The organism is Nitrospirae bacterium YQR-1 (assembly GCA_039908095.1).
GTDB lineage: Bacteria > Nitrospirota > Thermodesulfovibrionia > Thermodesulfovibrionales > Magnetobacteriaceae > Magnetomonas.
In genome coordinates this window covers 1-57,671 of record JAMOBJ010000015.1, presented here as the reverse complement: position 1 = coordinate 57,671, position 57,671 = coordinate 1, and the positions used below count along the sequence as shown (strand labels likewise).

The 57,671-nt window shown below is 40.4% G+C and carries 42 protein-coding genes (1 of these 42 running past the window's edge); 26 read left to right on the top strand and 16 right to left on the bottom strand.

Going from position 1 to position 57,671, the window contains the following annotated elements; all coding sequences use genetic code 11:
* Positions 1 to 822, bottom strand: the 5' portion of a protein-coding gene (locus H7844_08885) for a pyridoxal phosphate-dependent aminotransferase (protein ID MEO5357400.1). Its footprint begins 372 nt before the window's first position; 822 of the gene's 1,194 nt are visible here — the first part of the coding sequence; it begins with the start codon at positions 820 to 822; its stop codon lies beyond the left edge, outside the window.
* 239 nt (positions 823 to 1,061) lie between these two features.
* Positions 1,062 to 1,559, bottom strand: coding sequence for an Hsp20/alpha crystallin family protein (locus H7844_08880; GenBank protein MEO5357399.1), 498 nt, complete (start codon positions 1,557 to 1,559; stop codon positions 1,062 to 1,064).
* A gap of 456 nt (positions 1,560 to 2,015) precedes the next feature.
* Here H7844_08880 and hyfB point away from each other — a divergent pair, with 456 nt between their 5' ends.
* The 9 genes from hyfB (at position 2,016) to H7844_08835 (ending at position 20,460) form a co-directional block, all read left to right on the top strand.
* Positions 2,016 to 4,055: a hydrogenase 4 subunit B gene (gene hyfB, locus H7844_08875; protein MEO5357398.1), complete on the top strand. Its 2,040-nt coding sequence runs from the start codon at positions 2,016 to 2,018 to the stop codon at positions 4,053 to 4,055.
* The gene (locus tag H7844_08870) at positions 4,052 to 4,999 is read left to right on the top strand and encodes an NADH-quinone oxidoreductase subunit H (GenBank protein ID MEO5357397.1); all 948 of its coding nucleotides are present in this window, start codon (positions 4,052 to 4,054) and stop codon (positions 4,997 to 4,999) included. The genes hyfB and H7844_08870 overlap by 4 nt, the downstream gene beginning before the upstream one ends.
* A gap of 1 nt (position 5,000) precedes the next feature.
* Entirely contained in the window at positions 5,001 to 5,666 is a 666-nt protein-coding gene (locus H7844_08865; protein MEO5357396.1) for a formate hydrogenlyase, read from the top strand.
* The gene (locus tag H7844_08860; protein MEO5357395.1) at positions 5,667 to 7,115 is read left to right on the top strand and encodes a hydrogenase 4 subunit F; all 1,449 of its coding nucleotides are present in this window, start codon (positions 5,667 to 5,669) and stop codon (positions 7,113 to 7,115) included.
* Complete coding sequence (locus tag H7844_08855) at positions 7,112 to 8,674, top strand: NADH-quinone oxidoreductase subunit C (protein MEO5357394.1); 1,563 nt, start codon at positions 7,112 to 7,114, stop codon at positions 8,672 to 8,674. The genes H7844_08860 and H7844_08855 overlap by 4 nt, the downstream gene beginning before the upstream one ends.
* On the top strand, positions 8,671 to 9,180 hold the full coding sequence (locus H7844_08850; GenBank protein ID MEO5357393.1) for an NADH-quinone oxidoreductase subunit B family protein: 510 nt from the start codon (positions 8,671 to 8,673) through the stop codon (positions 9,178 to 9,180). Before H7844_08855 ends, H7844_08850 begins: the two co-directional genes overlap by 4 nt.
* A 206-nt stretch (positions 9,181 to 9,386) precedes the next feature.
* On the top strand, positions 9,387 to 12,710 hold the full coding sequence (locus tag H7844_08845) for an SNF2-related protein (protein ID MEO5357392.1): 3,324 nt from the start codon (positions 9,387 to 9,389) through the stop codon (positions 12,708 to 12,710).
* Positions 12,703 to 16,461, top strand: a complete 3,759-nt coding sequence (locus tag H7844_08840) for an Eco57I restriction-modification methylase domain-containing protein (protein ID MEO5357391.1) — start codon at positions 12,703 to 12,705, stop codon at positions 16,459 to 16,461. Before H7844_08845 ends, H7844_08840 begins: the two co-directional genes overlap by 8 nt.
* A 138-nt stretch (positions 16,462 to 16,599) precedes the next feature.
* Entirely contained in the window at positions 16,600 to 20,460 is a 3,861-nt protein-coding gene (locus H7844_08835; protein ID MEO5357390.1) for an SIR2 family protein, read from the top strand.
* Between the two features lie 256 nt (positions 20,461 to 20,716).
* Here the strand turns inward: H7844_08835 and H7844_08830 are convergent, their stop codons facing one another.
* Genes H7844_08830 through H7844_08815 form a run of 4 tightly spaced genes read right to left on the bottom strand, consistent with a single transcriptional unit; the run spans position 20,717 to position 26,066 of the window.
* Positions 20,717 to 21,637, bottom strand: coding sequence for a response regulator (locus tag H7844_08830; GenBank protein ID MEO5357389.1), 921 nt, complete (start codon positions 21,635 to 21,637; stop codon positions 20,717 to 20,719).
* Positions 21,638 to 21,669: 32 nt separating this feature from the next.
* A complete protein-coding gene (locus tag H7844_08825; GenBank protein ID MEO5357388.1) occupies positions 21,670 to 22,821 on the bottom strand; it encodes an ATP-binding protein in 1,152 nt (383 codons plus the stop codon).
* A 31-nt stretch (positions 22,822 to 22,852) separates the two neighbouring features.
* Positions 22,853 to 24,397 carry a DUF3369 domain-containing protein gene (locus tag H7844_08820; GenBank protein ID MEO5357387.1) on the bottom strand — a complete coding sequence of 515 codons (1,545 nt, stop codon included), beginning with the start codon at positions 24,395 to 24,397 and terminating at the stop codon, positions 22,853 to 22,855.
* Positions 24,390 to 26,066 carry a HAMP domain-containing histidine kinase gene (locus H7844_08815; GenBank protein MEO5357386.1) on the bottom strand — a complete coding sequence of 559 codons (1,677 nt, stop codon included), beginning with the start codon at positions 26,064 to 26,066 and terminating at the stop codon, positions 24,390 to 24,392. Before H7844_08815 ends, H7844_08820 begins: the two co-directional genes overlap by 8 nt.
* 262 nt (positions 26,067 to 26,328) lie before the next feature.
* Between H7844_08815 and bioB the strand changes: the two genes are divergently transcribed.
* The 5 genes from bioB to H7844_08790 are packed head-to-tail and all read left to right on the top strand — an operon-like array spanning position 26,329 to position 30,003.
* The gene (gene bioB / locus H7844_08810) at positions 26,329 to 27,291 is read left to right on the top strand and encodes a biotin synthase BioB (protein MEO5357385.1); all 963 of its coding nucleotides are present in this window, start codon (positions 26,329 to 26,331) and stop codon (positions 27,289 to 27,291) included.
* The gene (locus H7844_08805; GenBank protein ID MEO5357384.1) at positions 27,288 to 28,085 is read left to right on the top strand and encodes a 6-carboxyhexanoate--CoA ligase; all 798 of its coding nucleotides are present in this window, start codon (positions 27,288 to 27,290) and stop codon (positions 28,083 to 28,085) included. The genes bioB and H7844_08805 overlap by 4 nt, the downstream gene beginning before the upstream one ends.
* A complete protein-coding gene (locus H7844_08800; protein ID MEO5357383.1) occupies positions 28,057 to 28,938 on the top strand; it encodes a diacylglycerol kinase family lipid kinase in 882 nt (293 codons plus the stop codon). The genes H7844_08805 and H7844_08800 overlap by 29 nt, the downstream gene beginning before the upstream one ends.
* Before the next feature lie 4 nt (positions 28,939 to 28,942).
* Positions 28,943 to 29,641: a glycosyltransferase family 2 protein gene (locus H7844_08795; GenBank protein MEO5357382.1), complete on the top strand. Its 699-nt coding sequence runs from the start codon at positions 28,943 to 28,945 to the stop codon at positions 29,639 to 29,641.
* A complete protein-coding gene (locus H7844_08790; GenBank protein ID MEO5357381.1) occupies positions 29,641 to 30,003 on the top strand; it encodes a DUF2304 domain-containing protein in 363 nt (120 codons plus the stop codon). The genes H7844_08795 and H7844_08790 overlap by 1 nt, the downstream gene beginning before the upstream one ends.
* Positions 30,004 to 30,073: 70 nt before the next feature.
* Here the strand turns inward: H7844_08790 and H7844_08785 are convergent, their stop codons facing one another.
* On the bottom strand, positions 30,074 to 30,877 hold the full coding sequence (locus H7844_08785; protein ID MEO5357380.1) for a hypothetical protein: 804 nt from the start codon (positions 30,875 to 30,877) through the stop codon (positions 30,074 to 30,076).
* Between the two features lie 101 nt (positions 30,878 to 30,978).
* Here H7844_08785 and H7844_08780 point away from each other — a divergent pair, with 101 nt between their 5' ends.
* From H7844_08780 to H7844_08750, 7 genes are all read left to right on the top strand, one after another.
* Positions 30,979 to 31,764 (top strand): sigma-70 family RNA polymerase sigma factor, encoded by a 786-nt coding sequence (locus H7844_08780; protein ID MEO5357379.1) that lies wholly within the window; start codon positions 30,979 to 30,981, stop codon positions 31,762 to 31,764.
* A complete protein-coding gene (locus H7844_08775) occupies positions 31,757 to 32,719 on the top strand; it encodes a hypothetical protein (GenBank protein MEO5357378.1) in 963 nt (320 codons plus the stop codon). Before H7844_08780 ends, H7844_08775 begins: the two co-directional genes overlap by 8 nt.
* A gap of 14 nt (positions 32,720 to 32,733) precedes the next feature.
* A complete protein-coding gene (locus H7844_08770) occupies positions 32,734 to 34,521 on the top strand; it encodes a M48 family metalloprotease (protein ID MEO5357377.1) in 1,788 nt (595 codons plus the stop codon).
* A gap of 227 nt (positions 34,522 to 34,748) precedes the next feature.
* Positions 34,749 to 36,599 (top strand): hypothetical protein, encoded by a 1,851-nt coding sequence (locus H7844_08765; GenBank protein MEO5357376.1) that lies wholly within the window; start codon positions 34,749 to 34,751, stop codon positions 36,597 to 36,599.
* Between the two features lie 73 nt (positions 36,600 to 36,672).
* The gene (locus tag H7844_08760; protein ID MEO5357375.1) at positions 36,673 to 37,212 is read left to right on the top strand and encodes a hypothetical protein; all 540 of its coding nucleotides are present in this window, start codon (positions 36,673 to 36,675) and stop codon (positions 37,210 to 37,212) included.
* A gap of 241 nt (positions 37,213 to 37,453) precedes the next feature.
* Complete coding sequence (locus H7844_08755; protein MEO5357374.1) at positions 37,454 to 38,194, top strand: hypothetical protein; 741 nt, start codon at positions 37,454 to 37,456, stop codon at positions 38,192 to 38,194.
* Between the two features lie 223 nt (positions 38,195 to 38,417).
* Positions 38,418 to 40,136 (top strand): BamA/TamA family outer membrane protein, encoded by a 1,719-nt coding sequence (locus H7844_08750; GenBank protein MEO5357373.1) that lies wholly within the window; start codon positions 38,418 to 38,420, stop codon positions 40,134 to 40,136.
* Positions 40,137 to 40,279: 143 nt separating this feature from the next.
* Here the strand turns inward: H7844_08750 and H7844_08745 are convergent, their stop codons facing one another.
* Positions 40,280 to 42,661: a filamentous hemagglutinin N-terminal domain-containing protein gene (locus H7844_08745; protein ID MEO5357372.1), complete on the bottom strand. Its 2,382-nt coding sequence runs from the start codon at positions 42,659 to 42,661 to the stop codon at positions 40,280 to 40,282.
* A 45-nt stretch (positions 42,662 to 42,706) separates the two neighbouring features.
* Entirely contained in the window at positions 42,707 to 44,968 is a 2,262-nt protein-coding gene (locus tag H7844_08740; GenBank protein ID MEO5357371.1) for a CHAT domain-containing protein, read from the bottom strand.
* 356 nt (positions 44,969 to 45,324) lie between these two features.
* On the opposite strand from H7844_08740, the gene H7844_08735 reads away from it, so the two are divergent.
* Positions 45,325 to 46,740, top strand: coding sequence for a PAS domain S-box protein (locus H7844_08735; GenBank protein MEO5357370.1), 1,416 nt, complete (start codon positions 45,325 to 45,327; stop codon positions 46,738 to 46,740).
* Between the two features lie 115 nt (positions 46,741 to 46,855).
* Here the strand turns inward: H7844_08735 and H7844_08730 are convergent, their stop codons facing one another.
* The 3 genes from H7844_08730 to H7844_08720 form a co-directional block, all read right to left on the bottom strand.
* Entirely contained in the window at positions 46,856 to 47,299 is a 444-nt protein-coding gene (locus tag H7844_08730) for a hypothetical protein (protein MEO5357369.1), read from the bottom strand.
* Between the two features lie 66 nt (positions 47,300 to 47,365).
* Complete coding sequence (locus H7844_08725) at positions 47,366 to 48,220, bottom strand: DUF1848 domain-containing protein (GenBank protein MEO5357368.1); 855 nt, start codon at positions 48,218 to 48,220, stop codon at positions 47,366 to 47,368.
* 103 nt (positions 48,221 to 48,323) lie between these two features.
* Complete coding sequence (locus tag H7844_08720) at positions 48,324 to 49,205, bottom strand: glycosyltransferase (protein MEO5357367.1); 882 nt, start codon at positions 49,203 to 49,205, stop codon at positions 48,324 to 48,326.
* A gap of 155 nt (positions 49,206 to 49,360) precedes the next feature.
* On the opposite strand from H7844_08720, the gene H7844_08715 reads away from it, so the two are divergent.
* Genes H7844_08715 through H7844_08700 form a run of 4 tightly spaced genes read left to right on the top strand, consistent with a single transcriptional unit; the run spans position 49,361 to position 54,187 of the window.
* Complete coding sequence (locus H7844_08715) at positions 49,361 to 50,479, top strand: glycosyltransferase family 9 protein (GenBank protein ID MEO5357366.1); 1,119 nt, start codon at positions 49,361 to 49,363, stop codon at positions 50,477 to 50,479.
* The gene (locus tag H7844_08710) at positions 50,448 to 51,716 is read left to right on the top strand and encodes a DUF362 domain-containing protein (protein ID MEO5357365.1); all 1,269 of its coding nucleotides are present in this window, start codon (positions 50,448 to 50,450) and stop codon (positions 51,714 to 51,716) included. The genes H7844_08715 and H7844_08710 overlap by 32 nt, the downstream gene beginning before the upstream one ends.
* 2 nt (positions 51,717 to 51,718) lie before the next feature.
* Positions 51,719 to 53,185, top strand: coding sequence for a B12-binding domain-containing radical SAM protein (locus tag H7844_08705; GenBank protein ID MEO5357364.1), 1,467 nt, complete (start codon positions 51,719 to 51,721; stop codon positions 53,183 to 53,185).
* Positions 53,186 to 53,203: 18 nt separating this feature from the next.
* Positions 53,204 to 54,187, top strand: a complete 984-nt coding sequence (locus H7844_08700; protein MEO5357363.1) for a glycosyltransferase — start codon at positions 53,204 to 53,206, stop codon at positions 54,185 to 54,187.
* A 21-nt stretch (positions 54,188 to 54,208) separates the two neighbouring features.
* Here H7844_08700 and H7844_08695 read toward each other — a convergent pair whose 3' ends face one another.
* The 4 genes from H7844_08695 to H7844_08680 all read right to left on the bottom strand — a co-directional run bounded on the left by H7844_08695 (position 54,209) and on the right by H7844_08680 (position 57,336).
* Positions 54,209 to 54,661 (bottom strand): DUF2318 domain-containing protein, encoded by a 453-nt coding sequence (locus H7844_08695; GenBank protein MEO5357362.1) that lies wholly within the window; start codon positions 54,659 to 54,661, stop codon positions 54,209 to 54,211.
* A 107-nt stretch (positions 54,662 to 54,768) separates the two neighbouring features.
* Positions 54,769 to 56,637 (bottom strand): selenocysteine-specific translation elongation factor, encoded by a 1,869-nt coding sequence (gene selB, locus H7844_08690; protein MEO5357361.1) that lies wholly within the window; start codon positions 56,635 to 56,637, stop codon positions 54,769 to 54,771.
* Between the two features lie 110 nt (positions 56,638 to 56,747).
* Positions 56,748 to 57,104, bottom strand: a complete 357-nt coding sequence (locus H7844_08685) for a BrnA antitoxin family protein (protein ID MEO5357360.1) — start codon at positions 57,102 to 57,104, stop codon at positions 56,748 to 56,750.
* Positions 57,067 to 57,336, bottom strand: a complete 270-nt coding sequence (locus H7844_08680; GenBank protein MEO5357359.1) for a BrnT family toxin — start codon at positions 57,334 to 57,336, stop codon at positions 57,067 to 57,069. Before H7844_08680 ends, H7844_08685 begins: the two co-directional genes overlap by 38 nt.
* Positions 57,337 to 57,671 lie beyond the last annotated feature (335 nt).

Genomic DNA, 57,671 nt, shown 5'->3' with positions numbered 1-57,671 from the left:
CTGGGAAACAGAGGCCGGATTTGATGTTGACTGGCTTTGGATATTTTCCATGGCTTTAATAATGCTCTTATCTGCGGCAGCATATCCTATCCGCCATCCTGTCATAGAATGGGACTTTGAGAGCCCGTTTATTACAACTGTTTTCTTTTTTACTTCTTTATCAATGGAGGCTATGCTTATGTGAGAAAGTCCGTCGTAGAGGAGTTTTTCATATATTTCGTCTGAGACGATAAACAGATTGTGTTTAAGGGCAACCTCGGCAATTCCCTCAAGGGTTTTTTTGTCATAGGTGTAGCCGGTAGGATTAGACGGGTAATTAAGGATAACGGCTTTGGTTTTTTTCGTGATTTTTTCTCTGAGCGCATCCGCCGTGACCATGAAGAGGTCATCTTCAGAGGTATCAACAATTACCGGTTGAGCATCATTAAGCAGAACCTGGTCGGGATAAGACACCCAGTACGGAGCCGGAATTAAAACCTCATCGCCGGGTGAGTACAGGGCCTGTGCGGCGTTGTATAGAGAGTGTTTTGCTCCGCAGGATACCACTATTTCATTGCGGTCATATTCAAGTAAGTTATCCACCCTGAGTTTGTTTATTACAGCATCCTTAAGCTCAGGTACGCCTCCCACGGGGGTGTACTTTGTAAAACCATCTTTAATAGCCTTAATCGCAGCCTCTTTAATATTGTCAGGGGTGTCGAAATCCGGTTCTCCCAGAGCAAAACTAATAACATTCACCCCTGATGCTTTCATCTCCTTTGCTTTTGAGTCAATTGATAATGTTGCTGACGGTTTAATCTTCTTAGCTCTTTCTGATAACATTGTTATCCTGCCCTCTTTTTTTATTTATTTAGATTTACAAACTGCCCTACTGATTCTAACATATTCATGATATAATTTTTTGATTTTTTGATATAATTTTAATACATATTTTACGACTGCAAACTTGTATATTATCATAACAACTATTAGGGCAGCCACGGGGGCTGCCCCTACTTTCAATATAAAAAGTTTCTTTCTCAAAAAATCACCGGGCCCGGGCGTTGGGGCGCTTGAAAAACTTATGCCGCCTTAACTGCTATCCTTTTAGTCTCTTTTATAGCCTCTTCAGTCTTAGGCATGGTAATTGTCAGCACTCCGTTTTTAAATACAGCCTCAACCTTATCTGTCTCCACCTCTGCAGGAAGAGCGACGCACCGTGAGAAGCTGCCATAGCTGCGCTCCATCCGGTAGTAGTTGCTCCCTTTAGTCTCCTTTTCGTCCTTCTTTTCACCACGTATAATCAGGGAGTCTTTTCTCAATGAAACATCAATGTCTTTTTCATCCATGCCGGGCAGTTCCGTTGTAATTCTGATATCTTTGTCACCTTCCATCACATCTATCCTCGGACTAAACCTCCCGCCAAAACCACCAAAGGGTCCGAAGCCGGCAGTGTCAAGGAAGTTGTCAAAAAGCTCATTGATGTTGCGGTGTAAAGTTGCCCACCCGGGCTCCTCCTCACGCCTTATGGCTAAATTTGAGCCCTTGTTCCACCACGGGATTAGGTCCTTCAGTTCCATAGTATTACCCTCCTTTTTGTTTCAATCAATGCCCGTTAAACGGCCATTTCACCTGTTTACTGTTATAATTACAATTTTCATGCCAAACATATAACTGCCTGATAAACAATGATTTTTTGTTTTTAATATACTCTTGCAATAACAAATCAAACTCAGAATCAGGCCAAAATGGCCTATCTATAGACTACAATATACTATTGGCCTGAAATTAAAGAATTGCGGCTAACTTTCTGATATAGGCCAAATCGGCCTATTAAGTGTTGAAACGGCCTACCATGAAGTCATAGACAAGCAATTTATAAACTTTCTATATATTGACAAACAATTATTCAATAGGATAGCATATTGCCGTGTGTCAATTGATGATGTATCAGTACACTATAAACTTAGCAGTATAAATATGGCTGCTCTGCAAATAAATCATTTAGAAAAACCAATCTGTCAGGTAATACACAGTTGGTAACCACTATAGAATTATCACTTTTTACTACCCTTACATTTATTATACCGCTCTTTATTGCCATGGCAATTAGCAAAAGCCGTAACCTCTTGATATACCTCTGTTTTTCTGTATCAGCCTTAGCTTCTTTAGTAACTGCTATTGCAGGGCTTTTGGCAGTGACCGGCGGTATAACTGAACAGATGGTACTGCCGCTGGGGCTGCCGGCTCTTCCATTTCATCTGAGGCTTGACAGTCTTTCCGGATTTTTTCTGTTTGTTGTCGGCCTGCTTTCATGTTATGTTTCAATATATTCAATTGGTTATGTAAACGGCCTTGCCGAGGGTAAGCCTGTAAAGAGACTTATCGTGTTTTACAATCTCTTTGTTATGGGAATGATTATGGTAATCCTTGCTGATGACGCCATGTTTTTTATGATTTCGTGGGAGGTGATGGCAGCATCGTCTTACTTCCTGGTTATATTTGAGGACGGACGCAGTGAAAACAGGAGGGCTGCCTATCTTTACATGGTAATGGCCCATGTCGGGGCAATCTTAATACTTCTTTCTTTTGGAGTTTTGGCTGGAATTACGACAGGTTTTGAGAATTTTACAGCTTATACTTTTGATGCAATGAGGCAAACGGAGTTTCCACTGAGATGGGCAACGGCGGCATTTTTGCTTTCTTTTTTAGGTTTTGCGGCCAAAGCCGGAGTGATCCCTTTTCATGTCTGGCTACCTGAGGCGCATCCGGTAGCGCCTTCAAATGTTTCCGCCCTGATGAGTGGAGTAATGCTTAAAACCGCTATATATGGAATAATACGAATTACTTTTGACATAATACGGGTGTTTCCTTGGTGGTGGGGGGCGGTGGTGCTTGTGCTGGGGTTGCTCTCAGCCGTCATGGGAATACTTTATGCCCTGATGCAGCACGATTTAAAAAAACTGCTTGCCTACAGCTCGGTTGAAAATATTGGAATAATCCTGATAGGAATAGGGTTGGCTATGATCTTTACCTCTTTTCATCTTCCGCTTATGGCAGCTCTTGCCCTCATAGCCGCCTTATATCATGTAATGAACCATGCAATGTTCAAGGGACTGTTGTTTATGGGGGCGGGGGCTGTCCTTCACGCCACCCATGAAAGAAATATGGATGAAATGGGAGGGCTTATACGCTGCCTGCCGTGGACGTCAGTGTTTTTTCTGATTGGCTGCATATCAATTTCAGGACTACCTCCATTTAACGGATTTGTTTCAGAATGGCTTATCTTTCAGGCGTTTTTGCTCTCCCCGTCACTGCCAAACCAGCTTATGAAGCTTTTGATACCTTTGGGAGCAGCCCTGCTTGCTTTGACCGCCGCCATGGCATCCGCCGCATTTGTTAAAACCTTCGGCGTTATTTTCTTAGGTAACCGCAGGGGCCACAGCCGGCACGACGTAGTTGAAGTGGGATGGACTATGCGTATTGGGATGACTCTTGCGGCGTTCACTTGTCTTTGTCTTGGAATTCTGCCAACCATTGTAACAGACTGGATGGACGTCATTACTGAGCGGCTCTTTGGAACAAAACTTAATGTTACCTCAGGGGTATATGGCTGGATGTGGCTGACTCCGGTTGACCCTGAACGGGCTTCTTACTCAGGGCCGCTTGTCCTTATCGGCATTATTGTTGTTTGTACAGTTACCTACTTATTGCTCCATGTTAAGTCAGGCAAAATACGCAGGGGGCCTGTTTGGGATTGCGGGTTTCAAAAACTTAATCAAAAAATGCAATACAACGCCGTATCTTTTGCTATGCCGTTTCGCAGAATATTCGGGTTTCTTTTTGATATAAGAGAGCAGGTAAGTGTATCCCGGCAGCAGAGACATTCCGCTTTTCCTGTGAGATCAAATTACTACCTCAGAGTAAGAGACCGCTTTTGGGGTTGGATTTATAAACCCGTTGTTGATATAGTCGTGTTGTTTTCCAGAAAAGCAGGGATGCTCCAGCATGGTAAAATACATGTGTACCTTATATATTCATTTGTAACAATAATCCTTCTGCTGGGCTTGTTATGAAAGCATTAAATTTGATTTTCATCGAGGTTTTGCAAGTACTGATTGTCCTGTCGGCGGCTCCTGCTTTTGTAGGGTGGGTGGACATGCTGAAGTGCTGGTCTCAGGGGAGGTCATCGGCAGGGTTGCTTCAGCCATACAGAAATATCGCAAAGCTGTTTGTCAAGGATATTGTGCTGGCTCATAACGCCTCGTGGATATTTCGTTTTACTCCGTATTTTGTCTTTGGCACCTCAGTTGTTGTTGGAAGCGTAATTCCTATAGTTTCGATGAACTTGTTTTTGGCGCCAAGTGCTGATATTATTGTCTTAATCGCACTTTTTTCAACAGCCAGATTTTTTACCGCATTGGCAGGGATGGATGTGGGCACTGCATTTGGCGGGATGGGTTCCAGTCGTGAGATGATGATAGCTTCTCTTACGGAGCCTGCCATTTTGATGGCTATTTTTACCGTATCACTGGCAGGAAAGTCAACATCCTTGTTTCACATAGTGCAGTCATTTCAAAGCGGCGTGTTGATTTTGAGGCCGTCAATTGTATTTGCTGCACTTGCATTTATTCTTGTAGTAATTGCAGAAACAGGCAGGGTTCCGGTAGATAATCCGGCAACTCACCTTGAGTTGACCATGGTGCATGAGGCAATGATTCTGGAGTATTCGGGCAGACACCTTGCTCTTATACAGTGGGGCGCAATGATGAGATTTTTTCTTTTTGCCACACTTGGTATTGCATGTTTTTTGCCATGGGGGATAGCTGCCACTGATACCGCAGGGGAGATTGCCGTATCAGTTTTCTTTATGCTTATAAAGCTTGGCATCATTGGTATTGCCGTGGTTCTGACGGAGACCGGGCTTGCAAAGATGAGATTATTCCGTTTAACCGAATTTCTGGGAGCCGCTTTTTTGATGGCTACTCTTGGTATGATATGCTTTTTTATTCTGGAGTGATATGAGCGTTGAGGTAATGGCACAGATAAATAGTTTTCTGGCGGCATTGGTGTTATTAAGCGCTTTTGCAATGCTTGCGCAGAGGAAAATAAAAAGCTTAGTCACCTTATTTGCATGGCAGGGACTTTTTCTTTCAATAAACACAGCACTCGTAGGGTTTGTGGCCGCCAAGCATCATCTCTACATATCATCGGTTTTAACTCTCTCGATAAAAGTAATCCTCCTACCGTACATATTGCATGTCCTTGCTGTGCGCCTTAAGATCAGAAAAGAGATGGAAACAATAGTTAATATCCCAACGACAATGTTGATAGGCATTGCACTTGTTATTTTCTCGTACCATCTTACAGCCCCGGTCAGAGAGCTTTCCACTCTTATAACCCGTTCAACCCTTGCAGTTGCCCTTGCAACAGTTATGATAGGGCTTCTAATGATGATAACGAGAAAACACGCCGTCACGCAAATAATAGGATTTCTTGCAATGGAGAACGGTCTTTTCTTTGCAGCTACCAGTGCGACATACGGTATGCCTTTGGTGGTGGAGCTTGGTGTTGCTCTGGATGTTTTAATTGCCGCCTTCATATTCGGAATATTTTTCTTCCAGATAAGCACAACATTTGACAGCCTCAGTGTGGAGCAGATGGAGAGCCTGCGGGAGGACAACTGAATGATACTCCTTGTTTTGCTTATAACGCCGCTTGTGGCTGCTTTGGTTTTAGCCTTTATCGGGGACAGGAGGTTTGCACCTGAACTAAATATTTTATCATCGGTTTTAACTCTTGCAGCCGGTGCTGTTCTTGCCATTGAGGTCTGCAACCACGGGCCGGTTATAACAGGCGGCAAATTCTTCTATGTTGACGCCTTTAGCGTATTCCTCTCTGTGCTTACCTCTTTTGTCTCTGTTACTACCGCTGTCTTTAGCCGCAGGTATATGGAAAGAGAGAGGGAACACGGACGGGTTGGACACAGGCGTATGCGCTTTTATCATGCTATGTTTCAAATGTTTATCTTTGCTATGCTGCTGTGTTTGCTCACTAACAACATAGGGGTGTTGTGGATAGCGATGGAGCTTGCCACCTTATCAACTGTGCTTCTGGTCTCGCTCTACCGCAGCCCCGGAGCGATAGAGGCCGCATGGAAGTATTTTATACTCTGCGGGGTCGGCATTGCTCAGGCTCTTTTTGGAACGGTTTTGTTATACTTTGCGGCTGAGAAAGTGTTGGGTGAGGGCGGGGAGGCGCTGCTTTGGACAAACCTTATTGGGGTAAGCGGCAAGCTTGAACCTACTGTACTTTCTCTGGCTTTTGTTTTTCTGGTTGTGGGTTATGGCACGAAGGTGGGTCTTGTTCCCTTACACAATTGGCTTCCCGACGCCCACAGTGAGGGCCCTACACCTATCTCAGCAGTGCTCTCAGGTCTTCTGTTAAATATCGCTCTCTATGCTCTTGTCAGATGCAAGGTGCTGGTGGATGGCTCAACTCACACCCACTATGCCGGAAACATTATGATGGGATTCGGGATTGTATCAATTTTAGTTGCCTCTTTTTCCATCCTCAGACAAAGAGATATTAAGCGCATGTTTTCTTATTCATCTATCGAGCACATGGGAATTGCTACTTTTGCTTTTGGTCTTGGCGGGTCTATCGCCACATTTGGCGCACTTCTGCATATGCTTATGCACAGCCTTACAAAATCCTCAATATTTTTCATTACAGGCAACGCTTGCCAAATGCACCGTACACAGGAGATAGCTAAAATAAAAGGACTGTTTAACGGTGATTCTTTTGTCGGCTGGACATTGATGCTATCTTCGATGGCAATTGCCGGTATGCCGCCCTTTGGTATTTTTACAAGTGAATTTCTAATTCTTACCGCTACCATAAAGGAAGCGCCACTTTTAGCGCCTTTTATCCTTATAGGCCTTGCTGTTGCCTTTGCAGGGCTTCTGAGGAAAGTTCAATATATGGTCGCAGGGGATGTTCCCTCATATTATACACCAATGAAGACAGCCCGCACACCGGTTTTGCTTCACATGACACTGGTGCTTGCCCTTGGTTTCTATCTGCCGGATTTCCTAAATAAGTGGTTTCAGAGTGCGGTAGAGTTATTGAAATGAATACATTAGCTGAGGCACTTAAGGGCGCATTTGGCGCTGAAGCGGTCACTGATAAAAACAGAACTCCGGTTACATTTACAGTGCCGGCGGAGAGATTTGCAGAGGCCGCTAAAGTGCTAAAGGACTCATTTGCTTTTCTTAGTGCAGAGTGGGCAACAGATGAAAGAGATGCAGGCAGGGGCTTCGGCATCCATGCTTGTTACAGATGGGGGAGCGAGTACCTGATAGTGAAGGCTCGGCTGCCTCAGCATAATCCAACCTTCCCAAGCCTTATAAAGCACTTTGTGCCAGCCTACAGGTTTGAGCGCCAAATAAGAAGCCTCATGGGGATAACACCGGCGGGGCATCCGGATGACAGACCGTGGATAAAATTTGAGGATTGGCCGCAGGATGCATGGCCTCTCAGAAAGTGTTTTGACGCATCAAAGCCGATGCAACCGGTGGAAGGGGACTACGCATGGCTTAAGGCTGAGGGTGAGGGCGTGTATGAGATTCCGGTTGGCCCCGTCCATGCTGGTATAATTGAACCGGGACACTTCAGGTTTCAGGCGGTTGGGGAGACCATAATTAATCTTGAGGAGCGTCTTGGTTACGTCCACAAGGGGATAGAAAAGAGATTTGAATCTATGGCGTGGGATACTGCGGTTAAATTAGCAGGGCGGGTATCTGGTGATACAACAGTTGCTCACGCCACGGCCTACTGCATTGCCCTTGAATCGATGACACAGTGCCGGGTGCCGGAGCGGGCGCAGTGGCTTAGGGCACTTTTTCTTGAACGGGAGCGTATTGCCAATCACCTTGGCGATATAGGGGCAATTTGCAATGACGCTGCATTTGCTTTTATGTTATATCAGTGCTCACGGCTTAAGGAAAGCCTTATGCGTACCAACCATAAGCTCTTTGGGCACAGGTTTATGATGGACAGAGTGATTCCCGGTGGTGTGACAGTTGATGTAGATTCAGAGGGCAAAAAGGAAATCTTAACGGAGCTGGATTTCCTTGAGGAAGACTTTGGGCGGCTGGTTACTATCTATGAGGAGAGTGCTTCGCTTGAGGACAGAGTGCGTAACACCGGCATACTGTCATCCGAATTGGCAAGAGAGCTTTGTACGGTAGGAATAGTAGCACGGGCAAGCGGCCTTAATGTAGATTGCAGGGTTCATAACCCGTACCCTCCATATGATTCACTGGAAGTAGCGGCCCCTGTGCTTACCGCCGGGGATGTGCACGCAAGGGTGTGGGTACGGGTAGAGGAAATACGGGAGTCCGTGCGCCTGTTGCGGCGTATTCTCAGAAAAATGCCTGTAAGCGGCATAATTACTAAGTGCAGCGTGCCCTTGCCTGATTCAACAGGGTTTGCGGCGGTTGAGGGATGGCGCGGGGAGATACTCTACTGGCTACAAAGCGGCCCCACCGGAGCAATAAACAGGTGTATGGTCAGAGACCCGTCCAGTGTAAACTGGCTGGCCCTTGAGCAGGCAATAAAGGGTAATATAGTCCCTGATTTTCCTCTTTGCAACAAGAGTTTTAATCAGTCGTATTCGGGGCATGACCTATGATTAGAATTCTGCGCCAGATATTTCTCCACACAGGCATTGTTACAGACTCAAGCCCACGAATTGATGACCCCAAAATAACCATATCGGAAATCAAACTTGAGGATTCCGTAAAAAAGTATTTCAAGCGGAGCTTAGCGGTAAGGGAAGTGGATGCAGGCTCATGTAACGGTTGCGAGCTTGAGATTCATGCCATAAATAACCCGGTATATGACTGTGAGAGATTTGGTATTCATTTTACCGCCTCACCCAGATTTGCAGATGTATTACTTGTCACAGGGCCGGTAACTAAAAATATGGAAATAGCTCTTGTCAGGACCTATAATGCAGTGCCCTCTCCTAAATTTGTAATTGCAGCCGGTGACTGTGGCTGCAATGGCGGGATATTTGGTGAAAGCTATGCTTCTTTGGGAGGAGTTGACAAGATTATTCCGGTAGATGTTTATATTCCGGGCTGTCCACCAACTCCTGTTGATATCTTAAACGGATTTTATAAGTTGTTTTTGTGATACGAATATTTATCCGGTTTTACCGTTCAGACGGTCAACTTTACAATTATTAGGGCACTTTGATTGAATTTATAAAATCTGTTAGTATATCTATGAAGAGTTATACAGGCATCCGAAGTAATGCTGTTATACTATAGGTAACGATGAAAAGTTAAACATTTTGAGGGGGGGAACCAGCTTTTGATAGGGTTAATGATATATAAGTTATGAGCAATTTCATTACAAACAGTGGCGCAAAAAATCTAAAAAACCGCTTGATAGAGCTTATAACCAAAAGCGAGAAATTAAAATTTCTTGTCGGTTTCTTTTACTTTTCAGGTATAAGGGAACTTTATGAAGGACTAAAATCAAATCTTGATGTCGTCACAAAGGTTCTGGTGGGATTAAATGTTGATTATTGTAACTTTGGCCTGATTGAATTTCCAGAAGATGATCAATTATCAGACGATGAAAGAGTATATAAGTTTTTTGGGTCAATAAAAAAATCTATAAATACAGAAATTTTTGATAATAAAGAATTTTACGAGCAAGTAAAATTTTTCATTGGGCGTATTCAAAAAGACATGCTGATTATCCGTAAAACCTATAAACCTAATCACGCCAAACTTTATTTATTTAAACTGCAACAGAGTCAGGTCGGCAGAAGAAATCTGTTTATAACCGGCAGCAGCAACCTGACAAAGGCCGGGCTTTCCACTCAAAACGAATTTAATGTAGAGATTGGTGACTATGGTTTTGAGGATGCTGAAAACTATTTTGATGAGCTTTGGAGCGATGCAGTAAAAATTACAGAATGCGCTGATATTAAAAAGAAACTTGTTGATGTGATTGAAAATGAAACACTTATAAAAGATGTTACGCCGTTTGAAGCTTTTTGTATAGTCCTGAAAACTTATCTGGATTCATTTGAACAAAAAGAAATCAGAGAGTCCCTGATAAAAACATTGGAAGAAAACGGCTATACACCATACCAATACCAGCTTGATGCAGTGAGACAGGCACTATCCATTATCGAAAACAATAACGGCGTTATTGTGGCTGATGTTGTGGGTTTGGGGAAAACGATTATCGCCTGCGCCATTGCCAAAGAGCTTAAAAAACGAGGCATAGTGATCTGTCCGCCTGGGTTGTTAGGGAATCACGATTCCGGTTGGACAAAATATTTAGAAGATTTTCACTTAGCAAAAGATGGCTGGAAAGCAGTATCACTTGGTGATTTGGAAAACACCTTAGAATTTATAAAGAAAGCAAAAGATATCGAGGTAGTGATAGTTGATGAGGTGCACCGTTTCAGAAATCAGGATACAGAGGGCTATGAGCTTCTAAAAAACATCTGTAGGGAAAAGCAGGTTATTTTACTTACCGCCACTCCATTTAACAATCGTCCCGGCGACATTCTTTCACTCCTTAAGTTGTTTATTACGCCTAAAAAATCCTCTATTACATTAGAAAGTAATCTTGCGGTCCAATTCGCTGAATTTAAAGGAATTTTCGACAAGCTTGGAATTATCAAAAAATATTGGAACTCCCCGGATAACATAAAAAGAAACAAGGCACTTAAGTATTATAAGACATTATTTAAAGAGAGTAAAATTGACCTTAAAAAAGTAGCCGAAAGAGCTCGCTACCTTGCAAAGCAAATCAGGAATGTTATTGATCCGGTAACAATCAGACGCAATCGTTTGGATTTGCAAAATAATCCGTTTTATAAAAACGAGGTAAAAGAACTATCCAAAGTAGCCGACCCGATAGAGTGGTTTTTTGAGTTAAGTAAAGAGCAATCTGAATTCTATACGGAAATAATTGAAAGCTATTTTGGCGATCCTGATGATAGAGGACGTTTCAAGGGTGCTGTCTATAGACCGTTTGAATACGAAAAAGGCGTTAAAGAACAAATGACCGAGGATGATAACCGGCAATTCCAACAACAGCGGAACTTGTTTGATTTCATGCGCCGCTTAATCGTTAAACGTTTTGAAAGTTCCTTTGGTTCTTTTGAGCAAAGCATAAAAAATTTCAAAAGAATAACTGAAAATAGTTTGGAATTTATCAAAAGAACCGGTGAATATATCATGGATCGCACTCTTTTAGAAAAAATTTATGAGTTCGATGCTGACGAAATTGAAAAATCTCTGATTGAGTATGAAGAAAAAATAAAAAAGGGGCAATATCCTAAAAATCATAAAAGATACAAACTCAACGATTTTATACGTAAAGAGCAGTTTCTTGAGGATATCCAATCAGACCTTGAATTATTCGATGAGATACTTGCAAAGCTTTCTAAGTTATATCTGCTGCAGAACGATCCTAAAACAGATTGTCTTATTGAAAACATAAAGAAAGAATTCTCTAAAAAACCCACCAAAGGGCAGCACAAACGAAAAATAATTATCTTTACCGAATATGTTGATACTGTGCGCTATTTGGAGAAAGCACTGGAAAAACATTTTGGCGGTAAGATGCTGGTTGTAGCCGGTGATTTACCGTCATCAAAAATATCTCTAATAAACAAAAATTTTGATGCTTCTTATCCTGTGCAGGAAAATGATTTCGAACTACTACTGTCCTCCGACAGGATTTCCGAGGGATTTAATCTCAATCGTGCCGGAATGGTCATCAATTATGATATTCCATGGAATCCTGTACGTGTCATTCAGCGTCTTGGGCGTGTTAACCGTATCAGTAAAAAAGTTTTTGACGAGCTTTACGTCGTGAATTTTTTCCCAACCGAGAAGGGTGCTGAATTAGTACAGTCCCGGGAAATAGCCGCCAATAAAATGTTCCTTATTCATACCGCACTTGGTGAGGATTCAAAGATTTTTGATATAGACGAAACTCCAACCCCTGCAGGCTTATTTAATAGGCTGCAGCAAAATCCGGATGAGCATGAGGAGGAAAGTTTTTACACCAAAGCCCTAAGGGAATTTTTGAGAATCGAAAAAGAAAATCCGGATTTGTTTGAAAATCTTAAAAATTATCCACGTCGTATTAAAACAGCTAAGAAGTATGACGAAAACGAACTCTTGGTTTTTTTTAAAAAGGGGCGGCTGTATGTAAACGCAGCAAAAACGGATACAGAAAAAGTGCAGCCATATCAAACCACTTTTGAGGATGTATTTGAAAAAATAGTTTGTACGCCGGAGGAAGATGCGCTTGACTGGAACACACAACAATTTTGGCAAGCGTATCAGTCAATTAAGGATTTTCGGGATTATCGCCCTGGACCGGTCAATGAGCAAAACCTGGAGCAGAAAGCAAAAATTAATCTTGATTCTCTTATCGGAAGTACGAGGGAAGAACTAATGCCACACAAGGAATTTCTACGTACACTTAGAGAAGATATTTTAGATTGCGGCACGTTGGCAGATTATACATTGCGCCGAATAGGGAATTTTAAAGAGGATTCAATTGAAGATATTCTTGGATTAAAAAAGAAATTGGGCGGTGATTATTTGATCAAAGAAAAGAATCGGCAGAAAGATCAGAAAAAAGAAATCATAATAGCTATTGAGAATAAAAAATATGAGTGAAGCAAGACAAATTTTAGAAATGGTAATAGATAATTTCTCAGTTGAAAAGTTCAATCGTTTTTTCCGGGAGAAGAGCCGGCAGTTTAAACCGATGGGAGATAAATACTCTTACTATGACGATGATCATTTTAAAGATGGACTGAAACTTGGAGAAATCAATTTTTCAGATGGTGACAGCTTAATTATCTATGCATTTGAAGTTAAAAAAGAACTTTCAGAACGCTCCGGTAAAAAAGCACAATATGAAATAGCTAAAGATATTTTAAAATCCATAGAAAATCAAAAGTTTTCAGCAGGGATTTTTATCTTTTATAATTCAAGCGGCAATTTCCGCTTCTCGCTTGTTTATCCTGAATCAACCGGCACGAGCCGACAGTGGAGCAATTTCCGCCGGTTTACCTATTTTGTTGGTAATGAATTAACTAACAAGACATTCAAGCAACAAATTGTTGACGGTGATTTTTCCAGTTTAGCAAAAATCAAAGATGCGTTCTCCGTTGAAAAAGTTACTAAAGAATTTTACAAGAGTATTGCCGATTGGTATTTTTGGGCGGTGGAGTGCTGCCGGTTTCCTAAAGATGCTGAAGCTGAAGAAAACGGCAGGAATATTGCTGTAATTCGGCTGATTACCAGAATGATTTTTATTTGGTTTATGCGGGAACGCAGTTTAGTACCAAAAGACTTATTTGAAGAAACCAGTATAAATACTATTCTAAAAAATACAGCCTTAGATGAATCAACTTATTATACTGCTATTTTACAGAATCTATTTTTTGCCACTTTAAGCACTAAAAAAGATGAGCGTCAATTTGGGAGTGAGGTGAGGGGCTATAAAGGAAACAATCCCGACTTTGGAAATCAGTACGTTTTTCGTTATCAGGAGCTTTTCCAAAATCCTGATGAGATAAATAAATATTTTGGCGATATTCCTTTTTTAAATGGCGGCCTTTTTGAGTGTCTTGACGACAAGAAAAATGGAATAATCATTGATGGTTTTTCACGTACTAAAAAGAACCAGCCGTCAGTTCCCAATTATTTGTTTTTCAGTCAGGAACAAAAAGTTGATCTAAGTAAAGCCTACGGTACACAAAATAAAAACTGCAAAGTGAGTGGGCTTTTAAATATTCTATCTTCATTTAATTTCACGATAGATGAGAACTCTCCAGATGACGCTGACGTCGCACTTGACCCGGAGCTTTTAGGACGGGTTTTTGAAAACTTGCTGGCCAGCTTTAATCCGGAAACATCCACCACAGCCCGCAAAGCTACCGGCAGTTACTACACACCCAGAGAAATTGTTGATTATATGGTTATCGAATCTCTCAAGGCTTATTTCAAAACTCACCTGCCTGATATAGTAGATATAGATAATAGGTTGGAAAAATTGTTTTCACCCGGAAGCCATGAAAACCCTTTTAATGACAGCGAAACAAGAAAGCTTGTAGAGCTGATTGAAAATGTTAAAATAGTTGATCCTGCGGTTGGCTCCGGTGCTTTTCCTATGGGCGTACTGAATAAATTAGTTTTTATTCTCAATAAAATTGATGATGGAAACAAACTATGGGAACAAGCACAACTGAGAGCTGCGGATGCAATACCTGACCCAAGTGTCAAGCGAGCAACAAAAACAAGAATTAAGGAATATTTTAGCGGTAAAAACGCCGATTATGGCCGGAAACTGTATCTTATCCAAAGGTGTATATATGGTGTGGATATTCAACAGATTGCGGTGGAAATTTCTAAACTACGATTTTTTATTGCACTTTTAGTTGACGAGACGGTTGATAAAACGAAAGACAATTGGGGTATTGAGCCTTTGCCGAATCTGGATTTCAAGATAATGCAGGGTAACAGCTTGCTTGAAGAATATGAAGGGATAAAACTTTTTGACGAAAAGCTTATTACAGGTATAAGTTTTGACAAACAAAAACTCATCGAATTAACAAAACAGAAACAGTTATTATTGCAGAAGAAACGCTTTTCTTGTCACGCAAAAAATGAACTAACAACATCTAAGGATGCAGAAATAAAAGAAGAATTAAAAAAACTTGAAAAACAATTGAACAACTTAAATAAAGAAGATGATAAAATTGTAGATAGTAATGGACTTTTTGACGCCCAAAATGAGGCAATACAAAAAAGGGATGAATTAAAGCTACTTCACAAAGAATTTTTTGAAACCAGCGAGAAAGAATTAAAAGGTAAAATTAAAAAGCAGATTGAGAAAATAGAGTGGGATTTAATAGAAGCCACTCTAAGAGAGCAGAATAAAACATCTGAACTTATAAAATTAGAACAGTTCAAAAAATCAAACACAAAACCATTCTTTCTTTGGAAACTTCATTTTGCTGAAGTTTTTGAAAAAGGTGGATTTGATATTGTGATTGCTAATCCGCCGTATTTACGCATACAGGAGATTCAGAAAAACAATCCAGAATTAGCGGAAAAACTTAAACAAATATATATTTCAGCCTCAGGCAGTTACGATATCTATGTCTGCTTTGTTGAGCTTGCCACGGGGTTGATGAGTAAAAAAGGCAATATTGCCTATATATTGCCACACAAGTTTTTTCAAGCGGCTTTCGGTAAAAACCTGCGTAATTTATTAGGTTCTAAAAAGCTTTTGAAAAAGATTGTAGATTTCGGTAGCAGTCAAATTTTTGAATCTGCAACAACATACACCTGCCTTTTGTTTTTATCTTTAGGTAATGATGCCTTTAAATTTGCTGAATTAAAGCCAAATGCAACTGTAAACGACCTGAATGAAATATTTGATGACATAAATATTCATAAAAATATGCACGGTGAAAAAGTTGATATAAAAATACTTCAGACAAATTCAATAGATGAAGATCCTTGGCATTTCTCAGCAGGCAATGCCGGAGATGTTTTAAAAAAACTCAAAAAACAAACAAGAACAATTGCTGATGTTTGTGAAAAAATATTTCAAGGCATTGCAACAAGCGCTGATAAAATATACTTTCTCGAACATATTTCCGAGGGAAACGGAATTATAACAGCCTTTTCAAAATCCCTTAATTGTCAAATTGAAATAGAGAAAGATTTTGTAAAACCTTTGATGAAAGGAGCAGATGTTCATCGTTATTCAAAACTTGAACCTAAAATATGGTGCATCTTTCCATATAAGATGCAAAGTGGTAAAGCTGTTCTGTTTACTCAGGACGAGATTAAAATGGACTTCCCATTGGCATGGAAGTATTTGCTTGAAAATAAAAAAACATTAGAAAGTAGAGAAAAAGACCGTATGAGCCATGAACAGTTTTATGCTTATATATACCCTAAAAATCTGACAGAATTCGAAAAACCAAAAATTGTAACACCGGATATTGCCTCCGGTTGTCAAATGACAGTTGATGAAAGAGGGCTTTATCATACAACAACTATTTATAGCTTTATATTTAAAAAAACTGTCAAAGAATCATTAAAGTATTTTTTAAGCATACTAAACTCAAGGCTTTTCTGGTACTTTCTAACAACAACTGGCTCTGTGCTTCGGGGTAACTATTTTAGATTTAAAACAAATTATCTTATGCCGTTTCCCATACCAAGAGGGCTATCATTAAATGAACAACAGCCCTTTATTACCCTCGTTGATAAAATCCTAACTCTCAAGCAAAATGATTCCAAAGCTGATACCACAGCCATTGAACGTGAGATTGACCAAATGGTTTATAAGCTTTACGGTCTCACACCGGAGGAAATAGAGATAGTGGAAAATGATCACACATAACCCACTTCCCAACCGTAAAGCCATTGACTATATTGTTTTGATATCCTCGGACTTTCAGAAAATGAAAGAAATGAGATATACTTAGCTGTCTGTGAGCTGGTCAAAAACCGGCTCGATAAGGCAAGGAGTGTTTGAGGCATGACAGATGATTCAAAATCATTGCAACTATCTGAAGAAATATATCCTATACCAGAAATGCCAAAAGAAATATTGAAAGCAGTTTCTAATAAAAACTTAATTGTTTTTGTTGGTGCTGGTGTATCAAGAATTATTGGATGTCTTGGGTGGAAAGAACTAGCCGATAATCTTGTTGATGTAAGCTTCGATAACAAGTTGATTAGTTATTGGGAGAGAGAAAAACTTAAAACACACGAACCTAGGAAAATAATCAGCATTATGAAATCAACGTTAGAACCATTTGTTTATCAAACAGCATTGGAATGCTCACTGAAACATAAACCCGAAGTGATATCTTATTATCCCATTTATGATTATTTGATAAAATTTAGAGGTACATTCATCACTACTAATATTGATGAGCATTTTGATAAACATTTTGTACCTCAAAGGATATATACCGAACCAAACCAGTTTCCAACAAAAAAATTAAAGCAGGACACTCTTTTTAAACTTCATGGTTCAATAAAAAATCATGAGACCCTTATATTAACGATTCAGGACTACATAAAACATTATAATAAGCCTGAAATAATAGGTTTTCTCAAGAATATTTTTAATGGTAACTATATAATTCTATTTGTTGGTTACAGTTTGGCTGAATTAGAAATACTCGATTACGTTTTACTCAAAGGTAACAAAGATGAATCAGAAAGTCATAAAGTGGCTAAGTATTTTCTTTTGCTGCCATTTTATAAATTGGAAAAGAGTTTACTAAGTTATGAGCGTAAATATTTTGATGCCTTAAACATTATTGTAAAACCGTATGCTATAGATGAAAAGGGGTACGAGCAATTGTATTTTGTTATTAAAGAATGGGAAAAAGAGATCAATATTACATCTCCATATTTTCATGAGAAGGTTAAATTTATTGATGATAATGTAAATGCTTATAATGAGACTAATGCTTCAGAAATTCTTCAACTAATCAAAAATGATAATCACTTTAGAAACTACTTCTTTAAAAAGTTGACAACCGTTGAGTGGTTTACACAGCTCAAAGAAAAAGGATACTTTTCTTCTGATAGAGCACCTATATCAGTTCCGTCAGAACAGCAAGGTTACTTTTCAGTTCCTGAGTGGGACGTACTACCTTATCTGGAAACAGTTTCACGTCAGGTAAACATCTCAGATAATGGTAAATACATTGATGACCTCATTAAAATAATCAATGACGTATCGAACCACACGGATTCAAACGGTCAACATATAGATAATTACAAAACATGGTGGTATTTTGTAAAAATACTTTGTAATTTACCTAATGATAGAATTAGTGATGAAATAATTAATCTCATCCCACGTTGGCTTAACTCTAAGTTTGACACATCATTGCAAGAATCTGAAATAGTAGAAAAATTGTTACCCAAATTTTTAAATAGCAATAACCCAGATGACTGGGGAAAGGCTGAAAAAATTGTTGAGATAATTACTGATATAAAGTGGATTTCTGTTCATGAAGAAGAACCAGTTAACGATGTGTCAGATTTTGAAAGTGCTTTTAAAGATGGGTTAAAAGAAGATGATAAATTTGTTACTTGTATTAACCCCTATTACCTCTTAAAATCATTCAAGAGAAATGCAGTCAAGGTCGGAGAGAAATGCACAGAAAAGGTTATTTTCACAATTGCCGACAGATTAAATATAATATTAAAGCAAGAGTACAGTAAAGAAATAAAAACTACAGATATTTCCTATATTTGGTTTTCATCACTTTATTCTGAAACAGATATAGATGAACACAGGGCGGATAGGATATTGGTAACGATACTAAGAGATGTCCTTCTTTCAAAAGCAAAGCACAATACCGAACAAACAAAGAAAATAATTGACGAATTTTTAGACGAAACATATAAATTCCCGATTTTTAAAAGATTGGTTTTGTACGTTATAGGTAATGTATGGAAATCGTATAAAGACATCTTTAAAAATATGATTAAAATAAATGGAATTAATTATTTTAATGATCTGCATTACAGACCCGAACTTTACAAATTACTTGAAAGTAATTGTAAGAAATTTGAAACAGATGAGAAAAACCTCATTAAAAATATAATAGAGCATGATACACAGAGTGAGAAAGATGCTGAAAATAAAGAAATATATAGAGCTTACAGGAAGCAGCAGTGGTATTTTGCTTTAAAATCAGACCCGGAATTTAAGCTTCTTTATGAAGAACAACGTAAAATATACACTATACCGGAAGACGAAATACACACTGAGTCAATATATCACCGTTCATTTTCTGGACCCGGTTCTTCTCCGTTTACTGATAACGAGATAGTTAATTTATCAAATGCGGAGATTGCCATGAACCTCAAAACATTTGAACAAAAAGAAGAATGGTTTGGGCAACCTGACTTAAAAACGGTGGGTGGTCTTTCAGAGCATTTGAAAGAACTGGCAAGAGAAACACCGAATAGATTTACTGATAATCTGAAGCCATTTAAAGATACAGGCTATATTTATGTTTATTCAATACTTCGCGGAATAAAAGATGCGTGGGTTGCTAAAAAGAATATAGATTGGAGTAAGTTATTTGAATTCATCCATGATTACATAAATAGGGATGAATTTGTTGGAGATATGCTTAAAGTTAAATATAATAGCGCTAATCATCAATGGGTTATTGGAATTATCGCAGAACTTATGCAGGATGGGACAAGAGATGATTCATGGGCTTTTAATGAAGAATATTTCAACAAAGCTAAGGAAATTGTTTTTCTGCTATTGGGTAAATCTGAGGGAAATAAAGATGTTAAAGAAATTACTGATTATGATTTACATACTTTAAATTCCCCTTTAGGCAAGTCATTAAAAGCTCTTGTGTATCTCTCATTAAGAATAAAACGTGTTAATGAAAAAACGAACAGCACATATGATATAAAATGGTCGTTAGATAAATTCGATGAGATTTTGGAGAAAAAATTTATAGAGGCATACGTTTCTCTTGGTAATCATTTTATAAACCTAGCCTATTTGGACAGAACATGGGTAGAAGCAAATGTTGACAGTTTAAAAAAATATTACGATTACGATTACGACGTCAAATATTGGGAGGCCTTTATGGATGGGTTTCTATCTGTTGGTACAGTTTACAATGATTTCTATGGTTTAATGAAGCCGCATTTTTTACATGGTATTTCCTCATACTATGATAAATTCAAGAAGGATAGTAATAAAAAATTTTTAATTCAATACATTTGCGTTTATTATCTTCTGAGAGAAGATGAAACTCTTATCAATTCGGAAGGTTTGTTTAAAAAACTTATTGATATATGGAAAGCCGAACAGATAATTGAAATTATTGACTATTTCTGGATGCAAAGAAATGATGAAAATATAAATAGTGAAGAAAATAATAAAATGAAACCAAAAATAATCGAATTCTGGAAAGTGATTTATGAGAAATACAAAAATGTAGAGAAGGAAAATGTGCAAGATGAAGATAGACTAATTTTGTCTTGTGCTTCAAAGTTGGCGATATTCCTGCCGAAAATAGATGAAAAAACGTATCTATGGCTTAAATTATCAGCACCATATGTTAATGTAGATCATAATTCACGCTTTTTTATTGAACACTTAAATGAACTTAAACTTAAAGACAAATGCGACAATGCTGAAACGGCTAAATATATTGGTGAAATCTATCTGGAAATGCTTAACAACTTTACACCTGATTTTGACGAGGAGCATACCAGCTCAATAGTTGAGTTTCTATACAATGCAGGTGCAAAGGTCAACGCCAACAAAATATGTAATATCTACGGTTCAAGAGGGAGTGAGTTTTTAAGGGAACTTTATGAGAAAAATAACCCATAAGTGAGGACGGCAAATGAAATAGCGCAGGAATTTGGTATCCATGTGAGTCAGGTCAATGAAATTTGGGGTCCACTATAAGATTGTCTTACAATTTTGGCAAGGAAGAAATTATACAACTGTCAGATTAAATATCGTTCACTACAGTTCGTGGCACAGTTTTTTTTGTCACCAGATAATTAATACCAAGTTGCATTCATTCGATTAATTTTGTTGGCTTCGTCGAAAGCTCCCAGCCGCCTCGTTACTCTTTTGACTGCTACTTGGTATTAGATGTGTTTTTTATACTTTCAAGTTGTGTCTGGAGTGTTTGCGAGGTTTTTTTTAGTGATTGCAGAAACTCTTTTTGTTTATCTGAATCGGCAACGCTGATGGCTTTTTCGATTGTACTGTTCATATCTTCTATTAATTCGAGACTTTGATCCGCTCTCTGCGCCGCTATTGCCTGGTCTTGAATACTTTGTGATAATTGCTGTTTTTCCTCTCTGTTTTTAATATCCATTTTATGTTTAAACATGGAAATTTCTATTGTTGAGGAGATATCCTTTTCATGAAAGGGTTTCAGTAAATATCCATATGGTTGAGTTACCTTCGCTCTTTCCAATGTAGCTTTATCCGAGTGAGCGGTAAGAAAAATAACAGGGATATCATATTTTACTCTTATATCCTTTGCCGCCTCTATACCATCAATTTCACCTTTGAGCCTTATATCCATAAGCACAATGTCAGGCATTTGTTCATATACTATCTGTAGCGCACTCTCACCTGAAGACGCTATCCCAATTACAAAATATCCCATTCGTTTCAACCGTTCTTCTATCTCGCGGGCGATTATTCGCTCATCCTCAACTACTAAAATTCTGATGTTTTCCGTATCCTTATATCCTGTGTGTTTTCTTAATAAATAGAACTCACACTCATTACAGTTAGTTAACGTATCCAAGCAAGGTGCCTTATTTTCATTGACACTGAATGTGCCTGCTACCAGCCAACATATTCGTTCAGCATTTTTTAATACTGCAGGGCACTTTTCCATTGCCTCTTTTGTACATGGAATCAGCTGCCAACATTTCTGTATTTTTTTATCAGCAGTATCAACAGTTAACACTTCTTCGGTTATTTTTACAAAATTGCCCATTTCTTTTGTTAAATCGTCAATACCTTTTGTATAATTGCTCATAGTTTCCTTACAAGAAAATATTTAAATTATTTCTACCTCTGCTGAAGCGGAAATGATATATTATACACAGTTCCATTGTTTGTTGCAATAACTATCTTCCCATTTTGCTGTTCTACCAGATCATGTACCAGTCTCAAACCAAAAGAATCAGTATTTGCAACATCAATATCCTTTGGAATCCCCACCCCATTGTCACCTATATTTAGTACATACATGTTATTGGTGTCAACAAAAAAATCTATCAATATCTCTCCATTACCCCCGGGAAATGCATACTTAAAAGCATTCGTTACCAACTCGGTAATGATAAGTCCGCAGGGTATAGCCATGTCTATTCCTAAACGAATATCTGTAGCATTTATGGTGATTGTTATGTTTGAGAAGTTAACTCCATAGGCGTATGCAAGATCGTCTGTTAATACCTTTAAGTATTTGTGAAAATCAATCTTTGCGAGGTCGTCAGAGTGGTACAGCTGTTCATGCAAAAGTGCTATAGCCTTAATACGGCTGCGGGTTTCCTCTATAAGTTCAAGAGTATATTCATCTTTAATATGTTTGCTGCGCAAAAACAACAGGCTTGAGATTATTTGAAGATTATTTTTTACTCTGTGGTGAATCTCCTCAATCAGAATTTCTTTTTCCCTCAGGGAAGCGTTAATTTTTTTGTCAGCCTCCTTGCGTTTAATTATTTCATTTTCCAACTCAATATTCTTTTCGTTTAACTTAATCAGATCAGTGTAGGAGCGTATGGAGGAAATAACTATGGTAAAGAGCTTTTTATCGGTAAGTTCCTCCTTGGTTTTGTAATCGTTAATATCGTAATTTACTATAACGTCTTCCTCCGGTGCCTCTCCAGGCTGCCCTGTACGAAGAATTATTCTGATAAGTTTGTTATTAAGTTCATCTCTGATGTACTTTACAAGCTGAAGTCCCGCCCCATCCGTTTCCATCACAACGTCAAGGAGAATCAGAGCGGCGTCACTGTGTTGAGCAATTACACGTTGGGCATCAGAAGTTGTATATGCGCTTATAAACTTAAGCGGCTTATTTTTATACATTACCTTCTTTAAGGCCAGCATAGTCACCTTATGGACGTCCGCCTCATCATCTACAATTATAACCTTCCAATAATCGGTAATCTCAGGCTGTTTTTTTTCCTCCGCAAAAAATATATCGTCAAACATGTATCCTATCGCCTGCTAAAAAATGTTAGCGTTAATTATCTTTTTCACTTATAATCTCCTCAAGGCATGACACAATATCAGGGTCAAAAACACTGCCGGCGTGTTTTTTTATAGATAGTAATGCACTTTTGCTGTCCATTGCGCCAACTTTCCCGCTTGTCAGACAATCGTAAAAATCCGACACATATGCAATGCGGGCGGATATGGGTATTTCCTCGCCGCTTAAACTGTGAGGAAACCCTGCTCCGTCAAATCTGGTATATTTATGGCGTATTATGTCCATAGCCATATGGAGGTACTTATTGCCGTTTATTTCAAGTGCTCTTTCAATTACCTCATTTACAATAAATAAGTACTCAGAAATATCACGTATCATGTTTTCATCCAGTTTGCTTAGGTTTAGTATATCATCCTCCACATTACACAATCGGCCTATATCGTGATAAACTGTTGTGGCGACCTCCAGTAGATGTGGAAACGTGACGTCATCGGTGCCATAGAGTCTGCCTTTAGCCATTAATGCACCGGCAAGCAGTCCTGCCGTTTTTCCGCTTCTGTGAATATGACTGCAGTCGTTTGTGCAGATACATTCTGTAAGTTTCAGTATGCTGTTGATAGCAAGCGATTTGACTGTCTCGATTCTTTCCTGAAGCAGTGCTTTCTCCAAAGCATTTGAAACATTGACGCAAAAACGCTCGATAAGTTCCCTGTCATGGTCGTCAAAGGCGGTAAATCCCTCAAGATATAAAAAACTATTAAGATATTTATTATTCTGAAAAAACACTATACAGTGATTATCGAAAAAGAGACTCTTTTGCTCCTGACAGGCGCTATCTATGTTTTTTAGCACTGTGGGGTTAATGGCCTCTTTTACTTTTTTTCCGGCAGAGCCTTCATATGAACCGGTTCCGGATAGTATAAGAAAGTCTCCGTTGGTTTTATCTGAAAAAAAACCCACAGTTTGGCCGAAAATGGAGTCATTTTCAAGTCTCAGAATAGATATTAACAGGGATAACATTCCGGTTACAAGAATTTTAACCGATTCAACGTCCGACAAAGATGCCGTTGCCTCAATGATTCTTTCAAGTCCACGGCGGTTGGACTCTATTATTTTTATATCAGTGAAGGAGCGCAGAGAGGCGATTACTGTTGTGAAGAGTTTCTTATCGGTTAATTCCTCTTTTGTTTTATAGTCGTTTATATCGTAATCTATGATGACGTGCTCCTCAGGGGCCTGCCCAGGCTGCCCTGTGCGAAGAATTATTCTTACAAACTTATTTTTTAATTCGTCTCTTATATATTTAACCAGCTGAAGGCCGGAATCATCGTCCTCCATGACCACATCCAGAAGGATAACGGCAGTATCGGGATGTTCTTTTATCAACCTCATAGCTTCACGGCCGGAATATGCACTTACAAAATCTATTTTCTTATTCTTAAAGTTCAATTTTCCAAGCGCAAGTTTTGTGACCTTGTGAATATCCTCCTCATCGTCAACAATCATTACTTTCCACTGCTTTCTTACTGAGGGTAAATGTCTTTCCTCAGCAAAAAATACCTGTTCAGATTCATCCATTACTAACTCCTCCTGCATCATTTGGCGCTGTAATAATAAACTTTACTCCCTTTGCCGTTGTGCTTTGGCAAACGATGGTGCCCTTCAGTGACTGCGTCACTATGTTATAGAGCACGTGAAGTCCTAAACCTGTCCCACCTTGCTTTCTGTTGGTAGTAAAAAACGGCTCAAATATGTAATTTATGTTTTCCCTCGGAATGCCTTTACCATCGTCTGTATATTCCAGTGTCACGTTGGTATCATCACTGAATACAGCTATTTTAATATTGCCTGCCTCTCCGTCGTCATATGCGTGAGTTAATGAATTAACAATAAGATTCGTTATTATCTGGGCATAAGCCCCCGGATAGCTGTATAGTTCGATTTTGTCATCACATTGTACGTTAATCTTATGTGCAGTCTTCTTTAGCTTAGGCTTGAGGCTTAACAAGACATCCTCAATGTAAGGCTTTATTTTGAATTTTCTTAGCTCCTGGCTTGTCTGGTCTGCTGAAACCATTTTGAAGCTGCGGACGAGATCGGCAGTGCGATATAGATTTTTTAAAATCAGGTCGGTGCTTTCCCTTGCACTGTCAAAATATTCCTCAAGATCGGTTTTAGTCATAGTTTTTTCAGCGTATGAATTCAAAATATTCTTAGTGATAGTGTCAAAGTGTGAGGCTGCGGTAACGCCGACACCTACAGGGGTATTTATCTCATGGGCAATTCCTGCCACAAGTTGGGCCAAAGCCGCCATTTTCTCGGACTGAACCAGTTGTTTCTGGCTTAGACGAAGTTTTTCATGAGATGCAATCAAATCATTTGTTCGTTTATCAAGTAAGTCATCCAGATTCTCACGATGGTTCTTAAGCTCTACAACCATTTCATTAAACGACTCTGTAAGCTCTCCGATTTCATCCTTTGAGGTAACCTCAATTATTGCATTTAACCTGTTTTTCCCTATTTCGTAAGTCTGAGCTTTAAGTCTATTTACAGGGGCTAATATTTGCCTTCTCAAATATAACCCTGTAGAAACTGTCACTGCAACAACTATTAAAAAAGCAATTATTACATAAACTGTATATAAGTCATTATTTTTTATCATAATATCCATTTGATGTTCTGATTCTGAGAATATAATTCGTTTCTGTTCTATCAAATAGTTCTGAATATCTACAGAATAGGGACGGAGGTTGTTATCAAAATAGTACACGGCTTCAGTAATGCCTTTTGTGTTGTAAACATCAATAAATGAATTTTCTCTTACTGCCAGCTCATTCAGCCTTGATTTTACTTCTATAAAGTCTTTTTCAAGCGAATCCCTTTTGTAATGATTTCGTAAACCGGTTTTTTTATCCATTTCGCCGGCGATACTTATACCTTCCAACCATTTGTTTAGACAATCATTACGTTTTGACAGAACCTGGCTTAATGATGCTTTTAGGTCAGATATACTCACAGTGCGTGTCTGTATAAGACTGTCTGTAGTAAAAACGGTTAGTAATCTTCTTGAATCACTAAGTGAAGATAAGATGTCAGTAACCTCTGTCATTCTACTAAGATCGCTTTTGCGTAAATCTTCTATTTCTCTTGTTATGACATTATTTTCCGCAACAAGAAGGTAACCCATGATTCCAAACACAATAATTTTAAATGAGAATATAAGCAGTAGTTTGTTACTTATTTTCAAACCCTAAGACCCTTAAAAAGAAAAACTAAGCAGATATTTATGTTTTGACAACGTCCTATAGTAAAATTGTATTAATGCCGGGTACATCATGTCAAATAAGCTTTTTTTATAAACATATCACATATTGTTATATGTTGTACCGTACAGGATGTCAAAATTTCCAGCCATGTTTTATAGTATCAGTTCCGTCGGCTGACTCGAAAATATTATACAGAAATAAACAGGAATTGTTATACTTACAGGGTGGTTTATAAAAATAGTTATGATTATAAAATTAAAAGATAAGGTCCTTGAGGGTAAAAGCCTGACAAAAAGCGAGGCTATGCAAATATGCAGCCTCCAGAGTAGCCGGCTATATGAACTAATGGCGGCGGCCTCTGCTATAAGGGAACACCACAGGGGAGACTTCATTGACCTTTGCTCGATAGTTAATGCCAAATCTGGTGGATGTTCTGAAGACTGTTCATTCTGTGCCCAGTCGTATGAGTCTAAGGCGGAAATAGAGCGCTATCCACTTAGGAGTTATAAGGAAGTGGCGGCGGCTGCACTGAGCGCTAAAAGAAACGGTGCTGCCAGGTTTTGTCTTGTAACCGGAGGGAAGAGAGTGTTGGAGGGTGAGATTGAAAAGCTCTCTGTTATGGTTAAATCCATAAGCACTGAGGGGCTGCTTACATGTGCCACTCTGGGGCTTCTTGACGATAATTCCATAATAACTCTAAGAGACTCCGGCCTTAACCGCTACCATCACAACATTGAGACCTCGGAGCGGTTTTTCCCTCAGGTTTGCTCCTCACACACATTTAAGGATAAGGTTAAAACCATTGAGGCGGTTAAGTCCTCCGGCCTTTCTCTTTGCTCCGGAGGCATATTCGGCCTGGGGGAAACGTGGGAAGACAGGGTGGATATGGCCTTTTTTTTAAGAGATATTGAGGCTGACTCCGTTCCGATAAATTTCCTCACTCCCATTGCCGGCACTAAGATGGCAAACTCCACCACGCTAAATCCCACTGATGCTCTGAAAATAATAGGCCTCTACAGGTTTATACTGCCTCACAGGGAAATACGCATCTGCGGGGGCAGGATGCAGACACTGGGGGAGTTTAACTCTTTCATATTTATGGCCGGCGCCGACGGCTTGTTAATTGGAAACTATTTAACCACTACAGGACGTCCTCCGTATGAAGATACAAGATTTATCGAGCTCTCCGGGTTCAGATACAAATGACCACATCCCCGGAACTCTATAGTATAAGAATGAGGGCACAAAACGAGGCAGTCCATGTATCCGGTGCTGAGGATATAGTAACCGCACAGAGGCTTCAAAATACAACAGCATCGTATCTTAATCGTGCTTTAATGCACCAGCCTGAAAAAATTGTTATCACGGTGGAAAAAATTGAATCAGAACCTCTGAGGCTGACGTTGCTGCCGGTTGTCACCTGTGATATACAAACTGCAGGAGATGCCCCTGAGGCAGTCAAAACAATTCTTAGCACACTTGAGATATCTGATAAGGCGGTATGCTCTGCAATCAGTGCCCTTTATAGTGACACAAACATATCAGGCGCTTACATAATTAGTGCAAAGACCGGCAAATTTCTCTGCAGTGGTGCTGAAATGCCGGTAAGAGTCTCACGCTTTGGGCTGCTGGATAGTCTTGCCGGGGAGTTTGCCGATTATCTTAAGAATCACGGACTTACTCACTACAGGGTCAAAGAGGCGTTGCTGCTTGCCTCTAAGGTTTGCTCCTGTGATGAGGTTGTTGCCGAGATTTGCGTCTCTGATGATCCGGAGTACTCAACTGGATATGTTGCCTCAAAGAGGCACGGCTATATAAGGATTCCCAACATTAAAGAGCATGGAAATCCTTATGGAGGCAGGGTGATTTTTTTAACTGAAGACGCGGGCGTGCAAAGAGTGAGAGGATACCTCGAAAAAACTCCGGCACTGTTTGATGCGTTACCGGAGATTAAAGGAGTAAAGAAATTAAATGAAATCATCGGCTCTTGTCATAGTTAACCCTGTATCGGGTACATATTCAAAGAAAAAACAGGATATTTTATGTAAGGCTCTACAGGAAAGCAGTGTGGACTATGACCTGTATATTACACAGAAGAAGGGGGATGCAGAGACCCTGGCACACAGAGCGGCAAAGAACAATACCCATTCACTTATATTAGTATGCGGCGGGGACGGCACGGCAAATGAGGTGGTAAATGCAGCGTCATTTTCCGATATTCCGGTTGGGTTTTTACCATTTGGCCTGACAAATGTGATTTGCAGAGAGTTGGGAACACAAAAACCCATAGAGGAGGCTCTACGGGTTATACTAAGAGGCAGTGTTAAAAGTATTTCCCTGGGGAAGGTAACATTTAATGAATCACAGAGGTACAGGTACTTTATTTCAATGGCAGGTTTTGGTTTTGACGGCGGGGCGGTTTTTGGGCTTAACAGAGAATTAAAAAAGCGCTTTGGCATCTGGGCATACATATACAGCGGTCTCAGAAATTTTCTGAACTATGCACCGGTTGACATTGGTTTAAAGGTGGATGAATATGTTTATGAGGCAACAGGTGTGATAGTAAGTAACGCCAGCCGTTATGGGGGGGATTTCAGGATAGCGCCGGATGCCGGCATTGAAAATGACGCCCTGTATGCTACTGTATTTAACGGTAAAGACAGAATGCACTTGCTGAGGGATGTGATAAGTGTACTTACGGGAGAGTCCTGCCGCTGCCGCCATATAAAACATATCAAATGCCGGCATGTTACAATTGATGCCGCAATACATGCCCAGATAGACGGAGACTATCTGGGAAATAGCCCATGGACTGTGGAAACAGTGGGAAGTGCTCTTAGGGTAAGATACTAAAACAGTGAAAAAGACACTTATAATAATCCCGGCGTATAACGAGGAAAAAAACATAGGAGCGGTGTTAGACGGTATAAGGGCGTTGCAGCCGGATATTGATGTTGTGGTGGTAAATGACGGCTCAGGGGATCAAACTGCGATGGTATCTGAAAGCCATGGGGCAAAGGTCTTAAACCACACTTTTAATCTTGGTTACGGCGGGGCGTTGCAGAGCGGTTTCAGGTTTGCTCTCATGAAAGGGTATGACTACGTTGTAACTATGGACGGCGATGGACAACATGATCCGGCGTGTATTAAAAATCTCTCCGAGGCACATACTGCAACAGGGGCAAATGTGGTTATAGGAACGAGGTTTTTATCAGAAGGTTATAGGATGGGACTAATACGAAAGGCGGGGGTAGCTTTTTTCAGAGCCATTACCCGCCTCTATACCGGTATAAAGTTTACAGATCCGACAAGCGGCTTTCAAATGATGGATAAAACCGTTTTTTCCTATCTCGCTAAGGGTGATAATTACCCGATGGATTACCCCGATGCCAACACCATTATGCTGCTTCATAAGAAAAACTTCAAAATTGTGGAAACCCAGGTACATATGTATCACCGTCTTGAGGGCACATCAATGCACAGCGGGCTAAGGCCTATAGGATATGTGATAAAAATGGTACTTGCCATCATCATGGTAGCCCTGAGGAGGGATTAGTGTCAACCGGTTCAAGGGTATTGATTATGGTTCTGGGGCTTTTGCTTTTCACTATAATATTTGAACTGGTAAGAAGACGTAAATTTCGTGAGGAACATTCGCTTTTATGGTTTGTCGTTAGTGTGTGCATTATGAGCGGGGCCTTTTTAGATGATATTGTAAATCAAATAGCCATATTTCTGGGAATTGGTTATCCACCTGTCATAATTCTGGTAGTTCTGACAGTTTTACTTATACTCTCTCTTATGTACTTTTCCATAATAATCTCGGACCTCAAGGGAAAAATTAAGGAATTAAATCAAAAAGTTGCCTTTCTTGAGTATGAAACCAGAAATAAAAACGGGGAAGGACGGCGTCCTTAGCTTTAGGGGAGAGTACGTCTGTGTCGCTTTCTCCCAGCCGCCCCGGTACTCTTTTGACTGCTACTTGGTATTACGCTACAACTATATTTAGCGACACACCAACATCCATGATAGTGTTAATATTTTTAAGGAAACCTCTTTGCTGATAGGCAAAATCCTCGTTAAGTATTATTTCCAGACAAAAAGTTGTTTTTGTCTGATTACCTTCGAAGCTGTAATCGTCATTTAAGTTAATGTCCCGGGACCTTATATTACTCTCCCTGAAACCCTGAATAGGATCACTGTTACAGAGAAAACAACGTTTCAATGCCGTTGCAATCCCAAACCATGGCGGAAGAAATAATGTAACAGCCTTTGGAAGAACCATTTTTTTACTCATTGCAACTTTCTCAGCCAGTGCTTTCACAATAAAAATTGAATTTATACTGATAGAGGAAACTGAAATCTGCTCCGCATTAATGAAATTAAGTCCGGTTAAAAATGAGTAAACGTTAAGAAAATCCTCCTCGTATGAAGACGGTGTGCGGTCCTCGATACTGCGTGAGTTGGAATATGTGGCAACAGCCATGTTATGTCCGGAAGCACCCTTTGACAGCATGTTTGTAGATATGGAATCCTTATTTTGCCCATAACCCGGAGCAGTTATCGAAAGGGGAACTATAGAGCCGACTTTATAATTTTTAATTTTCCCCTCGATCTTCTCATTGTTATGATTATAGTATAGAATAAAGTCTCCTGAGTCACTGTTAAATTCATGGCTTACAGTATGCCTTTTTTCTATTATATTATTTTCAATATCCAGCATAACAGCTGCAATAGTATTTAAACCGTCCCTTTCAATAATTTTACTCAATGTGTTAGAATCCTTATTCATAATAACCTCCCGAGACATTTTAGGTTGATGTTCTTATAGATTAGACGGACATGTCAGCCATGTTTACAAGGATTTTTTTAAAGTTACATAAAGAGGGGTAAGTGGACGCTGAAAAATATTTAGAGGAAAATCTGCCTGTAATAAAGCAGGCGATAAAATCTCTTTGTGCAAAATACGATGTAGGTGGTCCGGAGCTGCAGGATTGCACAGGGCGCGTTTTAGAGAAATTAATAGAAGAAGACTACAAGAAAATACGCGCCTATGGTGGAAGGAGTTCTTTTAAAACATACATAACCACCGTGGTACGTTGTCTGATAATAGATATTTTCAGAGAGACGGAAGGACGCCAAAGGGTATCCGGCAGTGTTAAGGCACAAGGAAAGACAGCCGAAATTCTGTATAAATTGATAATACGGGATGGCATACCGATAGATGAGGCCACTGAGATACTGAGTAAAAACTATAAGATCAGTATAACAACTGATGAGGTATATAAGTTGGCTGAGACATTCAGTAAAAAAGACCGCATAAAAATTGATCCGATCGATTCTTATTCGATAGATGAGATTGCTCCCGGCAATGCCACACCGGAATCTGTAATGGAGGAACAAAGGCTCCAGACACTGTACTCAAAGGTAATGATAGCGGTTCAGATAATAACCTCGCAATTGCTCCCCGAGGAGATTTTAATGATCAATATGAGATTTCAGGACAATATAAATGTATCGGAGATAGCAAGAATTTTAAAAGTTGAAAGAGCAGCGATAGATAAAGGGTTGAAGACGATATTTGTAAAGTTAAAGGAAGAGCTCCTCAAAAGGGGGATAAGCAAGTCAGGGATACAGGAAGTGTTTGAATATATAGAAAGAAAGGGCGGCGATGAATAATAAAAAAATTAATGAAAAACATGAAAAAGATGTCCGTCTAAATAATCAAATGGACAATATGATTGGAAAAATAATAGCAGAAGGGCTAAAGACATCGGCTCTGAAAGATTTGAAGGACACTTCCGCCTGTCTTACCGCAAATGAAATTGCGGAGTTCATTGACGGAATAAGTGAAAATAGGGAAAAGGTGATTAAGCATCTCTCTGAATGTAAGACATGCTATGAGATATTTGCTGATACCGTAGAAGCTCTTTCGCTTCAGGACATAACAGTTAAACCAAAATCGAGGTTTTATCTGAAGCCGTTATTTAAAGTGGCGATAGCTGCTTTATTTCTTATTACCTTTGGCATCACCGCTTACAATTATTCACTAAAACCCTCTGTATCGTCCCTGACTGAAATGACTTCAAAGATAAATGTGGTTACAACTTACTCAGAGCGTGCTAATGTGTACGGATTTTCTCAGGGGGTAAACCACAAGAGAATAATGTTTCAGGCGGGAATATACATGACTGATCTTGTGGTATATCTAAGACAAGGAGACAGGGGCAATGCAGTTGGAACATTAAATCTCCTCACAAAAAACTTTGAGTCAAGCGTTGAGTTTGAAGCTCAGAGTAATTATTTTATAAACATAATGAAAAAGCTAAACGCTGGAGTGTCACCGAAGTCATTGGTTACAGAAGTTGACAAGGCAAAATTTGAAAAGAAGGATTATTTATATGTACGGTTTGGACAATGGGCGGAGGGCGGCAGGTTGGCCTCGTCGGAGAAAGTGGATGCGTATTTCGTACAAAAGGACATTGAATACTTTAAGAAAATATTAAAAGAAGAAGACTTACCGGTAGATGTTATGAAAAGTCTTGAGGATATAGGTAAAAAAACCTCAACCAGGCCGATTGAGGACTATAAACAGCTATTACGCTTATTTGAAGTGATAATACTTTTAGTATAGGGAGACATAAAATAATGATAAAAATATTAAATCATGCAGTAGTGTTTTTTATTTTATGTAGTGCATCAGTTGTCTTTGCAGACAACAAGGACAGTACTGTATGGTGGATAGACAAACACCACGCAGTGGAGGCAAAAGATAACCCTCTTGTGGGCAGAGCTGAGAGAGTGTTTGAACGGGTTGGAGCGGTAGCCGACAAGAGGGGAGATAAGCCGCCCAAATTCTTTGTTATAAAGGGTAAAGGAGAGCCATGGGCAGTTTCACTTCCTGACGGCGGGATATTATTAACTGAGGGGGTGCTAAAGATATGCTATGAAAACGTGAGTCCTGCAGAGGGAGACTCTCGTGTAGCGTTTATTATCGGGCATGAGTTGGCACATCTGGCAAACAACGATTTTTGGCACAGGGAGTCTTTCATGGCTTTTAACGAGCAATATGATGAGAAGAAGGCGGATGATCAGTCACTGAAGGCTATATTTGAAAGTACGGATGATTCTAAGAAGAAGGAATTAGCTAAGATGAAGGAACTACAGGCTGACCACAATGGGATAATCTACATGACACTTGCCGGATATGAACCAAAGCAGATAGTTGGAAAGAGAAACTTCTTTGAGTCGTGGACGGCACAGGTAACCGGCAGAGTGGCTTACAGGGATAATGACCATCCAACGCCAAAAGAGAGGGCGGAGTTCCTGCGCACTCAACTAACGCCGGTGGCTGATGCACTGGATTTATTCACCTTTGGGGTAAGGCTGTATCAACTTGGCAGGTTTGAGGATGCCGACATGTTCTTCAAAGAGTACGCAAAGAAATTTCCCGGCAGAGAGGTTTTTAATAATAGAGGATTAAGCCATTTTAATATGGCACTAAAAGTCCTCTCAGGGTGTGATGCAAATCTGGTAAGCAGATTTTACTTACCAACTGTCCTGTATTTAGATACATACGGGGGTAAGCTGGTCTTAAGAGGCACTTCAACAAGAGATGCCCGAACATCTGAGTGCATGACTAACAAAACATTCACAAAGCATATGAAAGAGGCGGTAAATTACCTGACAAAGGCAGTAGAGATGGAGAGCGGCTCTGTAGCAGTGAGAATAAATCTTTCATCGGCATTTATAGTTCTTGAGGATTACTCAAAAGCGATGGGTGTGGCGGATGAGGCATTAAAGATTAAGGAGATGCCTGAAGCGGTTAGTAATAAGGCGATAGCATTATACTATTTTGGTAAAACAAATAATTTAGGAGAGACAGCCGATAGCGCAATAAAGATGTTAAGTGAGACCTCAAGTAAAAATCCGGCATTTAGTGGAGCATATTACAACATGGGGCGGATACAAACTGATTTAAAAAGAACTGCATCGGCAAAGGAGTCGTTTACCAGGTTTCTTGATTTAGAGAAATCAGGGTTATATGCCGAGGCGGCACGAAAAGCTCTAAAAACAGAAGGTGATAAACAACTGTTAAAAAGTGCAAAGATGGAATCCCCGCTAAAGCTGGGTAATGTTAAAGCCTCAGCAGACAAACTAAAGCGTTTAAAGGAAAGTCCAGTTAAAATAGTGGAATTTGAAGGGAGGATTTACGAGGGTGATAATCTTAAGGTGCTGGTAATAAACGACGGCAAGGACGACAACATTGAGATAGTGGAGCAAACTGTTGACCCTGCGAAGTTTCCTCTGCCTGTTGAAAAGCCCGTAAGAAGGATTAAGACTAATCTTGGAGAGACGCTGGTGTATGAAAATTTTGCAGTTGATGTTACTGACAATCAGGTAAGAAAGGTAGTTTATTTTATGAATGGCGTATAATGGCACCAGGTTGACAGGTATTTTGAGATAAAAGCAGTGTTTGATGCGCATGTGGGTTAGTTGGAGTAGCTACTACGATTAAATCGGACACAGGAGTGTAAAAAGGTGAATATTTTCTTGACATTGTGCTTTTGTATTGTCAACACTATTTAGACTTGTTTATGGCATTTATAGGTACCAGGCGTATATGAAAAAAATCATGCCTTTACTATTGGGAGGGAGGATATATGACTGCTGTTTTTAGATGTAACAGGTTTTTAAAAGGTTTATTCGTATTTCTCATAACAATGTTGTTCTTTGTATCATTATGTACTGTTGCTGAGTTAGCATCAGCAGCGTCGGATACGTACAATGTACAAGGGACATATCATTTTGCTTATACCTTCTGGTCAATGAGTTCTGCCTTCTCCGTTGTTGTAGACAAGGATAGCGGTACACAGACATCTGAGGGTACAGAGATTTATCAAGGTAAAGAAGGATCAGATACCGCATATACAATCAATTGTGCTTATTATCCATCTAAGGGGAAATATGTTTTTGATTGGGGGGATACTTTTACTATATCATTCACGATAGGCAGTGATAATGTTATAACAGGTTCAGTATGCTACAGTGGCGTCTGCGCATCATTATACAGCTCCTATAAGACGACAACCGGCACAACAACATCCTCAATTACAACCACAACAACTACAGCTACAACAACCACAACAACTACGGCTAAGACAACTACAACAACTACGGTTAAGACAACCACAACAACTACTGCAACAACGTCATCCACAACCACTACGACATATAGTCCCTATAAATGGACTGAGCAAACTGGTTCTGGTAGCAGGAATTGGTATTCAATTGCGTCATCGTCAGATGGGACAAAACTCGCTGCTACTAATAAATCTGGTTATATTTATACATCAACAGATTCCGGTTATACCTGGACCGAGCAAACTGGTTCTGGTAGCAGGAATTGGTATTCAATTGCGTCATCATCAGACGGGTCAAAACTCGCTGCTGTAGTCTCTGATGGATATATTTATACTTCAGCAGATTCTGGCATAACCTGGACTAAACAAACGAATACTGATCGTAATGACTGGCGTGGAATTGCGTCATCATCAGACGGGTCAAAACTTGCTGCTGTAGTCTCTGATGGATATATTTATACCTCAGCGGATTCTGGCTTTACATGGACTGAGCAAACAAACGCTGGTAGCAGGTTGTGGTACTCAATAGCTTCTTCATCAGACGGGACTAAGCTTGCTGCTGTAGTTTATGACAGTTATATTTACACCTCCGCTGATTCAGGTTCTGCATGGACTGAGCAAACTAATGCTGGCAGCAGGCCGTGGTATTCAATAGCTTCTTCATCGGACGGTTCAAAACTTGCTGCAGTAGATTATGGAGGGTACATTTATATATCAAGTGATTCTGGCGCTACATGGTCAAAGCAATCAAATGCCGGTAGTAGAAAGTGGGCTTCAATAGCGTTTTCATCAGACGGCGCAAAACTCTCTGCTGGAGCTTATGGAGGATATATATATACAGCAGTAGATACATCAGTAACTACTTCCACCACAACTGCTTCAACAACCACAACCACAGTTAATGCTACTACAATAATTTCAAACAGTAAATCTAAGGTCACATATTCGCTGCCTTATTTACATACAAATACAAACAACGTAACATACTGCGTTATATCCAATACTTCGGCGGATAATGTTACCGGTCTGTATTTTGTGATTGGAGCAAATTCAGCAGGAACTCCTACGGGGGCGCTAAAGGAGTTTTCAACTACAAAGCTATATAGTAAAACGTCAAAAATGATGACCTTTAGCGGAAATTCTATATATTTCGGAAATGATACAGCAGGTATAAATTCTGAAATTGGTTCTGCTACCTCATATGCCGGAACACTTACATTTTATTCATCAAGCACAGGATTAAATTGTAAGAGCGTACTTGTAAGTTGTTTCCAGGGTACAACAAGTCCAAAGCGCAATTTAGCAGGTTATATTTGCGAGGATAATAGCACAATAGGCCCTGGTGGTAAAAAAATGCTTATGGGATTTTAAAGACAAGTTGAGATAATTTTTTATATTATTTGCCTGTCTTTCAGGCATCAAAAATATTGGAGGTAATTAAGTTATGAAAATGAATATTATAATAACAACGATAGTATTAATGACGGTATTGGTTTTAACATCAGTAATAATGTTAACGGGAAAACCAACAGAGGCGGGTAGCGTGTATTATTATTTACCGTATTTTCATACTAACGCTAATAACGTGACATACTGTGTAGCGTCTAATATGTCCTCAGAGAACTTAACCGTATCGTTTACAGTCGGCTCAAACCCTACCGGTAACCCTACAGGGACGTCAAATACTTTTTCTACACAACTTGGCTCCAAAACAACAAGAATGTTTACTTTTAGTGAAAAAACTGTAACTGCCGGTACCGATTCTGTAAGTGTGTCATCTGAAGTCGCTGATGCGTCTTCCTATGCAGGTACTTTAACATTTTCCACAACAGCGACGGCAACCGGCACAAAAGCAACGTGCAAGAGCCTGCTGATGGCTTGCTTTCAGGGAACGACTACCCCTAAGCGAAACTTAATAGGCTATGTGTGTGAAGACGACAGTACAGAGGGCCCAGGTAGTAACAAAATTATGCTTGGGTATTAGCATATTATCTTGACACCTTGCCGCCTGCGTTTACTTTTGACTGCAACTTGGTATTACTGTAATGTCAGCAGAGGGAGGTTATGATGAAACGTGAAAAATCTCCATTTTACTGGGTTCGTTTATACTGGTTGGTAAGACTGAGTGACGGCTAATAAATATTTTAGAAAATTAATGAAAAATATTTAAAAACTGTCCGTCTAAAACATCAGAGAGAGGAAAACACAACCGGGTAAAGGAGGGTATGATGAAACAGGCATTAATATTAGTGTTTTTGATGAGCGCCTTAATAAGTGTCGGCTGGGCGGCTGAAAGTACCGGACTTCGGAAAGCAGAGATAACCCCGGAGCTCAGAGTGAAACTAAGACAGATAATGTCCAAATCTGCGCCAAAAGCCGGGAAGGATACTGCTTTTAAAGTCATTATGCCGCAAATTGTAACCGGAGTAAAAGGATTTACGGCGTGGATACCCAAAGAGAGAACATCTTTTAACCTGGGCGTCACCTTAGCTGACATCGAAGTAGCCCTGACACTGGAAGACAAGAAGATGACGGCACAACTGCTTGGCGTGCTTGATGATGGGTTAACAAAAAATGATATGCCGGTTGAGTTAAGAACATATGTTAAGGAAAAAAATAAGGAGATACTGGGGAGTTCAAATCTAAAAGAAGCACTCTCCACAGTGTACCCGCAAATAAAGAAACAGATAGAAGCAAAGATGAAAGAGGACGGCGTGGAGTCAATCTATGAGTTTGGCAGGTGGGTGGAATTAACCAAAATTTCAATCAATGTATTTGATGATATATCTGATGTTAAAAACCTCTCCGGGTACTATGTTATGAAATTAAAAAGTATGGATATAAAAGAGGGAGTATTTGCTTCGTTACAGACGTTTGATAATGTAATTAAAAGTGACATGGAGAATGAAATTAAAAAAAGAAAGATGTTAAAGGAACTGGTTAATATACTGGATTTATTAAGGTAGAATGAATTTTGCAAATTATACCAAGTTGCATTCATTCGATTAACTTTGTTGGCTTCGTCGAAAGCTCCTTGACGTCTCCCCTGAAGGGGATTCCCCTATGAGGGGAGGTGTCGCTTTCTCCTTGCCGCCTCGTTACTCTTTTGACTGCTACTTGGTATTACTTTAAACTCAGGGATTTTGCTATAATTGGTTTCGTTCTGAGAATTGCGGAAGAGGTGCCGATGTGAAAACTGGATTATTCACTTGTATGCTGCTATCCCTTGTATGTATATTATTTATCAGGGATGTGGAAGCTGAAGACGTTGCGGAGAAATCGTCCATCCGTCTTGAACAAATCCCTGATGTTAACCAAAGTGAGCGGTTACTACCCCTGCCGGGATTAAAAGAAAACAAAAACGAACCTGCCTTTGAGCTCCCTGATGCAGCAGAGGAACCTGATAAAGGTGATTTATCTTCTGCTGTCTCCATTTACATACGAAAAATAACTTTTAGAGGTGGAACCGTCTTTTCTGAAAAAGAAATAGATAATATTACCAACCCGTATATAAACAGAAATGTTTCGTTTATGAAGATTGAAAAACTAAGGCGTACTCTTTCGGAACTATACACAAAAAGAGGATATGTTAACTCAGGTGTAATAATACCCGACCAGAAGGTCAAAGACGGCGAACTCGTCTTTCAGGCCACTGAAGGCAGGCTTTCAGAGATAGCGGTAGAGGGTAATAAACAGTTAAGTAAAACTTATATTGCAGACAGGATAAGACTCCATACTGAAGAGCCGCTAAATGTTGGTGAACTTCAAACATCACTCAGATTGTTACTACAGAGTCCGTCAATTAAGGACTTAAGGGCGGAGTTACTACCTGCAATAGGGTTAGGGGAAAGTGTTCTTAAAATAAAAGTAGAGGAAAATCGTCCGTTTACGCTGGTAATTGAGGGCGGTAATAATCATTCCACAAGTATCGGCTCATACGGCGGGGATGTTTACGCATCTTACAGGAACCTGTTTCGTGCAGGCGATGCAATAAACGGTAGTTTCACTTTATCGGAGGGATTAAGGGACGGCACAGCGGAATACGTAGTCCCCTTAAGCGCACGGGATACTTTATTAAAGATTCAATACAGACAAAACACTGCCTCTATTATTGAAGCGCCATTTGAAAAACTTGAGATTAAAAGCAGAGTAAAAACCTATGGTATGACAGTTAGCCATCCGCTTTATAAAACCCCTGAAAAGGAGATTAACTTAGGTATAACCACAGAGATGAGACAGTCTGAGACTTTCCTGCTTGGGCGTAGGTTTTCCTTCAGTGAGGGCACAGATGACGGCAAGGCAGGTGTGTTTGCTCTGAGAACATTTCAGGAGTGGGCGGACAGGGGACAAGATCACGTTTTAGCGGCACGCTCCACCCTTAGTTTTGGTCTGAGAGGATTTAACTCAACGATAAACGATAGTGATACCCCTGACAGCAGATTCATAACATGGTTGCTGCAATTTCAGGCCATTAAACGCCCTTTTAATACCAAAACCAAACTGATTTTCCGAACTGATCTGCAACTGTCCAACGACCGGTTGTTACCTATGGAGAAACTCGCCGTTGGCGGCATGGACAGCGTGCGGGGATACAGGAAAAACATTCTTGTAAGGGACAATGGTTTGTTTTCATCCATTGAGCTTCGCATTCCCATCTACGGAACAGACAGTCGTCCTGAGGTAGTGGAAGTAGCGCCTTTTTTGGATTACGCAAGCGCATGGAACACAAAAAGCTCAACACCTGAGCCAAGGAATATATCCGGGGCGGGAGTCGGTATAAGATGGGCTGTAACGTCTGATATTCTTTTTCAAATTTATGGTGCTAAAGCCTTCAGAAACGTATATACTTATGAAAAAGACCTTCAGGACAAAGGTGTCTATTTTAAACTTACCGCAAGGATTTTCTAAATTGCCTATGCAGTTAACTCCGTTAATAAATAACTGGATTCCCGTTTTCACGGGAATGACCTCCCCTGAAGGTGATTCCCCTGTAAAGTGTTGCCCTCTTTTGTTATTCCCGCCTCCGAGCGACAATCCAGTGCAACTTCGCATTAGTACGTTACCATTTTGGGTACTATATTGCCCTTACCGGTAATCACAAAAGAGCCTCTCTGTTTTCTTCTGTTTTCACAGCTTTCGGGAAGCATTTTTTCAACGTTTAAGAAATCATGCTTAACGGATATGAGAGAACCGGTAATATCGGAAAGCGGTGAGTTAATATTTATTTTCCCCTCCTGTCCGGTAATTGCAGATGAGGCATGAAGGGCGCTGCCGGAATCCCATAAAAACACGGCTGCCGCATTTATTGTTACGTCCCCGCCATATCCTAAGTCAGCATCCGCCGAGATGTAGCTGCTGTCAAGAACACAAAGGGTGTCACTATTAATTGCGATGTTACCGCCCTTGTCTGTTCCACTTTTTACGGATGATGACACAGCACTTGTGTTAAGAAGTTGGATGTTGCTTCCGTTTATTGTTATATTGCCGCCTGAAGCACTCTGAGACGATGTCTTAATATTACCGTTATTAAGTATCAATGAGTCATAAGTTTTTATTTCAATGTCTCCAGCGTCTCCAGTGCCATATAAACTTTCGCTGGTTATCTCTCCTCCATCCGATAAGTAAATGCTGTTTGCAGTAATTTTTAAATTTCCACCATACCCACTCCCATAAGTGTCACCCAAAATACCACTATAATACACCCCGCTACTTGTAGTATAAGACCCTGAAATATTGATAGAACCACTTGCATTTATTGTGATATCGCCTCCATTACCTGTACTGTCTTCGTATGCAGATGATGTAATTGCACCAACATCAGTTATACTTAAATTTCCTGTTTCTATTGTTATATTTCCTGCATTTCCACTTTCTGTGGTAACGGTATAAATACCACTACTTTTTACAGCAGTACCATAGTCATAAAACCCTGAAATATTAATTGTGCCGGTTGCCTTTATTGTTATATTACCGCCGTTGCCGGTGCTTCCGGTGTATGCAGTAGTACTTATTTGGGCTGAGTTCGTTAAATTTAAATTGCTCGTTTCTATATTTATGTTACCGGCATTTCCGCTCCCTGATGTTCCACTGGCAATGTTGCTTAAATAAAGATAGTCACCTGAATCATAGTAGCCGGAAATATTAATTGTGTCGGTTGCTTTTATATAAATATCCCCACCATTGCCTGTACTATATGACGATGCTGAGGCTGCTATTGTTCCAGCATTTGCAATATTTAAATTACCGGTTTCTATAGTAATATTACCGGCATCTCCATCTCCATATGTACGAGTGATAATGCTACTACGATAAAGGCTGTCACCTGAACTATAGTATCCTGAAATATTTATCGTACCACTTGCATTTATTGTAATATTGCCTCCCTGACCAGTTCCATATGTAGCTGAGCCTATTTGACTACCACCAGTAACATTTAAATCACCTGTTTCAATAGTTATGTCCCCTGATTTTCCAGCTCCCTCAGTAAATGAGAATATATAACTACTATTTTCTAAGCTCATATCCCCTTTTAGTCTTATGTCTAATACGCCGCCACTTTTATCTCCATACGTATTTGAATTTATCATCGCTCCATCCATTACAAGATTTCCACCTCTGATATAAATAGACCCCCCACCGTCACCGCTTACATCCAAATTGCCGATTTCAACGCTGTCTATTTCTTTTCGTGTTGACTCGTCATGAGTTATGTTTATATCGCCAAGGGCTGAGAAACTGTCAACGGTTATGCCGGATGTTGTTATTTCAGCCTCTCCGCCGGAGGCCACACTTGCTATCTCTATTTTCCCCTCCGGTGCGTAGAGATACCCGTTTTTTATCTCCACATCCCCTGCCACTACAGCTATGGTCTGACCTTTTGATACCTCAAGGAAACTGCCGTCTATCTTTATGGCAGCCGGACTATTGCTTAAAAAACCAAATGCCACAGGCGAGGACACGGTCAATATCGTATCTGAGGGATTAGTTGCACTAAACTTACCCCCGCCTCCGAGTTTTATATAATCCGCCGTAGATACATAAAACGATCCCTTTACATCAAGGCTTGCGTTTTTACCAAACACCACCCCCCACGGATTGATAAAGTAGAGGTTTGCTCCCCAACTGCAACTGATTGTACCGTCTATGTAGGATGAGCTGCCTCCGGTCACACGGGATATAATATTTTCTATGGATGAGGAGCCTGTAAATGCGGCACTCTCCCCGGTGTATATATTAAATTCTGTAAAGCTGTGAAAAAGATTCGTACCGACTGTTGTTCCCAAAGAGCTTGAGATTGTGTAGTTTGGGCCGGTAAGAGTGCTGCTCTGCCCCATGGTGCCGTCTGTTGAAATTCCGGCTAAAGATATATCTGGAAATATAACAATGAACACTACAATGAAAAAACTGAGAACATATTTTTTAAAAAGTAACATAAACGTCTCCTATAGCGTTAAAACAACTTACGCAAACATATATTTTTACAGCCAGCTTCCTATTAATAAAAACGGAGACCAGTAGTAGGGATGTTCAAAGTACCTGCCTTTAATTAAATTAAGCTGGGCATTTCTCAACGCTTGCGCTTTTGAGAGTTTCCCCTTTTGGAGTTCCTTATAAAAACCTACGATAAGTTCATGCGTTGCCTCATCACTTACAGACCAAAGGGAACCGATAGTGCTTTTAGCTCCTGTTTTTACAGCTAAACCAGCCAACCCCAGTGCTGCACGCTCATCTCCTGCCGCCGTGTTACAAGCACTCAGTGTCAACAACTCCAGGGCATTTTTACTGCTGTATCGTCCCATCTTTAAGTATTGCTCAAAATCATTGATTGTAAGATTTCCATCCCATGCAAGAATCATTGTCTCTGCGGCATCCCCACTGAACACTCCATGTGTGGCAAGATGAATTAAGGAATATGATTTTTCCGCCAGTTCAGCTCTAAACCTTGAGACGGTAAAATTATCGTTTTCAAACACGCTTCCTTTAAAAAATCCGCTGATTTCTTTAATTTCCCGTGTTGCATAGGGAAGCCCTGAAAACCCACGCCTCTCTACAGATACACCGGCTGAAAGAAGTTGCACGTTTTGCAGATTAAATGCGTCAGGGTTTGTCAATGCAAGACTTATAGTTGTTGAAACAGCATATTTAGTTATCAAAAAGTCCTTTCCATCATAAAGTACTCCAAAAGGTATAGTCCTTAACGCCCCATCAGGTATATTAACGATGGTATCAATATTATTTCGAATGAGTTCCTCTTCGAGAGGATTTATCAGCCAGTCATAAAGTTTGCCGGCATGTGTAATGTAGTTGTTCGATTCATTATCCTCAAGATTTTGTCTTAACAGGTTTATCTCTTTTTTGTAATCATCTGACGTTACCTCTACTGAAAAAATCTTAATTCTTGAATTTATACTTAGTAAAATATCAAGTTTTTTCGGAAATGGGATGACATATAAAACGGCGGTAGTCGGCGAAACCTTATCAAGAGATGTTGATTTCATCTCATATGCTGTCATGCAGGAGTCCTTAAAGTATTCTTTAATTTCGACTTCTTTGGCTTGCTCCACCACCCTTTGAGCTTCCAAAAGATACGCCTCTTCGTTTCCTGTCTGAGTTTTAGCTGTTTCTAAGAGTAATTCCGCTAAATCAAAAAACACGGGTTTTACCTGTGTCTCAAAATAGCCTTTCCGGCAAAATATGCAATTTAGGAAAATATCCAGCCCCATATCATCTATTACCTTTATTGATTCCTTATATGCCTCAATAGCGTCTGTAATATTATCGGTTTTCTTCAGATTTTCCCCCATGTTTTTCCAAAGAAAAAATAAATTATCATAGGTATTATGCTGCTCCGACAACAGAATTGCTTTTCGCAAAAGTGTAGCCGCCTCTTTGTAGCGCTTTTGTTCGTTATATATTTCGGCTATTTCATTTAATGCGTAAGCCAGTGCTGCATGATCTCCAATTGAACGAGCGCTTCGTGCCGCCTCATTAAAAATGTTGTAAGCGATGTTTCCGTCCTTTATCGCAGTCTTAAAATCCTGCCCCAAATTGACTAACCCGATGGCTTTTTCATGTGTGTCTTTTAAAACTTTAAAACTATTTAACGATTCAGTCATAAATTCTGCTGCATTTTTGTTTTTATTTAGAGCAAGGTATGTTTTTCCCATGTTAGCAGCAACTCTGGCTTTTAATGTGCTGCCGGTGGAGGAGGTGTCTAAAGCCTTTCGATAAATAAGCAGAGCCCTCTTGTAATCATTCTCTAAATAATGATAAGTTCCAAGATTGTTTAAAATCTCAGCCAGTACTCCTGCATTGTTCAAGCTATCGGCAATAGTCAGAGCTTCATCGAAAAGTTCCTTTGCTTTTTCCATGTTTCCTGAAATCATGAAATATAGTGCTGCAAGGTTAAGAAGTTCGGCTTTTACAGCGGAGTTATTCAGTTGCTCAGAGAGGGTAAGAGCTTCGGGGAGAAGGCTTTGAATGTTTTTTAGCTTTCCTAAAGACAGGTATGCTCTAAGAAGGTGCTTTATACTCTCAGAACGAAGGGAAATATTACCTGAGTTCTTGCTGATTTCATAAATTTCTCTGAAATGCTTTGTTGCGTTTTTAAGGTCACCGTTTTCATATTCCATAATGGCGGTGTTAAAAGATAAGTCAAACGAGGCCTGAGAAAATCCCGCCTGAGTTAATAAAAAAACTACTACTATAGTTTTGATTAAATATTTTGCAATAAGCCTCATTACAATCTCCGCATAATACATTAAGAAATAAGCCCTGCTGTATTATACATTAATATTTTAAGAATTACCATGACAGGTGCATTAACTACATGCACCCTGTAACCAAATTTTGATGCTATATCTTTTACTGTTTTATGCATTATAGCTGCATCACGTACTAAAATAATTGATACTGTTATCTATTAATTCCATTTCAGATTGCTTGTTTTACCCTCTCTGAAGTGTACTTGAGCCAAAATACACAATAAAAAATTAAAAAAATTTGCTATAAAAACATTTTTTTGTGGATTCTTTTATAATAAACGAGTAAAATAATAAAAGCAGGAGATTTGCAGATTAAGGCAGCTTAAAAAAACATGAAAAGTGCAAAAAAATTTGATGATGCAATGGCTGGACTGCCAGGTAACACAGCAGAGCAGCGTGATATATCGGCGACAGAGCAAAAATACAAGGCAATATATAACACCGTCAGTGACGCTATATTTGTCTATGACGCCGTTGACGGCACTTTAACAGAAGTTAACGACAGGGTGAAGGACCTCTACGGATACAGCCCAAAGGAAGCACTCAGAATGAACCTGCAAGCTCTGAGTGCCGGTGAGCCTCCCTATGATTCCCGAAACTTACAACAAATAAAAGATCAGGCTTTGGAGGGGACTGCGCGGAAGTTCCAATGGCCTGCCCGTGACCGCAGTGGAAATTTTTTCTGGACTGAGGTTAACCTTAAACTTACAACCATAAACAAAAGGGATTGCCTTATAGCCATTGTAAAGGACATCTCGCAGAGGCGTAACCTTGAGGAGATGGGTAAGCGTTATGAGTTTATAGTAAACACATCCAGAGAGTTTATGACGTTAATAAACAGAGACTATGTTTATGAGGTAATAAATACGTCCTATGGCAAGGCCCACGGTAAAACGGCAGTGAATGTTATAGGAAAAACCGTACGGGAAGTCTGGGGCAGGGATGTGTTTGTCAGTGTGATAAAGAGATATCTGGATAAGTGTTTTTCCGGTGAGGAGGTAAATTATCAGGCCTGGTTTAATTTTCATACTCTTGGACCGAAGTTTCTTGACGTTACATACTATCCCTACTATGATCTCAGCGGCAAGGTAACTCACGCAGTGGTTGTAAGCAGAGACATAACTGTTACAAAGCAAGCCGAGGACACACTCGCTGAGGCCTCCGAGAATTTGAAAAAAACCGTAAACGGTACAATAAAGGCAATTTCCCTTATGATAGAGATGCGGGACCCTCACACGGCAGGACATCAACGCAGGGTATCTGATCTGGCGGTGGAAATAGCAAAGGTGCTGAAGTTAAGCGAACATCAGACGGAAGGAATCAGGATAACAGGCTTTCTACACGATATAGGTAAGATAATTGTGCCTGCCGAGATACTTTCCAAGCCGACAAAACTTAATGATTACGAAACCAGTATTATAAAAATGCACTCACAGGTAGGCTCTGACATCTTGCAAGGTATAGACTTTCCATGGCCGGTGGCTAAAACGGTGCTTGAGCACCATGAGAGACTTGACGGCTCAGGGTATCCTCTGGGGTTGAAGGGAAATGAGATAAGTCTTGAGGCAAAGATAATAGCCGTAGCCGATGTTGTGGAATCCGTAGCATCTCATAGGCCTTACAGGGCAGCCCTTGGAATTATCAGAGCACTTGATGAGATATCAGCCGGCAGAGGTGTAACCTTTGAGCCTAAAGTTGTTGATGTATGTACTAAGCTGTTTAGAAGCCACAGATTTAAATTCGACTAATACCAAGTTGCATTCATTCGATTAACTTTGTTGGCTTTGTCACAAGCTCCGGGGCGTCTCCCCTAAAGGGGATTCCCCTGTTAAGGGGAGGCGTCGCTTGTTCCCAGCCGCCTCGTTACTCTTTTGACAGCAACCTGGTATTAACATCTTTCCCAAGCTCTTCAGAGGGCACCAAAGAAAGGAGCAGTCCTGCAATTGCAAACAACATTGAAGGAATACCTGCCGGGGAAAATATCAGCGAGATATAATCGTATAAAGCTTTCTCATGTCTGCCCGACAAAGACATTAAGGCAATCATCACAGGACAATATAAAGAAAGCGAAAAACATATAATTATTGAATGCTTTTTCTTTATTTTTTTTACAGACAAGATAAAATAAAATATTACAAACAGCAATACAATTGCTGCAATTACAAACCATCCACTAATAGGCCCGTATTTTAGTACATTAGGCGGTTTGGCTCTAAACACATAATGGGCAAATATAAAAGACAGAGCCATATAGTCGCCAATAACCATTAGTATCTGAGACACTATAATAAGTATTTTTGTTTTCATCTAAGTCCTGGTACACACCCAATCAGTATAACATAATATAAATTTTTAAAAACATGGTGGTCTCGTTCATTTACAGCCGGTGGCATAACAATAAACACACCCATGGCGGCATGTATCATATCGGCCTATATCCCGGCTTTTAACACAGCCACAGGCTCCTCGCTGACTACCGTCTTTTTTAAGATTAAGACTTATACCTGTTATCTTGCTTATTAAATCCTGGTCTATGCAGCTTCCGGCTTTTACTCCCAAATCACTAAGGTCATCCTCCTCTGCACAGTCATAAATTTCCATATTACACCCATCGGCTATTCTGTGTAGCTCTCCTGCTATACGTCTTTTGCCGGCGCTGTCGGTTGTGATGTCAAAATAATCAATTTTTGCCGTCTCTCTTAACCGCTTCATGCTTCTTAATACCTTCCGGTAGTTTTCAATAACTGCAAAACTGATTATTACCCTTTCCGTGTATCCTCTAAGCAAGTCCGAGATTTCACCGAATCTATCTGCAATGTAGCCCTCTGATGTTATAGAGGTTATCAGGATGGGGTCAAAACGCCAGATAACCCGCCCCGGGCCTATTCTGTCTGAGAGCCCCCTAAATGTGTCAATAACTTCCATAAGCGGCGGCACAGACGGCTCTATTGTGCCGGGATAAGCATTTATTGTAAACAGAAAATAGTACTTAAACCCTCGTACGTCAAGCTCCTTAAGATAAGCAACCAGCGGAGCCGGATTTTTACTCCAAAACACTATAATATCAACATCCTCCTGTCTCAGGCTCACAGTTTTTATCTGATCCGCCCTAAAAGGATTCTGAACCTCCACCATACCTTCGCGCACTTTTGACATAAACCAGTCTGAATAAAAAGCCGGTATATCGGTTCGTCTGCTTGCTGAGATTATCATAGCTGATTGTAACATACTTCTGTTGTTGCTGCAGAGTCGGTGTAAGTGTCCGTTGATACTTCCCTTGCAAACACTATGCCCATCATTAGTATAAGTGCTGTCAGTATCAATAGTCCCATCATTTAAAGAACTGAATAGCTTTGCCGGCAACTGAGCGTATTTTTTCAACAGGACTTAACCCGTCATGTTTTAAAAACTCAAAGAGCCGCATGTTCCCTCTTCTGTAGCCGGCATCTATATCTAATTTATAGGCCTTTTCCCCCCTCATTTCTATCGCTCTTTGCACGTGCCCATGTTCAAAGTCAAGGTGCTTTCTGAGGGCATATTCGACGTATCCAAATTCCTTCATATATGGCATGTTACCGCTTGAGGGGCTGATGTTGCCGCCATGAAACCGGTATTTTACCAATACATCCTTCAACGTAAGAATACACCTGTCTTTGTACCTGAGGAGCCTTAACCAGTAATCAAAGTCCTCGATGGCTTTCATGTTTTCATCCTGATAACCGATTGCCTCAACAACCTCTTTTTTTATAATCGTGCTGGAGTTTACCACGATGTTGGCATCGGCCATATCCTTAAATGACACAATTTTATTTTCTTTGTAATCAAAAACCGGGTTCTTATAACCGGGAAAGAAAATAGCATTTGATGATATTACCAATATATCTTTATTGGAGGCAAATGCATCAAGTTGCTTTTCAAGTTTATCAGAAAACCATAAATCATCTGAATCCACAAAAGCAATAAGCTCACCTTTAGCGGCTCTTATCCCCTGATTGCGGCTTGCCGCTATGACGTGTCTGACCTCGCTATGAAGAAATCTTATCCTGTTTTCTTTAAAGTTTTTGACAATGCTTTCAGTGGCATCCTCTGAATAGTCATCCACGATAATAACCTCAAAATTCTGATATGTCTGGCTCAGTACCGACTCCAGTGTTTCTTTAATTAACTCACCCCTGTTGTACGTGGGTATGACTATTGATATAAGTGGATTCATTATAAATATATAATAACAGGAAGACCAGTGTTTCTGATAGAACTATGTCTAAGATTCTGTTAAAAACTCAGTACTTGACCGTATTTTGGCATAAATGTATAATTCCATAGCGCATGTATAAAATAATAAACCGTAAAAAACTTATTGCAACGCAAGTGGCGGATATAATAGGCAAAACCCTGTTTACTCCCTTCAGGCTTTTTAACAAACCTCCGGCAATTGAGCCGCTGAACATAAAATCAATACTGATAATCAGGACGGCTTATATCGGGGATGCAATTATGACAATTCCGGTTATAAAGCCGCTAAAAGAACACTTCCCGAATGCTGAAATCTCTTTTCTAACGTCTGAGGGAGCTGCACAGGCACTTGCAAATAACCCCCATCTGGATGAAATCCTGACCTATAACCCATTCTGGTTTTATAACACACCAAAAGGAAAATATCTCAGCTTTCTAAAGGAATTACGAAACCGCTCCTTTGATCTTGTGATAGAGGCAAGGGCCGACATCAGGGAAATCCTGCTTATCGCTGCACCCGCCCGTGCTAAGCACAAAGTAAGCTATGACGTGGGTGGCGGCGGTTATCTTTTAACCGATGTTGTACCCTATAAAGCCCTGAAACATAAGGTAGAGTACCATCTGGATATTGTAAGGCACCTGGGTGCCGCTGTTAACTCTGTGGATTGGGCAATCTATCCGTCGGAAGAGGAAAAGAAAAATGTAGAAAAAATACTCAGAGATGATAAAATTAAAAGCCCTTTTGTTGTCGTTCATCCCGGAGCACGTGTCCCGCTTAAGAGGTGGTTTACAGAGGAGTACGCAAAATTGTATGATACTCTGACAGATAAGCTTAATATTTTTCCGGTAATAGCAGCATCAAAGGATGATGCAAGGATGGTGGGAGAGATAATTTCAAAAATGCACCACAAAGTTGCAAATCTGACAGGCCGCTTAAATTTAAGAGAGTTTGCCTGGGTTTTAAAACAGTCAGAATTTTTTATCTGTAACGACAGCGCCCCGCTTCACGTGGCCTCAGCTATGAATGTTCCAACAGTTGCCATATTCGGCCCCTCAAAAAGTGTCGAGACCGGCCCCTGCGGAAATATCCACAGGGTAGTGGAAAAGGACTTCCAGTGCCGCTACCGGTGTGATGAGAACTCCTGCCACAACGCCGGCCATCATGCTTGTATGAAAAGTATCACAACAGGCGACGTTGTTGACTCTGCTGAAAGCCTATTAAATGAAATCAACCAAAGGAAGCCGCATGTTTAAGTTTGATACGCTTAAAGCCAAAACTGTAAAGGAACTGAAAACCGGTATTAAGGAAACCCTCGGCACTAAATACAAAAAAGTTTTTCCTAATGACAAACATGCTCCAATATTAATAAAGCCTAACCTTAACAGCAATATGAATGCCTTAACCGGCAACACAACAGACCTCAGAGTTGTTGCCGCAGTTATCGAATTTCTGAAAGAAACCGGTTATTCCGATATAACTATAGGAGAGGGTACTAACAGCGGATTTTACAGAAGTAACATAAGCGTAATACAGAGGCTCTCCTATGACAAACTCTGTGAGCACTACGGAGTTAAAATCAAGGATTTCAACTACTCAGACACTGTGGATGTTGAGTTTTCAAAAGGCGTAAAGGCCAGGGCGGCAAGAGAGTGCGCAGAGGCCGCCTTGTTTATCAACATGCCTAAGCTAAAAACACACTTTGAGGCCGGCATGAGCATCTGTCTTAAAAACCTGATGGGATGCCTTGTCGGGCAGCCCAATAAGAAGAAAACCCATGCCTCACTATTTGAAAACATTGTAAATCTGAACCTTACCCTCAAACCCCATCTTCACATCGTTGATGCCGTGGTCTCAATGGAAGGACTCGGTCCCACACGCGGCACACCGCTTATGACAGGCACTGTGTTTTTTGGAACCGACCCGTTTTTGATTGACCTGATGCTGGCAAAGTTTGCCTCGTTTAATATAAAAAAAATCGGCCCCATACAAAATGCCATCAAACGTAACATCATAACCAATGAGCATCTAAACTTTGTAAACAATTATAATCTTGCTGAGGTTTTTTCTTTTAAACCGCCGGAGGCAGGCCCAATTGCAACCTTTATTCATCATCCTAAGCGTCAGAAGTATTTCCTTGCCGTGAGAAACACGGCATTTTTCAATTACCTGTGCCGGACTGAGATATTCGGCAAAATTCTCTTTGCCACAGGCCTGAGGCAGGATGTGTTTATAAAAGATGAGATGAGCTGTGGCGGACTTTCCATTAACCAGGCAAAGTGCACCAAATGTGGAAAGTGCAATGATTACTGCCCTTTAGACATAAAACTGCCGGAGAGTTTCTCTAAAGAGGGCGCATCAAAACCACTGGGGTGTATAGAGTGTCTGTACTGCTACTGCATATGCACGGAAAGAGCGATAGATTTTCACGGTGAGTTGGGCTTTATGGCCGAACAGATCAGACAATACGATGACATTATAAGGAAACTATAATTATGAAAAACTTTAAAATCACTTTTCTGAATCCGCCTTATTTAGAGAAATTTTCACGCTCACAAAGAAGCCCTGCTGTAACAAAAAGCGGCACTCTGTATTTTCCAATGTGGCTCTCACTTGCCTGTGCTTTGGCTGACAGAGAAGGTTTTACCGTTGATTTAATAGACGCCCCCGCCTCCGGCACAACCCGTGAGAGCGCACTACAGAGACTCAAACAATTTGCCCCCGGCCTTATAGTAGTTGACACAAGCACCCCCAGCATTCATAACGACATAAGGTTTTGCGAGGAAATAAAGACGGCACTGCCTGATTCCTATATAACCCTTGTGGGCACGCATGTTTCTGCCCTGCCTGAGGACTGCCTTAACCTCAGTGAGTCCATTGATGCAATAGCTATAGGTGAATACGACAACACAATAGTTGACCTTGCCAATGCGCTTACGGCAGGTACCGGTACTTTTAATATAGCTGGAATTGCCTACCGGCATAACAGGAAATTCATCTTTACAGCAAGCCGCCCTCCAATAGAAGATATTGACGGCTTACCGCACGTAAGCCCGATTTATAAACGATTCCTCAACATTGAACACTACTTTAATCCCAATGCGCTCTACCCTATGGTGACAATAACAACAACCCGCGGCTGCCCTCATGAGTGTGTGTTTTGCGTGTATCCACAGACTCTGATGGGACACAAACTCAGAATGCGTAGCGTTGAAAACGTCCTGGATGAAATGCAGTACATCACGGAGAACTTCCCTAATGCCCGTGCCGTGTTTTTTGAAGACGACACTTTTACGGTTAATAAAAAGCGTTGTGTTGAAATCTCGGAGGGTATTATAAAGCGAGGGATAAACATTTCATGGACGGCTAATGCCCGTGCCACTCTTGATTATGAAACTATGCGGGTGATGAAAGAGGCAGGGTGCAGGTGTTTGTGTGTGGGGTTTGAGAGCGGAAGCCAGGAGATGCTTGACAACATAAAAAAGAAGATCAAAATTGAACAGTCCGAGGCTTTTATGTCAGAGGCCCGCAAAGCGGGGATTCTGATTCATGGCTGCTTTATGACAGGGCTTCCCGGTGAGACTAAAGAGACTATGAATGAAACCCTGGTGCTTGCCAAAAGATTAAACCCCGACACTGTACAGTTTTACCCAATGATGATTTATCCCGGCACGGAGGCATATAAGTGGTTTGATGAAAGGGGCTATATAACAACCGATGACTTTTCAAAGTGGCTGACCCCGGGGGGGCTGCATAACACGGTAATCAGAACTGAAAGCCTGACCTCAGCGGAACTTGTGCGGTTTTGTGACAATGCGAGACGACAATTTTATCTTCGCCCTAACTATATGTTTTATAAACTCCGGCAAGTATTAAATGACCCTGAAGAGAGAAAACGCACATTTAAATCAGCCCGTACTTTTTTTAAATATCTCATCCGGGGCTCGGATATCTCCAGTTAACGAGAAGGGTTACAGAGATTGAAAGCATCCGTGATAGTACCTGCCTTTAATGCAGAGAGAACGATAAAGGACTGCATAACCTCTCTTATCGGACAGAATTTTAATAAAGCAGATTACGAGATAATAGTTGTTGATGACGGCTCAACGGACACAACCGCTGAAATAGTTGCAGCGTCAGCGGTTAAGTATATTTATAAGCCAAACGGGGGGCCGGCCTCGGCCAGGAATCTTGGAGTAAAAGAAGCAACTGGAGAAATCATTTTGTTTACCGACTCCGACTGTATAGCAACACCGGAGTGGTTGACTGAGATGCTGAAACCTTTTTCCGATCCGATGGTGAAAGCCGTAAAAGGGGCATACAAAACTCCTCTGAAGTCACCCACAGCACGGTTTGCTCAGGTTGAGTTTGAGGAGCGCTACGAGATGCTCAAAAAAGCCCCGTCAATAGACATGATAGATACCTACTCGGCAGCCTTCAGGAAAGAGATATTTGATATGACCGGAGGGTTTGACGAATCCTTCCCGGTTGCAAACAATGAAGACACTGAGCTGTCATATAAGCTCTCCGGCTGGGGCCTTAAAATGGTGTTTAACCCTGATGCAATAGTTAACCACATGGGGCATCCCGCCTCGGTCTTAAGGTATGCTAAGATAAAGTTTTGGCGGGGATACTGGAGAATGGCAGTCTATAGAAAGTTTCCCGGTAAAATGGTAAAGGACACCTATACACCTCAAACACTAAAGGCTCAGATACTTGCGCTTTTTAGTTCAATGTTTTCCCTGCTGTTAATTCCGTTGTTTTTTGATACGTTTTTGGATTTACCAATAATATTTGTGGCGGCAGTTTCAATCCTCGGTTTTTTGGCCTCAACTGTGCCTTTTACTCTCTTTGCCTTAAAAAGGGATACTCTGACAGGCCTCCTGTCCCCGTTGTTTCTTGCCCTCAGAGCCGCCTCTATCGGCTCAGGCGTCTTATTTTATGCGATTAGACAAGTACCGTGAAAATAAAGTCAGGGAGAGTTATTACAAATATTCTTTCAGCTTGAGGATTTCTTCTTTTGAAACAATATACTTTCCATCCCTTTCCTCTCCTTTGAGATGGTAGGGGTAGCAGCCGCCGATTCCGGTTTCGAGTTCATCATATGGTATTGTGATTAAGCAGGCACGACACTCAATCCCTGTTTCATGAGTCCTGTAGCCGAGGTTTTTGCCCTTACACGAATTGCATATGTCAAAGTAAGAGTAGGCTTTGTCGTTTACTCTTACTATGAAAAATTTTATTGCTGTGCCATTGTCATTATACACATAAAAAACGGGCTTTTTCTCTAAGAGACTTCCGGAGTTTACACTAAAGACGCCGGCTGAGGAAAATGTTACAGGTAAAAATTGCTGCTTCTCTTTACAGCCGATTAACACTATAAATAAAACAAGATATAATGTCGCACCGGCAACCCTTATTTTAGTAAATTCAACCATCTTGTATTCCGCTAAAGTCTAACATTCAAAGTCAGATTATATCAACTGCCTGTACAAAGGACACCTGCCTTATGCCAAAGATGAAAAGGATTAATTCCAATTCTAATTCATTTTATAATCTTTCTAACCTCACCGATTCTCATAGTTATTTTCTTACCGTCCAGGTGTTCAAGGAAGGGGAGAGCATATTTTCTTGAGGTTTGGAGCAGGTCTCTGAATTCTGAGACACTTATTTCTGTTTTGGTCTTTGAGAAATCTTTCAGAGAGGACAGCATTCTGTCGTAGTCCTCTTTTAACAGATATACTGAATCATTGATACGCTGCAATATTGCGCTTGTGGCTAAGAGTTTTAAAATGTCGGTGACTACGTTTATTTTTAATGAGAGTTTTGCAGCAAGCTCCTCTTTAAGAGGAGGCTGAAACCCTGCATCTTTGAACATTTTAACTATTTCACTGCGTATGTTTTCATCATCTGTGGAGAGTGTGGGATTAAAAGACCTCAGGCGCACAATATCTTTGTCAATTATCAGCTGCGTAAATGAAGGTAAGATTTTAGAAAATATTTTAGAGTCAATGGCTTTAAACTTACCACCCAGTTCATCTTTGGAAATACCAGCTTTAAGGGGATTAGACTTGTGAAAATCTTTTAATGCGTTGACTATCTTTGACTCCAGAGCCTTTATTGACTCGGAATGAAACAATGTGTCGGAGACTTCTATAATTGTACCGCTTTGCCTTAGCTTTTCTATTTCAGCATCTATCCTTTTAACATCCTCGTTAATCCAACTGTGGAGTTGTTTGTGGCTAAAACCGCTTAGCGCCATACGTCTGACTTTTTCCGATATTTTTTGGCTAAGCGAGCCTGTTTCGTAAATTTCAAGGCTCGTCACGTCTTTCCCTCTTACCGGTGGCAAGACATCCACAACGATACCGCCGCCTATGGTCTCAACCGGTGAAAACCTTCGAATAATAAACCTGTCATTAACCATCACAGGAATGTACTCTCTTAGGCGAATCTGACAATAAGCCGTTTCCCCGGGTGAGATTTTCTTTCCGCCATAGACAATTAGTCTTGCTGTCAGCTCAGAAGTGCCTATATGAAAATGTACGATTGCTTTACCATCCACAGCCACAGCGTCCTTTAGCAGTGTAATTTTAACGTCAAGGCGTTTGGTACTTATCCACCTGCCCTGCTCTGTCAGCAGATTGCCGCGGCACAACAGTTCTCTGTCAACTCCCTGAAGGTTTACTGCAACACGCTGGCCTGCAAAACCTGTGGTTATCGGCTGGTTATGGCTGTGAAGCCCTCGTACTTTTGTTTTAATTCCCTGTGGGAGTACTTCTATCAGATCATCTTCCCTTACCATACCGGATATTGCCGTTCCTGTGACAACAGTGCCAAATCCCTTTAGGGTAAAAACCCTGTCAATCGGCAGCCGGAATATCCCTCCCGTTGATTTTGGCATCGTTTTAAGTGCCAGTGCACCTATCATTTTTTTCAGATTTTCAATATTAGTGGCGTCTTTGGAAGATACGGCAATAACCTCTGCGCCTTCTAAAAAAGTACCACTCACAAACTCACGCACCTCTTCAAAGACGAGAGCTAAAAACTCGGAGTCAACCAGATCACACTTTGTAACAGCCACTATGCCGGTCTTGATGCCAAGAAGATTGCAAATGGCAAGGTGTTCTTTGCTCTGTGGCATAATACTCTCATCGGCAGCGATTACAAAAAGCACCATGTCTATACCCTGAGCCCCGGCAAGCATATTTTTAATAAGTTTCTCATGCCCCGGCACATCAACAATTCCAACGGTTGCCCCCGGGTACCTTAGCTCGGCAAAGCCCAGATCAATGGTTATACCACGCTGCTTTTCCTCTTTCAACCTGTCCGGGTCAACTCCAGTTAGTGCCTTGACAAGAGAACTCTTCCCGTGGTCTATGTGCCCTGCCGTGCCCAATACCGCGTATCGCATTATGTTAGATTTTAACTTATCTAACGAGATAACGCAATCATCACATAGGGCAAACGCATTTGAGCAGGAATAAATATAATCAAAAAAGGAACTCTTGGTAGCGTCCGGTTTCACCCCTTTTTAGCATGGTTTATGTTATCTTGTCCGCTTTGTGCTTTCGATGCTACAAAAGCGCGTAATACGCTGTTGATGTAGGTTTGGTATCCCCTGCCCTTGCTGCGGAACCATTCAAGCACATCGGCATCCACACGGATGTTGATATGCTTTTTTCTGGGAGGCAAACCGACAAATGCTTGCGCCAAGTCCACTTTTTCATGGACATCATCCTCATCGGCAGAAATGGAGGCCTCCAACTCCTCCTCTGTCATGGCATCAACCTTTGCCCAGTCAGTTTGGCTCTCCCGGCGTTTACGCTTGGCAGCAAGTTCTTCAGTTGTGTAACGTATAATATTTTCTTTTTTCTTCATCTCTTGCTCTCCTCATGGTAATAATACGAATGGCGTCATCACGCCACATCCACACAACAGCAATAAGCCGACCGTCTATTTCCCCTATACTAAGCCATCTGTTCTCAGAACCTCTTGGCGATAAGACGGTTATCAATCGCCTGCCGTCAAATAAATCCTTAGCATCCATAAAATCCAGTTTCCGTTTCTTTAAAACCTTAAACCGTTTCTCCTCAGACCACTCAAATATCATATTTTATTGTAATCACAATTGTGAATATTGTCAAAAATCTGTGGTGTTTCAATAACGATAGACAAAACGATTTATACCAATTCGCAGTCAGAAGTATAACGAGACGGCAAGGAGAAAGCGACGGAGGCGTACTTTTAGGTACAGTGAGGAGCTTTTGACGAGGCCAACGAAGTTAGACGATTGAATGCGGATTGGTATTAGGCAGTGAATCTTGCATTAGTATATATTAAATGCTTATGTCGTTAACTCCGACAGAGTTTTTTTTATCATCTAATGATGCAGAGAAAAGACTGGATTGTCGCTCGTAGGCGGGAATGACAAAAGGAGGATTTTCT

Coding starts and splice junctions, on each gene's coding strand:
- H7844_08855 (MEO5357394.1), top strand. CDS start 7,112: ATGAATACATTAGCTGAGGCACTTAAGGGCGCATTTGGCGCTGAAGCG.
- selB (MEO5357361.1), bottom strand. CDS start 56,637: ATGCGATACGCGGTATTGGGCACGGCAGGGCACATAGACCACGGGAAG.
- H7844_08765 (MEO5357376.1), top strand. CDS start 34,749: ATGACTGCTGTTTTTAGATGTAACAGGTTTTTAAAAGGTTTATTCGTA.
- H7844_08865 (MEO5357396.1), top strand. CDS start 5,001: ATGAGCGTTGAGGTAATGGCACAGATAAATAGTTTTCTGGCGGCATTG.
- H7844_08770 (MEO5357377.1), top strand. CDS start 32,734: ATGATAAAAATATTAAATCATGCAGTAGTGTTTTTTATTTTATGTAGT.
- H7844_08685 (MEO5357360.1), bottom strand. CDS start 57,104: ATGAAGAAAAAAGAAAATATTATACGTTACACAACTGAAGAACTTGCT.
- H7844_08800 (MEO5357383.1), top strand. CDS start 28,057: ATGAAATCATCGGCTCTTGTCATAGTTAACCCTGTATCGGGTACATAT.
- H7844_08680 (MEO5357359.1), bottom strand. CDS start 57,336: ATGATATTTGAGTGGTCTGAGGAGAAACGGTTTAAGGTTTTAAAGAAA.
- H7844_08730 (MEO5357369.1), bottom strand. CDS start 47,299: ATGAAAACAAAAATACTTATTATAGTGTCTCAGATACTAATGGTTATT.
- H7844_08735 (MEO5357370.1), top strand. CDS start 45,325: ATGAAAAGTGCAAAAAAATTTGATGATGCAATGGCTGGACTGCCAGGT.
- H7844_08710 (MEO5357365.1), top strand. CDS start 50,448: ATGAAATCAACCAAAGGAAGCCGCATGTTTAAGTTTGATACGCTTAAA.
- H7844_08825 (MEO5357388.1), bottom strand. CDS start 22,821: ATGTTTGACGATATATTTTTTGCGGAGGAAAAAAAACAGCCTGAGATT.
- H7844_08830 (MEO5357389.1), bottom strand. CDS start 21,637: ATGAGCAATTATACAAAAGGTATTGACGATTTAACAAAAGAAATGGGC.
- H7844_08840 (MEO5357391.1), top strand. CDS start 12,703: ATGAGTGAAGCAAGACAAATTTTAGAAATGGTAATAGATAATTTCTCA.
- H7844_08845 (MEO5357392.1), top strand. CDS start 9,387: ATGAGCAATTTCATTACAAACAGTGGCGCAAAAAATCTAAAAAACCGC.
- bioB (MEO5357385.1), top strand. CDS start 26,329: ATGATTATAAAATTAAAAGATAAGGTCCTTGAGGGTAAAAGCCTGACA.
- H7844_08835 (MEO5357390.1), top strand. CDS start 16,600: ATGACAGATGATTCAAAATCATTGCAACTATCTGAAGAAATATATCCT.
- H7844_08695 (MEO5357362.1), bottom strand. CDS start 54,661: ATGGTTGAATTTACTAAAATAAGGGTTGCCGGTGCGACATTATATCTT.
- H7844_08860 (MEO5357395.1), top strand. CDS start 5,667: ATGATACTCCTTGTTTTGCTTATAACGCCGCTTGTGGCTGCTTTGGTT.
- H7844_08850 (MEO5357393.1), top strand. CDS start 8,671: ATGATTAGAATTCTGCGCCAGATATTTCTCCACACAGGCATTGTTACA.
- H7844_08820 (MEO5357387.1), bottom strand. CDS start 24,397: ATGGATGAATCTGAACAGGTATTTTTTGCTGAGGAAAGACATTTACCC.
- H7844_08870 (MEO5357397.1), top strand. CDS start 4,052: ATGAAAGCATTAAATTTGATTTTCATCGAGGTTTTGCAAGTACTGATT.
- H7844_08760 (MEO5357375.1), top strand. CDS start 36,673: ATGAAAATGAATATTATAATAACAACGATAGTATTAATGACGGTATTG.
- H7844_08705 (MEO5357364.1), top strand. CDS start 51,719: ATGAAAAACTTTAAAATCACTTTTCTGAATCCGCCTTATTTAGAGAAA.
- H7844_08775 (MEO5357378.1), top strand. CDS start 31,757: ATGAATAATAAAAAAATTAATGAAAAACATGAAAAAGATGTCCGTCTA.
- H7844_08755 (MEO5357374.1), top strand. CDS start 37,454: ATGATGAAACAGGCATTAATATTAGTGTTTTTGATGAGCGCCTTAATA.
- H7844_08745 (MEO5357372.1), bottom strand. CDS start 42,661: ATGTTACTTTTTAAAAAATATGTTCTCAGTTTTTTCATTGTAGTGTTC.
- H7844_08880 (MEO5357399.1), bottom strand. CDS start 1,559: ATGGAACTGAAGGACCTAATCCCGTGGTGGAACAAGGGCTCAAATTTA.
- H7844_08740 (MEO5357371.1), bottom strand. CDS start 44,968: ATGAGGCTTATTGCAAAATATTTAATCAAAACTATAGTAGTAGTTTTT.
- H7844_08805 (MEO5357384.1), top strand. CDS start 27,288: ATGACCACATCCCCGGAACTCTATAGTATAAGAATGAGGGCACAAAAC.
- H7844_08725 (MEO5357368.1), bottom strand. CDS start 48,220: ATGTTACAATCAGCTATGATAATCTCAGCAAGCAGACGAACCGATATA.
- H7844_08720 (MEO5357367.1), bottom strand. CDS start 49,205: ATGAATCCACTTATATCAATAGTCATACCCACGTACAACAGGGGTGAG.
- H7844_08785 (MEO5357380.1), bottom strand. CDS start 30,877: ATGAATAAGGATTCTAACACATTGAGTAAAATTATTGAAAGGGACGGT.